This is a genomic window from Arthrobacter sp. NPDC080082, from assembly GCF_040686595.1.
In the GTDB taxonomy this organism is placed as follows: Bacteria; Actinomycetota; Actinomycetes; order Actinomycetales; family Micrococcaceae; genus Arthrobacter.
On sequence record NZ_JBFBKQ010000001.1, the window covers coordinates 563,234 to 618,638 of the forward strand.

The following is a 55,405-nucleotide window of genomic DNA, read 5'->3' on the forward strand; positions in this document are numbered from 1 at the left end:
GTCCAGGAGCAGTTCGGCGGCACCCGCTACCGGCTCAGCTACTCCGGCACCCTGCCCGCGTCGGCGCGCTACGACGTCGTCAGCGACGCCGGAGGGAACGCCGAACTCTCGCCGCGCGGCGGGACGGACGAGGCGGCCGTGCTGCGCGAACTCATCGACCATGGAGTGGCGGTCCGCTCCTTCACCAGCGCCCGGACGTCCCTGGATGAGGTCTTCATCAAGGTCTACGGCCAACAGCACGAACTAGCGGAGGCCCGGACCCGATGACCCACCACAGCACCCTCCCCGAGGCGCCCGCCAAGGCCGCCCCCGCCCCGGTCCCGCCGCGCCGGCCCTTCGCCCGGCACAACCTGCGCACCGTGATCGCGTTCGAGTTCACCCGGACGCTGAAGAAGCGCGGCTTCTGGATTGCCACCCTGGCCATCCCGGTGGTCATCGCCATCGTGTTCGCCCTGGTCTACCTGAGCAACACCTCCACCGAGGCCCGCTCCGACGCGCAGAAGACCGCGTCCTTCTCCTTCACCTACACCGATGACTCCCGGCTGGTCTCGGACACCATCGCCCGGGCCATCGGGGGCACGAAGGCGTCGGACGCGGAGACGGCCATCCGCGACGTGAAGCAGGGCCGCAGCGACGCCTACTTCGCGTTCCCCGCCGAACCGGCGACGCAGACGGTGAAAATCTACGGCGCGGACCGGGGCATCTTCGAGAACGGCAAGTACGACGCCGTCGCCAAGCAGCTGCTGACCGTCTCGGCGCAGGCCGCCGTCGGCTCCCCGCAGCTCACCGCGGCGGCCAGCGGCGACGTTAAAACCGAGGCGCAGACCTTCAAGGACGGCCGCCTGACCGGTGGCATCGGCTCCGCGATCCCGCCGCTGATGTTCCTGGTCATCTTCTACGTCTCGATCATCCTGCTCTCCAATCAGATGCTCAGCAGCACCCTGGAGGAGAAGGAAAACCGGGTCACAGAAATGATCCTGACCACCCTGAACCCCACCACCCTGATCATCGGCAAGGTGGCCGCGCTGTTCATGGTGGGCGCGGTGCAGATCCTGGTGCTGCTGACGCCGGTGGCCGTGGGCTTCCTGTTCTTCCGCGACAAGCTGGCGCTCCCGGCCCTGGACCTGTCCACCATCACCTTCGAACCCGGACCCATGGTGGTGGGGGCGCTCCTGCTGCTGGGCGGCTTCACCGTCTTCACCGGCGTGCTGGTGGCGATCGGCGCCGTCATGCCCACCACCAAGGACGCCGGCACCATCTTCGGGCCGCTGATGGCGCTGATCTTTGTGCCGTTCTACGCGATCAGCCTGATCATCTCCGACCCGCAGGCACCGATCGTGCAGGTCTTCACCTACTTCCCGATGTCCGCCCCGGTCACGGGCCTGCTGCGGAACGCATTCGGCACCCTCAGCCCGCTGGAGTCGGTGATCATCATCGTGGAACTCCTCGTGGTGGGCGTCCTTATCCTGCGGCTGGCCGCGCACCTGTTCCGGTACGGCTCCATCCAGTACTCCGGCAAACTCTCCATCGCGGGCACGTTCCGGCGCCGCGGTCAGGCCGCCGGAAAGTAGCCCTCCGGCCGCGGGCCCCGGGCCGCGGGCCCCGGACTGCGGGCCCCGGGCCGCGGGCCCCCGACCACCTGGCCCCGGTCCGGAGCGTAGGATCGGGAGGTGAAACGACACTCCTGTGATTCCTGCGGCTCGGCCGTGTACGTCGAGAACCAGGAGTGCCTGCACTGCGGCGCCCGGCTGGCCTACTTCCGGCCCCGCGGCGCCGTCGTCGCCGTCGACGCGGCGGGCGAATACCGGGACGACGCCGGCACCCACTGGTTCCCGTGCGCCCACGCCGGGCTGGCGGCCTGCACCTGGCTCGCCGCAGAGCGCGGCGGTGAGTGCTTCAGCTGCGGACTCACCCGCACCCGGCCCAACGACGACGACGCGAAGGGCCTCACGCAGTTCGTTAAGGCGGAGCGGTCCAAACGCCAGCTGGTGGCCGAACTCGACGCCCTGGGGCTGCCGATCGTGCCCCGGAGCGATGATCCCGACGGTGGCCTGGCCTTCGACCTGCTCTCCAGCGCCCACGAGCACGTGGTGACCGGCCACGCCGACGGCGTCATCACCATCAACCTGGCCGAAAGCGACGACGGCTACCGCGAACGGATGCGCAACGAACTCGACGAGCCGTACCGGACCCTGCTGGGCCACTTCAGGCACGAGGTGGGCCATTACTTCGAGACCGTGCTGGTCTTCGCCGACCGGGACACCACCGCGGCGGCCCGGCGGCTGTTCGGCGACGACACCGAGGACTACCAGGCCGCCATCGACCGGCACTACAGCGAGGGCGCACCAAAGGAGTGGAACGAACGGTTCATCTCCCGCTACGCCACCATGCACCCCTACGAGGATTTCGCCGAGACCTTCGCGCACTATCTGCACATCAGCGACACCCTGGACACCGCCCGCGAATACGGACTCATCCCCGCGGCCGACGGCAGGTCCTTCCGGGAAACGGTGGACATCGAGTGGTTGCCGCTCGCAATCGCCCTAAACCAAATCAACCGGAGCATGGGCGAGGAGGACCTGTACCCGTTTGTGCTGTCACCGACGGTGCTGGAGAAACTGGAGTTCATCGCCGGGGTGTGCTCCGCGGCGGCGTCCCGGTAAGGGCCTCCGGGCGCGTTCTTCCGGGTGGCGTCCGCGCTCTGGCCGCCGGGCGTTCCACGGGCTTAGAGTCGGATTATGCCCACCGCGCCGGCCCCGACGCAGCGGCGCCCGCGTGGCCGCCCCGCCGCCGTCGCTCTCGCCGCGGCCCTGGCCTGCGGGCTGAGCGGCTGCGAGTACCAGTACGACGATGGCAGCCGGACGACGGCGACCGGCCCCGTGACGCCCACCGGCGGCGCGATCAGCCGTGACCCGGCGTTGAACCGCCCGGTGATGGGGGCGGAGCTTGAGCAGTGGGCCCGGGAAATCCTGCCGGCCACCACCGCGCAGATCTTCCAGTCCCGGGCCGGGCTGCTCGACGCCGGGGCGGACCGCACCGAGGCCACCGAGCGGCTCCCGGCCGGAACCTACGCCCTGTCGCTGGCGTGCCGGAGCACCCGCCGGGTGGCCTTCACCATCAGCGACAAGGAGAGCGCGCTGGTGGACCTGAGCCTGCGCTGCGGCTCCTCCCGGGTCACCGTGGTGCAGCTGGCCGCTGACTCAGTCCTGACGGTCAAGGTCGAGGCGCTTGCCCCGGCCAATTTCGCCTACCGGGTGGGGCGGTTGTGACGCCTGCTTAGTGGTGCGGTCGCCGGCGTCGCGTCGGCGTCGGCGTCGCGTCGGCGTCGGCGTCGGCGTCGCGTCTTCGCGGGCCCGCGGTCAGGCGGGGCAGCCGTCCGGGCAGCGCAGGGTGGCCGGGTCCGAGGCGCAGTCCGCGCAGTACAGGGTCAGCGTGCGGCAGCTGGGGTTGGAGCAGTTTTCGAACTTGCTGGTGGGCGCCTCGCAACGGGCGCAGCGGCCGATGGTCTTCGCCTCGTCGCTGAATTCCAGGTGCATGCGCTTGTCGAAGACGTAGAGCGAGCCTTCCCAGAGGCCGCGGTCCTTGAAAGCCTCCCCGTAGCGGACGATCCCGCCGTCGAGTTGGTAGACCTCCTTGAAGCCGCGGTTGACCATCAGGCTGGAGAGCACCTCGCAGCGGATCCCGCCCGTGCAGTAGGTGACCACGGGCTTGTCCTTGAGCGCGTCGTACTTGCCGGAATCCAGTTCGCGGATGAAGTCGTGGGTGGTCGCGACGTCGGGGACCACCGCGTCCTTGAAACGGCCGATCTCCGCCTCGAAGCCGTTCCGGCCGTCGAAAAAGACCACGTTCTCGCCGGCCTGTCTCTTCGCCTCCACGAGGGTGTGCAGTTCCTCAGGGGCCAGGTGCGTGCCGCCGCCGACGACGCCGTCCTCGTTCACCGTGAGCTCCCCGGGCGCGCCGAAGGAGACGATCTCGTCCCGGACCTTGACGCTGAGCCGGGGGAAGTCCTCGGCGCCGCCGTCGGACCACTTCACGTCGATGCCGCGGAAGCCCGGATATTCGCGGGTGGCCTTGACGTACTGCTTGACCGCCCCGATCTCGCCGCCGACGGTGGCGTTGATGCCGTCCTTGGAGATCAGGATGCGGCCGGTGAGTCCGTGTTTTTCGCAGAGGGCGCGCTGCCAGAGGCGCACCGCTTCGGGGTCGAGCACCGGGGTGAAGCCGTAAAAGAGGACGATTTTGTTCAAAGCCACGCCTTTAAGCGTACTGGGCTTTGCAGTGCGGCCACCCTGCCGGGCGTGGTCCACGCACCTCGTGACAGTGGCCCGCGGCCCTCGTAGTGCGGGGCCGGGACCCTCATCACGGGGTCCTGTGATGAGGGCGGCAGGTGCGCCCGGCCAACGTGGGAGGGGGTCCGGGACCCACTCGATTAGCGAGCCCCATCCGCGTGGCAGGACGCCCGGGACCGGGGCGGCCGCGGCGCCGGACCGACACCCGGGTCACAATTGCGTAAGCAAGCACCCGCTCCCCGGCCGGACCCTGTTGCTGGCGGCGGGGCTGGAATACTCTCATCCCATGAGTCTGGACGCGATGGTTGAAGACACCACCCACCTCCTGGAGGTCTGGGTCGCCGGCTGGGCCGGATGCCGTAGCTACGAGACCGGACGGGAGGGCCGTTTTCCCTCGGTCCTCCGCGCGGACTCGACCGGGGACTGGGAGTTTTTCGCGCACGATCCCTCCGACAACGAGTTCTCCGCCCTGGCCGCCAGGACTGCCGAGGCGCCGGCCCGGATCCTCACCATCCTCACCAACGACGTGGACCGTTACGCCGGGCTGGCCGCCCGGCACGGGCTGAACGTCACCTCCCAGTCCCAAACCATGATGGTCGTGGACATGGAAACCCAGGACGCCGAGGACCCGTGGCTGCCCGACGACGACCTCCGCTGGGTTCCCTCGACGGAGGGCGGTGTCCACCACGCCGTCGTCTACGCCGGTGACCGGGTCGCGGCCAGCGGGCGCGTGTTCGTCGCCGACCACACCGCCGTCTTCGACAAGATCGTGACCGAACCCGGTTTTCAACGCCGCGGCCTGGGCAGCTTCGTGATGCGGGCCCTCGCCGCGCAGGCGTTTGAGCATGACGTCGAGGCCGGGCTGCTGTTGGCGTCCCTGGACGGCCAGCAGCTCTACTCGCATCTGGGGTGGACGACGGTCTGCCATGTCCTGATGCTCTCCTCGTCCAACGAAGGGGCCGACCTCTCGGTGGGGTGAGCCCCTTGTGAGCCCGGGACCCGATTTGAGCCCGGGTGAAACAATGTTGGAGTGAATCCGCACGAGTCCCTGATCCCGCTGCTGGGCCGCGGCGCGGACCCGGAACAGCTCCGGCACGTGCGGACCATCCCCGCCCGCGAGGCCGTCAACGAGCCGTGGCCGGCGTGGACGCACCCGGATCTGGTGGAGGCCTACGGCCGTCTCGGCATCCACGAGCCCTACCGGCACCAGGTGCGGGCCGCCGACCTCGCCCACGGGGGCCGGCACGTGGTGATCGCCACCGGCACCGCCTCCGGGAAGTCGCTGGCGTACCAGCTCCCCGCCCTCGACGCCGTGCACCGGTCCGAGCTGCGGGTGCGCGCGGACCCCGGAAAGATCCACGACGACGGCGCCGTCGCCCTCTACCTCTCCCCCACGAAGGCGCTCGCCGCGGACCAGCTGGCCGCCATCCGGTCGCTGGGGCTCTCCACCGTCCGGGCCGAGACCTATGACGGGGACACGGACCCGTCCTCCCGCCGCTGGATCCGGGACCACGCGAACGTGATCCTGGCCAACCCGGACATGCTGCACTTCGGTATCCTCCCCAACCACGCCTGGTGGGCGCGGTTCTTCCGCCGCCTCCGCTACGTGATCGTGGACGAGGCGCACAGCTACCGCGGGGTCTTCGGCTCCCACGTCGCCAACCTGATGCGCAGGCTCCGCCGGATCTGCGCCTACTACAACTCCGGAGCGGAGGCCGGGGCCGGCACGGGCCAGTCCTGGCCGGTCTTCATCGCCGCATCCGCCACCGCCTCGGACCCCGGGACCTCGTTCGGCCGGCTGATCGGTGCGCCGGTCGAAGCGGTCGCCGAGGACTGCTCGCCGCACGGGGCGACCACGGTGGCGTTCTGGGAACCGGCGCTGACGGAACAGCGCGGCGAGAACGGGGCCCCGGCACGGCGGACCGCCGTGGCTGAAACCTCCGACCTCCTGGCGAACCTGGTCTCCTCGCGGATCAGGACGATCGCGTTCATCAAGTCCCGGCGCGGTGCCGAAACTATCGCCTCCATCACGAGACGCCTTCTCGACGAGGTCGATCCCAGCCTTCCGCAGCGCGTGGCTGCCTACCGCTCCGGGTACCTTCCGGAGGAGCGGCGCGCCCTCGAGCAGTCGCTCAGGTCCGGCGAGCTGCTGGGCGTCTCGAGCACATCCGCCCTGGAGCTCGGCATCGACATCTCAGGCCTGGATGCCGTCCTGGTGGCGGGCTGGCCCGGGACCAGGGCGTCGCTGTTCCAGCAGATCGGCAGGGCGGGCCGCGCCGGCCAGGATGCCGTCGCCGCGTTCGTGGCCAGCGATGACCCGCTTGATACCTACCTGGTGAACCACCCGGAGGCGATCTTTGACGTCTCCGTTGAGGCCACCGTCTTCGACCCGTCGAACCCCTACGTCCTGGGCCCGCATTTGTGCGCCGCCGCCGCCGAGCTGCCGCTCGGACCGGCGGAGGTCCCGCTCTTCGGACCGACGGCGGAGGGGCTCCTGGACCGCTTGGTGGCACAGGGTTATCTCCGGAAACGTCCCGCCGGCTGGTTCTGGACCCACCCGCAGAGCGCAGCCGCCATGGTGAACCTGCGGGCCGACGGCGGCGGACCTGTGAGCATCGTTGATGCCGACACCGGCTCGCTCCTGGGCACCATGGATTCGCCGCAGACGCACTACCAGGCGCACACAGGGGCGGTGTACGTCCATCAAGGCGAGAGCTACGTCGTCGAGGACCTGAATGAGGCCGAGCACTGCGTGGTGGTGCGCCGGGCCAACCCCGACTACTACACGACGGCCCGGGACATAACCCAGATCGAGGTGCTGGAGACCCAGCGAACCACACGCTGGGGAGATGTCGAGGTGCATTTCGGCGATGTGAAGGTGACGACACAGGTGGTCTCCTTTCAACGGAAGGCCCTGATCTCGAATGAGGTGCTCGGCGAGGAACCGCTGGAACTCGGGGCCCGGGACCTGTTCACCAAGGCGGTCTGGTTTGTTATGGACAACCGCTCCCTGACCGGGGCCGGGCTCATCGAGCCGCAGTTCCCTGGGTCGCTGCATGCTGCGGAGCACGCGGCCATCGGGCTGCTGCCGCTGGTGGCTTCCAGCGACCGGTGGGATATCGGCGGGGTCTCCACTGCGATCCATGCCGACACCGGAGTGCCGACGATCTTCGTCTACGACGGCCACCCGGGCGGAGCCGGCTTCGCCGAACGCGGCTACGAGAAGGCCCGCGTCTGGCTCACCGCCACCAAGGATGCGATCGAGGCCTGCGAATGCGAGTCCGGATGCCCGTCCTGCGTTCAGTCGCCCAAGTGCGGCAACAAGAACAACCCGCTCGACAAGGACGGCGCCGTTCGCCTGCTCGGCATGCTGCTGGCGGACGCCACCGACCAGATGGCCCCCGATACCGGGGGCAGCACCCCTCCGGCGGATCTGGACGGAGCCCCGCAGGCACCGGCCGTTCAGTAGCAACCGACTGGTTCCAGGGCCGGGCGGCCCAGGCGCCGCTGGTGCTTCATGGGGTGCGTTCCCCGGCGGGAGGACCCGCGCGGGCCAGGCCGGTCGCGGTCCCGAACGGTGACCGGGTGAAGAGTTCGGTGCCGACCTGGACCGTGTCCCCGCCCTCGATGCTGCAGGAGCTGATCCGGGCGTCGTTCCGGGCGGCGACCTCCGCGGCGACGGCGCAGGGCTCCCCCGGCGCCAGTCCGCGGGCGGCATCGGCGGCCGCGAGGGCGGCGAGGTCCGCCGCGGCGGCGGCCCGCGAGGCGAGGACCCCCGCCTGGGCGACCAGCCCCACTGCAGCCCCTGCCACCAGCAGCACGAACACCAAAGCGAGGGCCAGCACGGTACCGGAGCCCCGCTCGGACCCCAGGATGTGCCTCTCCGTCACGGCCACCACCGGCCTGACACGGAGGACAGAGCGACCGTGCCCTTCGGAATCCCGGGCGCGCGCCTCCGTCACGATGCCCACCGGCCCATCACGGCGGACAGCACCGACGATGCCTTCGGAACCCCGGATGCGCATCCCCGACACGAAACCCACCGGCCACGCAGATCGGACAGGGCAGGCCTCGCCGCCGTGAGCGGCCAGGGAGCCGTGGGGCTGATCGCGGTGCCAGGCGGATGCCCGGCCGTCGGTGTCCATAGTGCCGCATCGTCGCCGGTCTCCTGGCGGGCCGAGGCTCGGGCCGTCAATGGCCACGGCGCTAGCCGGCCCGCGGCGCCCCGGACCGGTCCGGTCACCGTGACGCTGAGCCACCCGCCGTCGGAGGCCACCGCCGCGCTCGCCGAGTCTCCGGCCACCTGGCGGACCACGGCGGACACGGACGCCTGGTCCTCGCCGCGGGCCAACGCCCGGGCACCGGCCCTCGCGGCCTCCTCCAGCCTCAGTTGCGTCAGTCCCGCTGCGGCCCCGGTCAAAAGCAGCCCCAGCACCAGCAGCACTGCCGGCAACGCGACGGCGAATTCGGCCGTCACGGCGCCACGTTCGCCGGGAGCAGCGGCTGGACCATGACGTCCCGGCGGTGCAGGCACGCTCCGACCCGTCGGGGCCCGGCCGTCCGGCCAGAGGGTCATGGCAGGGCCAGCGCGGTCCGGATCACGTTGAGCAGGAATCCGCGCACCTCGTCGCTGCGCATGATCAGGACCAGAAGTCCGGCGAAGCCGACGGCGGCCAAGGTCGCGATCGCGTACTCCGCGGTCGCCATTCCTGCCTCGGAACCGCGCCAGATGCTTGTCCGCCTGCGGCGAGGCGAGACGCTCCGGACGGGAGTGGCCTGCCGTGCGCCGGGATAGATTTCCCGGACCTCGGCCGACGCTGAATCTGCGGAGGCGTCCTCCGGGGCTGCGGGGATCTGTGGATGGAAGCTCATGGATAGTCCTCTCGAGTTGTCCGGCGCATCGGCCGGCTGCTTCCAATCTCCCCGCCGCGGTGACCCCTCGACAGGCCGGCGTGCGGCCAAGTGGATAACTCAGGCTGTGGAGGAACTGTCGCCCGGTGCCTGCTTCAGGGACCCGAGGGAAGCATGCCCAGCAGTACCGGAACGATGCCCAGGCAGACGAAGGCCGGGAGGGAGCACAGACCCAGCGGCACCACCAACCGCACGCCGAGGGCGGCTGCGCGGCGCTCCGCGGCCCTGAACTGCTGCCGGCGCAGCCGGGCTGCCTGCGCGTACAGCATGGCCGACGACGGCGCCCCGGTGACTGCCGCGAAACGCAACGCCTCCCGCAGGGCCTCCAGCTCGGCCGGAAGCCCCGGCGCACCCCGCCAGGCCGTGTCCCAGTCGGCACCGAGGGCCAGAGCCGCAGCCACCGGCCGCAGATGGACGCGTAACTCGGGGTCGGCTCGGCCGGCCAGAAGCTCCAGGGACCGGCCGAGGCCGGCACCGGCGTCGAGCATGGCCCCGATCAACTCCATCATCATGGCGGGATCCCGCAGGCCCCCAGTCGGTTCCGGAGGCTTTCCGCCGGCCGGATCACGGCCGCACAGCGGATCTCCCACGGCTCCGTGCCGCGCCTGGGAAAGCCACCGCCGCGGCAGCATCGCCCGGTCCAGGAGCAGGACCGTGGCGGCCACGGCGAGCAACAGGGCTACGCCAAGGCTCCCGGCGGGCGCGGTCACCAGCGGTGCCCCTCGGCGGAGCGGACCAAGCGGCCCGACCAGATCCTTCCGGCCGCTGCGAGGCCGGCACCGGCCGCCAGGCAGAGCAGGCCGAGCGGAGTTCCGAGCAATATCCCTGCCGCGTCGACTCCGAGCAGCATGGCGAGTGCGAGGCCTGCAAAAGGCAGCCACGTCAGGATGGCAGCGGTTGCCTTGGGACCGGCCAGCGCGGTCCGCCGGGCGCCGGCAGCGTCGTCGCCGGCTTCGAGGTGTGCGGCGTAGCGGGTCAGGATGTCTGACAGTGGGCATCCGCTGGCTTCGGCAATGTCGAAGCAGGCGGCCAGTTCCAGCCAGACGCCCCGCTCCGCAGACTGTCCCGCCGGTTGCCGGTGGCCCGCCGCGGTTCCCTCCTCGCGGGCCAGCCGTCGGCGGATGGCCCCGCCAATGGGAGCCCCTTGTCCGGCCGCGGCCCGGGCTGCGGACAGAAGCTTCAGCGATCCGGCGCTCAGCGTGGGCATCCCCGGTCGGCCTCCGGTCAGCGGGCGCACCCGGCGGCCGGGTGCGGGGCCAGGATGAGGGGCCGTCGGAACGGGCGCGTGGTCTGCCCCCGAGCCGGCGTCGTCATACCGTGCCCCGTGCAGGAGCCAGAGCTCGTCCCAGACACGCCCGACGGACCGCCCACCCTTGAGCAGGGCGGATAGTTGCTGCACCAGGACGGTCATGGAGGCCTCCTCGGCACCGGCGTCCCGCCGCCGATGAAGGAGCCGAAGGGCGTTCCGGACCGGGCCACTATCCGTACCGGGCACAGTCGGTCGATGCCCCGGTCCCGGCGGCGCCGATGGATCGGCGAGCGCCACACGCATCCGCCGCCGGGACGGGCGGACGGAACCACTCAGGACCCCGACGGCTAGCGCCAAGGCCACACCCAGCAACACAGTCACGGCGTCGTTCCGGGCAGGAAGAACCCCGGCTCCTGGACCTCCGCACCCTCATCAGGAACTTCCAGCGGCAAGGGGCCGGTGACCGCCGTGACCGGCAGCCCGAGCCGGGCGGCCAACGCCGGCCAGGCCGGGCCGCCCCGCACGGCGCCGTCGGCCGATTCCAGGGCGGTGGCCACCACGAGTCCGGAACCGTCGTCCCGCATCAGCCCCACCGATGCCACCTGCCGTCCGTGACGGGTCCGTTCCAGGTGCACCACCGCATCGAGGGCACTGGCGGCCTGCAGTCGGACGGCGTCCGGGCCGAGTCCGGCGAGCGCCCCGAGCGCCGTGATCCTGGCCGGCACGGCAGCGGCGGTATTCGCGTGGATGGTGCCGCCGGCTCCCGTGTGGCCGGTGTTCATGGCGGTGAGCAACTCCCGGACCTCCGCCCCGCGGCACTCTCCGACGATGAGCCGGTCGGGCCTCATCCGCAACGCCTGCCGGACCAGTTCGCCCAGGTCCACGGCACCGCCGCCCTCAATGTTGGTATGCCGCGACTCCAGGCACACGACGTGCGGATGCACCGGGTTGAGTTCCGCGGCGTCCTCGATGAGCACCAGCCGCTCCCGGGGGCTGCAGAGCCCCAAGAGAGTGGCCAGCAGCGTCGTTTTCCCGGAGCCCGTGGCGCCGCTGATCAGGAAGCTAAGCCTCCGCTCCACGATCCGCTCCAGCACGGTCCGCAGCAGCGGCCCGAACATGCCGGCCCGCCCCAGTTCGTCGAGGGAGAAGACAGTCGCGCGGCGGATCCGCACACTGAGCAGCGTTCCGGCGGTGGAAATGGGCGGCAAAACCGCGTGCACCCGGAATCCACCCTCCAGCCGGACGTCGACGCACGGGGAACTGTCATCGAGCCGTCGCCCGCCGGCAGCCACCAGCCGCGCCGCCAGCGCACGGACCTGTGCCTCGCCAGTGAAGGTCACCGGTGCGCGTTCCAGGCCCCGGCCGCGGTCCAACCAGACGGAGGTCGGCCCGTTCACGAAGATGTCGGTCACCAGCGGGTCCCTCACCAGCGGTTGCAGCGGGCCGAGCCCGGTCAGCTCCGCGCTGATGGTTTCCACGGCGGCCAACGAGCCGGCGGTGCCCAGCAACCGTCCGCTCGCCTGAACGGCGGCCGCCACCCGGGAAGCGGTGACCGGTCCGGCGTCGGCCAGGACCGAGGTCCGGACGGCCTCGAGCAGCCCCGCATCGGGGCCGGGGCTGACCTCCCGCTGCCGCCGTTGTCCAAGGCTTGGCGCGTCCACCGGACCAGCCGCGGCGTGGGCGCTCACGGGACCGCCGCGCTCGCAGCATCCAGGGCCGCCGCGGCAAACCGCTGCACGCTGCGCCGGTTCCCGGTCTCCAACAGCCGGCCGAGCTCGGTGGCGGCGGCGATCCCGCGGATTTCGGGCAACACGCCCGCCACCGGCAGCCCGACGCATTCCGCCAGCAGCTGCTCGTCGACGGCGACGCCGGGACGGTTGCGGACCACCAGGGAGGTCTCCACCGGCGGCAGCTCGGGAACGAGCCGGGCCGCGGCCACGGCGGCGCGCAGCTGGGCCGGCAGAACGACGAGGAGCCTGTCGCACTCCCAACCAAACGCCCGCAGCGCCTCCCGTCCGCGGCCGGTATCCACCACCACGAGCTCATAGCCGCGCCGGGCCGCGTCCAGCACCACCGCCGCCGCGGCGGGACCGAGCGCCGGGCCCGGTTGCCGGTTCCCGGGCCACGACAGGAAGGAGAAACCCCCAATGACCGGCAGGGCGCTGTGCAGCGTGGCCGGGTCGATACTCCCGCTGGCATCCGTGAGGTCGGGCCAGCGGAGGCCGGGTTCCTCCTCGGCGGCCAGCGCCAGCTCCAGACCACCGCCCCAGGGGTCGCCGTCGACCAGCAGTACCCGGACGCCCTGGCGAGCGGCTTCCTGGGCCAGCCAGACCGCCGTCGTGGTCGCGCCAGCGCCTCCGCATCCGCCGACGATGCCGAGGACGTGACCGCCCGGCTCTTCGCTCCCGGAACGGCTGAGGTATTCGGCCAGCCACGGGCCGCCCTCGGGGAGCACCGCGACGCGTTCGGCTCCCACGGCGGCGGCCAGGCGCCAGAGCCCGTCACCGTCACCGCTCAATCCAACGACGACGGCGGGTGCGCGCCGCCGGTAGGGCAGCTCCGTGATGTCACCGCCCACCAATACGGCTCCGGCCACGGCCCAGTAGACCGCTGCCTCCTCGACGCCGGCGACGCAGGTCAGCTGCCGCCCGGTAACCGCCACGATGCGCTCGATCTCCAGGCGCAGCGGCTCGGACGCGGTCACCAGCAACGTTTCGGCGGCGCCGCCGACCTCTTGGGCGTCCGGCAGCCACCGGGGCTCCCCCGGACCCGCCCTCCGGCCGCCGGCGCCGGTGCCCTGCCACGGCGGGCCGGGAAGCGGCACCCCGGCCGTCGGCCGTTCCGGAGGGACACTCCTCAGCTCATGCCTGTTCATGGGTCCACCATCCCCACCAGCGCGACGGAAGGTGAGCCGCGGACGCTCTTATGTGGACAACCGGGTGCTATGTGGAGAACTGGCCACACCGCCGTGACCGGACGGGGCCCGACCACAGGGCAGAATTGATCCCATGCATGTGCTGCTCGCCGCCCACCCCGACGGCGCAGCCCTCCAACGCCTCACCCCGGACGGCGCCCCGGATCCCGCCGCGCCCGACATCCGCGTGGTGCCCGCCGCCGACCTGCCCGGCGTCGTCCGCACCCTGGAACGGCAGCGGCCCCGCTGGATCTGGCTCCGCACCCAAGACTGGTACCCGTCGCTGCTGGCCGCCGGCGTCGACGTCGAACGCTGCTACGACCTGACCCTGTGCGGGGCCATCCTCGCCCACGCCGAATTCACCGCCGGGACGCCCTATGCGCGCGCGGCCGAAAAACTTACCCAGGATGGGGACGAGCAGCAGCCGCCCCGGATGCTGCAACCTCCGCCCCCGCCGGCGGATCAGGGCGCCCTCTTCGATGATCTGCTGCCCGCCGCCTCGCCCCGGCATTCCCCCGAGCAGCTTCGAATCGAATACGCCGCCCAGCAGGAAGCCCTGGCCGGTGCCCCGGACCGCGGCGACCGGCAGAAACAGCGCCTGCAGCTCCTCCTCGCGGCCGAATCCGCCGCCGCGATGATCGCCGCGGAAATGCAGCACGCGGGGGTGCCCTGGCGCGAGGAATTGCACGAACAGATCCTCGCTGACTTCCTGGGGCCCCGTCCCGCCCCGGGACACCGGCCGGCCAAGCTCGAGGCCCTGACCGTCGAACTGCGCACCCTCCTGCAGTCGCCCGCCCTGAACCCGGACTCTCCGCAGGACCTCATGCGGGCCCTTCACCGCAACGGCATCGAGGTCAAGAGCACCCGGCAATGGGAATTGAAGGAGGCGAAGCACCCGGCGATCGGGCCCCTGCTGGAATACAAGAAGCTGGCCCGGCTGTACACGGCGAACGGCTGGGCCTGGCTGGACGCCTGGGTCTCCGGCAGCCGCTTCCGGCCCGAGTATGTCGTGGGCGGCGTCGTATCCGGGCGCTGGGCCTCGCGCGGCGGCGGAGCGCTGCAGATCCCGCGGCAGATCCGCGGCGCCGTCCACGCCGACCCCGGCCATAAACTGATCGTCGCGGACGCCTCCCAGCTGGAACCGCGAGTACTGGTGGCGCTCGCCCAGGACGCCCGGATGGCCGACGCCGCGCGGGACAAGGACCTCTACGCGGGCATCGCGGCGCAGGGGTTCGGCGGCGACCGGGCCAAGGCGAAAGTGGCCCTGCTGGGCGCGATCTACGGGGCCACCTCGGGCGAATCGGGACGGCTGATGCCGCAGCTGGCCAGGACCTACCCGCAGGCGGTGGGGTTCGTCGAACAGGCCGCCCGCGACGGCGAGGCGGGCCGGACCGTGACCACGCGCCTTGGCCGCAGCAGCCCGCCGCCGTCCGAGCGGTGGCTGCGCAGCCAGCGCTCCGCCTCCGCGGAGGAGCAGCGCCGCGCCGAGTCCCTGGCCCGTTCCCGCGGCCGGTTCACCCGCAACTTCGTCGTGCAAGGCTCGGCGGCGGACTGGGCGGCCTGCTGGCTGGCGGAACTACGACGGCGGCTGCGCACCCTGCGCGCCGTCGGCGGTCCCGTGGGGGAACTGGTTTTCTTCCTCCACGACGAGGTTATGGTGCACTGCCCGGACAACGCCGTCGAGGCCTGCACCCGTGCCATCGAGGAATCAGCTACCGCGGCCAAGGACCTGTTGTTCGGTCCGATCCCGGTCGAGTTCCCGGTGAGCGTCGCCGTCGTCGACTCCTACGACAACGCCAAGTAACGCCCGCACGCCAACGCCCCGCTCCCCCGGGACCCGCTGCGTAACGTACCCGGCGGTAGCGTTGCAGCGCCGGTCGGGGCCTTGTTACGTTCACAAAGTCCCCCGTCGACACCCGGCCCTCCGGCCGGGCGCGCGGAAGGGACCACTTGGTGATGCAGGCAGGAAACGAGGGGACAGCAACGTGGCTGGCACATTCGAAATCGCGGCGGCAGGAAACGAGTCGTACTACTTCACGCTGACTGCGCCGGACGGCACCGTCGTCGCCGTTTCGCCGCTGTACAACAGCCTGCGGGGAGCCGCCGCCGGGATCACCGCGGTGCGGGAAAATGCCGCCACCGGACTGGTGGTGGACAAGTCCGCGACGCCTGTTTAGGCGTCCACCCCGTGCAGGCGGGTCCGGTCCCACGGGACGGACCAGCCCAGCTGGTCGAAGAGCTGGTTCAGGATCATCCCGGTGAATCCCCAGACCACCACGCCATTGACGGCGAAGGCGGGGCTCTTGAACGTCTGCCCGGCGCGGGTGACGGTGGCCATGATCCGGTTGTCCGGATCCAGCAGGTCCCGCACCGGCACCCGGAACACCTGCGACGACTCGCCGTAGTCCACCACGCGCACCGGGGACGGCGAAGCCCACCAGCCCAGAACCGGCGTGACCAGGAAGTTCCCGCGCGGCAGGGCCAGCTCCGGCATGATGCCCAGGACCTCGACGCCGGCGGGATCCAGGCCGGTCTCCTCCTCGGCCTCCCGGAGCGCGGCCTCCGTCACCGTCTCGCCGGGGTCGATGCCGCCGCCCGGGAAGGCCACCTGGCCCGGGTGGTCATCCAGCGTCTGGGCGCGCTGCAGCAGCAGGACGTCCAGGTCGGCGGGGGCCAGCAGTTTGAGGGAGGCGGCCGGGACGTCGTCGAGGGACCCGAACAGCATCAAAACCGCGGCGCGCCGCACCCGCTCCCCCGCGGACACGGAGAGCTCGCGCCAGCGCGGGTCCGGCGGCGGCGCGGTTCCGGCCTCGACGGCGGCTACCAGGTCGATCAGGTCCTGCCGGGCCGTCATGGCGTCCTCCGCTGCGATTCCATCCGGATTTCCGCGGCCCGGTGGGTTTCGGCGAGCAGCTTCCCCAGCAGCTCCTCCTGACCAGGTGCCAGCTCATACTTGAGGAGTTTGCGGGCCTTCTCCGGATCCGTTTCGCCGGCGCCGTAGCTGGGGCACCAGTTGGCCACGGCGCAGGCACCGCATGCGGGTTTGCGGGAGTGGCAGACGCGCCGGCCGTGGAAGACGACGCGGTGCGAGAGCATGGTCCAGTCCCGGGGTTCGAACAGTTCGGCGACGTCGGATTCGACCTTGACGGGGTCGTCCGAGTCGGTCCACCCGAAGCGGCGGGCCAGGCGGCCGAAGTGCGTATCCACGGTGATTCCGGGGATTCCGAAGGCGTTTCCGAGGACCACGTTGGCGGTTTTCCGGCCGACGCCGGGAAGCGTCACCAGGTCCTCGAGCCGGCCGGGCACCTCGCCGTCGAACTCGTCGACGAGCCTGGTGCCCAGCGCCATCAGGCTCCGCGCCTTGGCCCGGAAGAATCCGGTGGGTTTGATGATCGCTTCCAGTTCGGCCGGTTCGGCCTCGGCCAGGCTGCGCGCGTCCGGGTAGCGGGCGAAGAGCAACGGCGTGATCTGGTTAACGGTCACGTCCGTGGTCTGGGCGGAGAGCACTGTCGCGACCACGAGTTCGAACGGGCTGCGGAAGTCCAGTTCGGCGTGGGCGTAGGGGTACTGCTCGGCCAGCGCGCGGTTGATGCGGCGGGCCCGGCGCTTGAGCGCCAGCATGCTCTCGCCGGAGGCACCCCGGGGCACACCGGCCGCCCCGGTGCCCGCCCCGGCCGCCGTCTGCTTCCCCGCCCTGCTGGCCACGGCGGGTCTAGCCGCGCTCGATGTTGCTGAGGTCCCGGAGCACTCCGACGCGTCCGTCCGTGTGCTGGACGAGGAATTCATGGCCGCGGTCTTCGAGCGCCAGAACCCAGCCGCCGGGCTCGACCACGAAGGACGGGGTCCCGGTGCGCTCATCGACGGCGGTGCGTGGCTGGGCGACGGCGAACCAGAAGGCCTCGTAGGCGGGCTGGGCGCTTCCCTGCTCCGGACGGCTGGCCGGGTCGACCGTGGCACCGATGGGTTCCTGCTGGCGGACCTGCGGCGTGAGGGCGGTCGGGGCGTCGTGACCGGCGGGCGGGACCGGCGCCGCGGCGGCCTGGGTCTGCTCGGAGGCGGGGGCCGCGTCGGCCGGCTTGCCGGCGGGGGCCGCGGATTCAGCGGCTGCGGATGCGCCGGACCCGGCCGGTGCCGACGTTGCCGCCGCGGTTGCGGTCGGGGCCGGGTGGGCGGCGGTGGCGGCATCTGCTGCGGGGGCTGCGGGGGTGTGCACGGCTTCCGGCTGGGCGGCGGCCGGCGCGACGACGCCGTGGGCCTGGGTGGCGGGCTCGGCGGCCGGGCGGGCGGCCTGGGCGGCGTCGCGGGCTTCGTAACCGCGCGGGGTGGATTCGGAGGCAGTGCTGGCAGCGGCGCCGCCGGAGGGGGTGATCCGCTTGGCCCAGCCGGCCAGGGCGGCGCTTGGCTTCGAGGCGGAGCCTTCGGTGGCCGGCTTGGCGGCCTTGGGGGCGCGGGGGCGGCGGAACGGGGCGGCCGCCTCGCGGGCCACAACGTGGGCGGGGGCCTCGGCGCGGTGCAGGAAGTCGCCGGCGAGCGCCGGGATCAGGCGGGCCAGGACCGTGGCGGTGAAGAGGCCGAGCGCGCCGATGAGGCCCAGCAGCATGCTGGGAACGAAGGCGCCGGCGGCCGCCAGGAAGAAAAACGCCACGCTGAAGCTCGCGACGACGGAGCCGAACTGGTCAACGGACAGGGATCCGATCCGGAGCCGGGTGCCCGGGCTGACCCGTCGGGCGACGAACAGGGCGGCGACGATCAGCGGCAGGAGGATCCCGAGGCCCAGGAAGAACAGGCTGCCCAGGTTCCAGAGGTTGTACCGGACCGCGAACATCGGGATCAGGGAAGCGACGAAGAGCACCAGGACGGACCCGAAGACGGTGAGGTCCCGGACGGTGAACGGGCCGGCAACAGCCTCGTTGTTCTTGATGTTCGGCTTGTCCACGGTGAAACGCGGCTGCTCCGCCTTGCCGTGGGACGGCGCCTGCACGGAGGACTGCTGCTCCGCCGGTCCGTCGGTGCGGTTGGGCGCGCGGAGCTGCCCGTTGCCTTGCTCGTTCATTCTGTTCTCCTTAGCGTGGCCGCACCCTGGACAGTGCGGCCTAACGGCAGGCAAAAAAGGGACCCTAAGCGGTCCCCTTTGCCCCCCATCGGATGTCACGACTTCATCTCAGCCTAACCAAGTGCCGGACCGATCACTAGCTGACCGGCCGTCACTCCAGCACCAGATTGCGAAGTCTTTCGCGGCGGCTCCCACGTCGCGGCCGCCCCCGGCGGAGCGCGGCACCGCGGCGCCGCTCGGCGCTAAATAAACACCGTTCGCGGCGGTCGATGTGACGGTGCACACGTTCTGTCAGACCCGGGCGCTAGGGTGTATTTCGGAACAGCACACGAGGCACGTCCGTGACCGGCCGGTGCCCGGAGCCGCGCAGGCGGGACCGGGAACGGTTGACGACGGCGTCCGCGCAGCACGGATCGATGAATGATGAGGTTCACCATGTCCCAGCAGACCCCCGGGTCCACCGTCCCCGCCCGGCAGGGCGACGCCTTCGAAAACCTGTCGCAGGAAAACCGGAAGTTCGCCCCCTCGGCGGAGTTCGCGGCCAATGCCGTGATCACCGAAGCCGAGTACGCGGAGGCCGACGCCGACCGGCCGGCGTTTTGGGCAAAGCAGGCCCGCAGCCTGCTGAGCTGGAGCAAGGACTTCACGCAGACGCTGGACTGGTCCGATCCGCCCTTCGCCAAGTGGTTCGTCGGCGGCGAAGTCAACGCCGCGTACAACGCCCTGGACCGGCACGTCGAGGCCGGCAACGGCGACCGGGTGGCGATCCACTTCGAGGGAGAGCCCGGCGACACCCGGACCTACACCTATGCCCAGCTCACCGAGGAAGTAAAGAAGGCAGCGAACGCCTTCGAGTCCCTGGGCATTGTCAAGGGCGACCGGGTCGCCGTCTACCTGCCGATGATCCCCGAGGCGGTCATCACGCTGCTGGCCTGCGCCCGGATCGGCGCCATCCACTCGGTTGTGTTCGGCGGTTTCTCGGCCGAGGCACTCCGCTCCCGCATCGACGACGCCGAGGCCAAACTCGTCGTCACCGCCGACGGCACCTACCGCCGCGGCAAGCCCAGCCCGCTCAAGGCCGCCGTCGACGAGGCCCTGGCCCACGAAGGTGACGGCACCGGCCACACGGTCCAGAACGTCGTCGTGGTCAAGCGCAACGGCCAGGACGTGGACTGGCACGAGGGCCGGGACCACTGGTGGTCGGACACCGTGGACGCCGCCTCCGCCGTGCACACCGCCGTCGGCCACGACTCAGAGCACCCGCTGTTCATCCTCTATACCTCCGGCACCACGGGGAAGCCCAAGGGCATCCTGCACACCACCGGCGGCTACCTCACGCAGGCGGCCTACACCCACCGCGCCGTGTTCGACCTGCACCCCGAGACGGACGTGTATTGGTGCACGGCCGACGTCGGCTGGATCACCGGCCACTCCTACGTCGCCTACGCGCCGCTGATCAACGGCGCCACCCAGGTGATGTACGAGGGCACGCCGGACTCCCCGCACCAGGGCCGCTGGTGGGAGATCGTGCAGAAGTACAAGGTCTCCATCCTTTACACCGCCCCGACGGCCATCCGGACCTTTATGAAGTGGGGCAAGGACATCCCCGGCAAGTACGACCTCTCCTCCATCCGGGTCCTCGGGTCCGTCGGCGAACCCATCAACCCCGAGGCGTGGATGTGGTACCGCGAGGTTATCGGCGCCAACGCCGGAGCCAACGGCGAGAAGAAGGAGAATCCCGCACCGATCGTGGACACCTGGTGGCAGACCGAGACCGGGGCGCAGATGATCGCCCCGCTGCCCGGGGTCACAGCCACCAAGCCCGGCTCCGCGCAGGTGCCGCTGCCCGGCATCGCCGTGGACGTGGTGGACGAGGCGGGCGAGTCCGTCCCCAATGGCGCCGGTGGCTACCTGGTGATCCGCGAGCCGTGGCCCTCCATGCTGCGGGGCATCTGGGGTGACCCGGAGCGGTTCAAGGAAACCTACTGGTCCCGGTTCGAGACGATGTACTTCGCCGGCGACGGCGCCAAGAAGGACGACGACGGCGACATCTGGCTGCTGGGCCGGGTCGACGACGTCATGAACATCTCCGGCCACCGGCTCTCGACCGCGGAGATCGAGTCGGCGCTGGTCTCCCACCCCGCGGTTGCCGAGGCCGCCGTCGTCGGCGCCGCTGACGAGACCACCGGCCAGGCCGTCGTGGCCTTCGTCATCCTGCGCGGCGACGCCGTGGATTCAGGCGACGCGATGGTGCAGGAACTCCGCAACCACGTGGGCAAGGAGATCGGCCCGATCGCCAAGCCCAAGACCATCCTGATCGTCCCGGAACTGCCGAAGACGCGGTCCGGCAAGATCATGCGGCGGCTACTCAAGGACGTGGCGGAGGGCCGCGAGGTGGGAGATGCCACCACCCTGGCGGACAACACCGTGATGGCGCAGATTGCGGCCTCGCTGAAGAAGTGACCGGCCGGCGGCCCGGAAAGGCACGTCCCGGGGCTGCTGCGGTGGTGGGCGGGAGACGGTGGAGCGTCTCCCGCCGCATCGCTGCGCCGGCCCCGGTGGTGTGGCGCCTGCTCACCGACATCAGGTTCTGGCCGCTTTGGGGACCTTCGATTACCGGGGCGGAGCTGGCAGGGCACCGGCCCGGCGGTGAGGAACACGTGCTCCGCGCCGGGAGCCGGGGAAGGGTCCGGACCGTGGCGGGCGTGAGCCTGACCTTCGCCGTCACTTCCTTCGAGGAGGGCTCCTTCCGGGACGGGTGCGATGAAAAAGGTAGCGCCTGGTCCTGGGCAGTGGCAGGCGTGGCCGCCACCGGACACCGCGTCGGCGCCGCCCCTGGCGGTTGTCTCGTCACCTTCTCCGTCCCCTGGTGGGCTCCGCCGTACCTGCTCGTCTGCGCCGTCGCCCTGCGCCGGATCGATCGGCTGGCGGCGCAGCAGGCCCGCGACGCGCTAGATTGTGAACCATGAGCGAAGCGATCTCCCCCGGGTCCGCCACCGACGGCTCCGGACGCGGCACCATCCTGGTCCTCAACGGGCCCAACCTGAACATGCTGGGGACCCGGGAACCGGAGAAGTACGGCACGGCGACGCTCGCCGACGTCGAACGGCTCGCCGTCGAGGCCGGCGCCGCCCATGGCCTGGCGGTGGAGTGTTTCCAGTCCAACCACGAGGGCGCGCTGGTGGACGCCATCCACGCCGCCCGCGGCAAGGCCATCGGCATCGTCCTGAACGCCGGTGCCTACACCCACACCTCGGTGGCCATCCGGGACGCGATCAGCGCGGTGCAGATCCCCACGGTGGAGGTCCACATCACGAATGTGCACGCCAGGGAATCGTTCCGGCACACGTCCTACCTCTCGGACATCAGCAAGGCGGTCATCGCGGGCGCGGGCGTCCTCGGTTACCGGTTCGCCGTGGACTACCTGGCGGCCTTGGACGCGGGCCGGGCCTGACATGACCCCGGCGGCAGGGACCGGCGCCACGGCCGACTGGTACCGGCACTTCGGCGCCGTCGATGCCCCGGGCAACTCCCCCTGCTACGCCGACTGGTCCCTGCAGATCGCCGAGGACGCCGCCCTGGTGGAACGCATCGACCGGTGGCCGCACGCCAAGCGCCAGCCCCTCCTGCTGCTGGCCGCGGCGCGCTACGCCGGGGCCGCGACCGGTCCGTACCCGCAGTTCCGGGCCTTCCTGGACGCGCACTGGGACGAGGTGTCCCGGACGGTCCTGGGGCGCTCCACCCAGACCAATGAGGCGGGCCGGTGCGCCGCGCTGTTGCCTTCCCTGGCCAGGATCGCCGCGGCCGAGGACCGGCCCCTCGCACTGCTGGAGGTCGGGGCCTCCGCCGGGCTGACCCTGTTTCCCGACCGGTACGGGTACGAATTCGTCGACGGCGGCGCCCTGAGACGGCTGGACCCGCCGGATGCGGCGCCGGGCAGCTACCCGGTGCTGCGCTGTGACACCAAGGGACCGGTCCCGTTGCCGCCCAAGGTGCCGGAGGTGGTGTGGCGGGCGGGGATCGACCTGAACCCGTTGGACGTCAACAATCCCGACGACGTCGCGTGGCTGGAGGCGCTGGTCTGGCCCGAACAGGACTTCCGCCGCGAGCGGCTGCGGCAGGCGATCGCCGTCGCCCGCGCCACGCCGCCGCGGCTCGTGGCCGGCGACCTGAACGAGCACCTGGTCAGCCTCGCGGCCGAGGCCCCGCCGGAGGCCGCACTGGTGGTCTTCCACAGCGCGGTAATGGCCTACCTGGACGCGGACGGGCGGGAACGCTTCCGGGACACCATCGCCCTGCTCGCCGCGGACCGGGGCTGCCACTGGATCTCGAACGAGGGCCACATGGTCATCATGCAGCCGGACGGGTCCAGTGTGGTGCCGGAGATGGACGAGGCAAGGCTCAGGGGACGCTTCCTCGTGATGGAGGACGGCGTGCCCGTGGCCGCGGCCGGGCCCCACGGCCAGAGCCTGGAATGGCTCGAGGGCGCGGGCTAAGGCCTACTTCTTGATGCACTGCCCGGGCGAGACCGGGTCACCCAGGCCGGAGGCCTTCGCCGCGACCGGTCCCAGGTCGTTCATGGTGATCGCGAACCCGAGGGAGTTCTCCGACGTCGACTTCGCGAAGACCACCCCGGCAACCTGGCCGTCCGTGGTCAACAGCGGGCCGCCGGAGTTGCCCGGCTGGACGTCGCCCGCCAGCCGGTAGACATCCTCCGGAGCGGCGTTGTTGCCATAGATGTCCGGCACCAACACGGTGGCGATGTCCCGGATGGCGGCCGGCTTGGACTGGAACGGGCCGCCATGCGGGTACCCCGCGAACGCGGCCGGGCTCCCGGCGGGCAGGTTGGAACTCAACTGAAGCGGCGCGGACCGCAGGCCGTCCACGGCCAGGACCGCGAGGTCGTGCTGGCTGTCGAAGTAGACCACCCGGCCGGGCAGCGCGCCGCCGCCGGGCACCTCGACGACGGGCTCGGGCACGCCGGCAACAACGTGCGCGTTGGTCACCACGCGCCCGGCGGAGACCACGAACCCGGTCCCGGTCTGGTTCTGCCCGCACTGGTAGGCGGTGCCGGCGATCTTCAGGACCGACGCCGAGGCGCGGTTGAGCGCGGGCGTGTCGGTGCTGGCGTCCGGAACGGGGACCGGCTGGCCGCCGATCCCCTCGAACAGGGTGGGGATGCCGTCGCCGATGACGGCGGAGCGCAGCTGCGCGAGGGAGGCCTTGACGGGTGTGGGGGTGACGCCGTCGATGAAGCCGATCACCTTGGAATCCGCCAGCTGCTGGGAGACCAACGGAACGCCGAGGGCACTGACGCTGAAGGCCAGCATGGACATCACGAGGGCGGAGACGGCGACGTTGACGCCGCCGCCGACCACCCGGTCCACGAACCGGAGCGGACTGGGTTTGACGACGCTGCGGATGCGCCGGCCGATCATGGTGCCGAGCCCGTGGCCCAGCATCATCAACGCCACCGTGGCGGCGATGATCGCGGTGAGCCGCCACCCGGGGTCGCCGACAAGGTCGCTGACGATGGGGACAGCGAAGAATGCGGCCACGGCACCGCCCGCGAAGCCGGCGATACCGCCGAGGGTCACCAGGAACCCGTTGCGCAGGCCGTAGATCAGGTAGGACAACAGCGTCAGGATCAACGCGAGGTCCAGGATGGTCAAGCCAAACAACGGGGCTCCTTAGGGGCTGGTAGGAGGCTCATTCTACCGGTGCACCCTGACAGTTTGCGGGGCACGGGCCGCCGCCTGAACGTCGCCGGAGCAGCTGCGGGGCGCCCGCCGGCCCCGGCGCCGCCGCGTCTTCTGGCGCGTCCCGGTGCCAAGTACGTCACAGAAGCCGCAAAATTCTGAAACAATGGCTGAAGCGCCCCAGCCGACACAGTTAGTCAGGAGTTTTCATGGATATCGAGGTATTGCGCCGCGCACCCCTTTTTGCCACGCTCGACGACGAGGCCTTCCGTCTGCTGACGGACGAGCTCACCGAGGTGGACCTTTCCCGCGGTGCCTCGGTCTTCCGGGAAGGCGACCAGGGCGACCAGCTCTACTTCATCGTCTCCGGCAAGGTGAAGCTCGGCCGCACCTCCCCCGACGGCCGCGAGTCGCTGCTGGCGATCCTCGGACCGGGCGAGCTGTTCGGTGAGATGGCCCTCTTCGACCCGAGCCCCCGCACCGCCACCGCGACGGCCGTGTCCGAGACCCGCCTCGCGGGCCTGAAGAACGAGAGCCTGAACGCCCTGCTCCGCAGCCGCCCCGAGGTATCCGCCCAGCTGCTGCAGGCATTGGCCCGCCGCCTGCGCCGCACCAACGACTCCCTCTCGGACCTGGTCTTCTCCGACGTTCCGGGCCGCGTGGCGAAGGCCCTGCTGGACCTCGCAGACCGCTTCGGCCGTCCGGCGACCGACGGCGTGCTGGTCGCCCACGAACTGACCCAGGAAGAGCTCGCGCAGCTGGTCGGCGCCTCCCGCGAGACGGTCAACAAGGCCCTGGCGGAGTTCGTCCAGCGCGGCTGGCTGCGCCTCGAGGCCCGAGCCGTCGTCATCCTGGACATGCAGCGCCTCCGCCAGCGCTCCCGCTAAACGCACCCCAGCAGCAAACACCAAAGGGCCGGCTCCGATTTCCTCGGAGCCGGCCCTTTGGCGTAGTTGACGGGCGGGGCTAGCGTTCGCGCTGGGGCTCGTTGGCGACGGTTTTGGCGGCCTCGACTTCGAGCATGAGCAAGCCGTCCTCCTCCACCAGCGTCGGCTGGTAGACGTGGGCGCTGCGCTTGTAGCTGAGGTAGGCGATGCAGCCGTTGGCGCTGGCCATCTTCTCGAGCATGATCTCCGAGCCGGGAACCAGGAGCTGGCCGAGGCGGAGACCCACGGTGTTCGGCTGGCCCACCTCGTCACCCAACGCGGTGGTGTCCCGCTCGGCAATGACCTTGCGGACGCAGACCCAGCGCGCCCACACACCCTTGCTGGCCAGCATGGACGGCTGCTGATTCATCGGCACGGTGGCGGCGAAGTAGCGGGTATTGAAGCGCCGGTGCGAGAAGTCGGGGCTGAGCCAGTTGACCAGCGGCTTGAGCAGGTCCGTGCGGACGGAGAGGCCGCGCTTGGCCAGCACGTCGGTGAAGGATTTCTCCTGCTCCGCGACGGCTTCCCGGGCCCGCATCCACTCCGGGGAGGTGTTGTTCTCCACCGTGGAGGACAGGTCCGGTCCGGCGAGGAGGATGCCCGTTTCTTCGAACAGCTCGCGGATTGCGCCGATCACGTGCCGGCGGGCGAGGCCGACGTCGGCCGTTCCCATCCGTTCCGCCCAGTAGGCGGGCGGCGGCCCGAGCCAGCCGACGGCGTCGTCGTCGGAGGACTCCAGCGAGCCGCCCGGGAAAGCGAGCACGCCCAGCGGCGAGGTGCCCGGCCGGTAGCCGAGCCAGGTCTCCAGCCCCGTAGGCGAATCCCGGAGCAGCACCACGGAGGAGGCGAAACGCGGGGCGCGCGGGGTGCGCTCCCCGTGTTCCAGCCAGCTGCGGGCCGCTCCCTCGAGGTCCGGGGGAAGATCAAACAAACGTCGTGCGAGGTGAGGCAAGGAAAGCGACCGGCCTTAGGCAAATTCTGCGATCAGTTCGACTTCCACCGGGGAATCGAGCGGCAGGACGGAGACACCGACGGCGGAGCGGGCGTGCTGGCCGGCGTCGCCGAGAACCTTGCCCAGCAGCTCGGAGGCGCCGTTGATGACGCCGGGCTGGCCGGTGAAGGACGGGTCGGAGGAGACGAAGCCGACCACCTTGACGATCCGGGTGATCCGGTCCAGGTCGCCGATGACGCTCTTGACCGCGGCGAGGGCGTTCACGGCGCAGATCGCGGCGTAGCGCTGGGCGTCTTCCGGGGAGACGGTGGCCTCGTCGGAGGCACCCTCGGCGCCGGAGGAGACCTTGCCGGTCTCTTCCAGGCGTCCGCCGACAAACGGCAGCTGGCCGGAGGTGTAGACGTGGTTGCCGGAGACGACGGCGGGCACGTAGGCGGCCACGGGTGCGGCCACCTCGGGGAGCGTCAGGCCGAGTTCGGCGAGGCGCTGTTCGACGGCGGACGTGGCGCCCGCGGAGGCTGCCGGCGTCGTGGCTTCGGACGTGCTCATGGTTACTGCTTCTCCCGCTTCAGGTAGGCCACCAGGCCGTTGCCGTCGGGGCCCGGAACTACCTGCACCAGCTCCCAGCCGTCGTCACCCCACTGATCAAGAATCTGCTTGGTGGCGTGAATAATGAGCGGAATCGTGGCGTACTCCCATTTGGTCATGAAGGAAAGCCTAGTGCTTGCCGCTAAAGTGGAAAACATGGCGACTGGTAAGAACCCTGTATTCGACACTGCCACCACCCTCGGAAAGCTCATCCTTTTCCTTGGCGTGAGTGTTGTCTGTGGCGTGCTCGTTGCGGGGCTGCTTGTTCCCGCCGCGGCGCTCTCGGGCAACACGGCCAGCGGGTCGATCAAATTCTTTGAGGCCCTCCCGGCGGAACTCCAGGTGGACCCGCCGAGCCAGGCCACCACCATCCTCGCCGCCGACGGCAGCGTGATCGCCAGCGTCTACTCGGAGAACCGCACGCGCGTCTCCCTGGACCAGATGTCTCCGTACATCAAGGACGCCGTGGTCTCGATCGAGGACAGCCGCTTCTACGAGCACGGCGGCGTGGACACCACCGGTATCCTCCGCGCGCTCGTGGCGACCGCCCGCGGCAACAAGCAGGGCGCCTCCACCATCACGCAGCAGTACGTGAACAACGTCATCAACTCCTCTCTGGAGATGGAGGGCAAGAGCGACCAGGTGCTCCTCAACGGCGTCAACAAGAGCATCGGCGACAAGCTCCGCGAGATGAAGCTCTCGATCGCCCTGGAGAAGAAGTTCTCCAAGGAGCAGATCCTCGAGGGCTACCTCAACATCGTCTTCTTCAACCGCGACGCCTACGGCATCGAGGCGGCCTCGAAGTTCTTCTTCAGCACCTCCGCCAAGGACCTGACGCTGCCGCAGGCCGCGCTGCTGGCCGGCCTGGTCAACAGCCCGTCCTTCTACGACCCGATCACCCACCCGGACAACGCCAAGGTCCGCCGCGACCTGGTCCTCAAGGCCATGCTCACCCAGGGAAAGATCAAGCAGGCCGACTACGACGCCGCCGTCGCCACCCCGGTGGAAACCAAGGTGACCCAGCCCAAGCAGGGCTGCGGCAACGCCACCATGGCCCCGTACTTCTGCGACTACGTCATGCACCTGCTGCAGAACAACCCCGCCTACGGCGCGGACGCCGATGCCCGGGAGCGGAAGATTTTCCGCGGCGGCCTGACCATCAAGACCACCTTGGACCCCAAGGCCCAAGCCGTGGCCCAGGAGCAGGTCAACGCCACCGCCGGGGCTAACCCGGACAAGTGGGGAGCCTCGCTGGTGTCCGTCCAGCCCGGCACCGGCAAGATCATCGACATGGCCCAGAACACTTCCTTCCTGGCCGGCGACGGCAAGTTCGATACCCAGCTGAACTTCAACGTCGACGCCTATGACAGCAAGGGCCAGGACCTCAACGGCGTGGGCGGCATGCAGCCCGGCTCGACCATGAAGCCGTTCACGTTTGCGGAGTGGCTGAACGAGGGCAAGTCGATGAACACCATCGTCGACGGCTCCGTCCGGAAATATCCGATCAACTTCAAGTGGAGGAATTCCTGCGGCGTGACCACCGGCGCCTACAACACGGCGGAGTCGGCACTGGGTGCGGCGGACGACCTGCAGAATGCCGAGGACGGCTACTACAAGCCCATGACGGTCCTGCAGGGCCTGTATAACTCCATCAACACGGTGACCTTCGCTTCCGCAGCCCAGTTGGACTTCTGCGGTATCCAGAAGATGGTGGATTCCGTGGGGCTGCACTCGGGACTCCCCGCCAAGGACAAAGACCAAAAGATCATCCTTGATGCCAACGGCAACATCGCGGACCCGAACCCCAAGATCAACATGTTCACGACGGGGAACCTGCTGGGCTCCACCCAGACGTCGCCGCTGGCCATGGCCAGCGCCTTCGCGACCTTCGCCAACGACGGCAAGTACTGCGAGCCGATCGCCATCACCTCGGTGACCGACGCCAACGGAGCGCAGTTGCCAGCCCAGAACACCAACTGCCGGGACGCGGTCAAGCCCGAAGTTGCCCGCGGCGTGAACTACGCGCTGCAGGAGGTCTTGAACCGCGGTTCCGGCTCACTGATCCGGCCGCGGATCTCCACCCGGACCGATTTCCCGATCGGCGCGAAGACGGGTACCTCGAACAACAACGGTTCCACCTGGGTGGTGGGCCACACCACCGGCCTGGCCACCGCCTCCTGGTTCGGTGACGCGCTGGGCGCCCAGGGCCGAGCCGGCCAGAACCTCACGATCAACGGCCAGTTCTACAAGGGCATCGACGGCTACATGCTCGCCGGGCCGCAGTTCTCGAACTTTATGTCCGCCGTTGCCCCGGGCTACGGAACGAATCCGTTCCCGGAGCCGCCGTCCAACCTGCTCAACGGCTACACGCCCAGCCCGGTGCCCAACACCCGGCAGAACACCCAGGCGACGCCGGCACCGAATAACCCGGCACCGAGCAGCCCGGCTGCACCGGCTCCCGCGCCGAGCAGCCCGGCACCGGCCCCGACCAAGCCCGGCAACGGTAACGGCTAACACATGGCCGACATGAGCACGCTGGCGAGCCGCGTCCGAAGCATCGGGCGCGGCCTTGCCGTCACCACCGCCGTCGGAGCCGCGGCGGGTGCCGCCGCCACGGGTTACGGCCTGTGGGAGAAGAACCAGTTCGTCCTGCGCGAGGAGTCGCTGGCGATCCTGCCCCCGGGCTACGGCCCGCTGCGCGTGCTGCACCTCAGCGACATCCACTTCATTCCCGGGCAGCGTAAGAAGGCCGACTGGCTGGCCTCCCTGGCGGAGCTGGAGCCGGACCTGGTGGTCAACACCGGCGACAATGTCAGCCACGTCAAGGCCATCGGCCCGGTCCTCGACGCCCTCCGGCCGTTGCTTCGGTTCCCGGGCGTCTTCGTGCCGGGATCCAATGACTACTACGCGCCCCGGTTCAAGAACCCCGCGTCGTACTTCACCGGCCCCTCCTCCACCCCCAAGACCCCCGTGGCCCTCGACTGGCCCCGGCTGCGCACCGGATTCGGCATGTCCGGCTGGGTGGACCTGACCAACCGCTGCCAGTCCCTGGTGGTGGACGGCCTCCGGCTGGACTTCTCCGGCGTGGACGACCCGCACCTGCGCCTGGAAAAGTACGCCGGCTGGCCCCGCGGCACCCGCGGCCAGGACACCAAACCGCACCTGCGGATCGCCGTCGCCCATGCCCCCTACCAGCGCGTCCTGGACCACTTCACCGACGACGCGGCAGACCTGATCCTCGCCGGGCACACCCACGGCGGCCAGATCTGCCTCCCCGGCTACGGCGCGCTCGTAGCCAACTGCGACCTGCCCACCTGGCGGGCCAAGGGCCTGCACGACTGGGAAAGCAACGGGCGGACGACGCCGGTCAACGTCTCCGGCGGCATCGGCACCTCACGCTTCGCCCCGGTCCGCATCGCCTGCAAGCCCGAGGCCGTGCTGCTGACCCTCACCGCGAAGGCTTAGACGCACCGGCCCGCAGCGGTCCGGTCATTACGGAACATAATTTCTGCGCCAGATTCGCGGGGGCCGCAGAATGCTGTGAACGTGGTCACGCCATGGCCTAGGGTAGTTGCTACCGGAAACTACATTCAGTTGCGTAAACCCTTTCGCAGTTGCAGTTAAGAAGCAGGCATGGCTACACAGACCCCGTTCTTCACTTCCATCAACCGCCTCTATCCCCACGTCCGGCCGATCCTGCCGCGCCTGATCATGGGCCTGCTCAGTGCCCTGATGGCCAGCGTCGTCGCCCTCGCTATCCCCCAGGTCCTGCGGGTCCTGATCAACGATTCGCTCAAGCCCGGCGGCAGCGGCCAGGCTGTCTGGATCTCCGCCGGGATCGTCCTGCTGCTCGGCATCGCCGAGGCCGGGTTGGTGGCCTTGCGCCGGCAATTCGTGATCAACCCCGCCACCACGGTGGAAACCCGGATGCGGGTCTCCCTCTACGACCACCTGCAGGACCTCGCCGTGGCGTTCCACGACCGGTGGGGGTCAGGGCAGCTCCTGTCCCGGGCCATGACGGACCTGAACTTCCTCCGCCGCTGGATGGCCTTCGGCGCGATCATGCTGGTGGTCACCACGCTGACCGTGCTGATCGGCGTCGTGGTCATGTTCGCCATGAGCTGGCAGCTGGCCCTGATCTTCCTCGCCGCGGCCGTTCCGATCATGATCTACGGCTTCCGGTTCCGGACCCGGTACTCCAAGGTGGCCCGCCGCAGCCAGGACCAGGCCGGTGACCTGGCCACCACCGTGGAGGAATCGGTCCACGGCATCCGCGTGCTCAAGGCGTTCGGGCGCAGCCGCGAGGCCCTGGAGAACTTCAACGAACAAGCCGAGGAACTGCGCCAGACCGAGATCGATAAGGCCAAGCACCTGGCCACCTTCAGCCTCGTGGTCACACTGCTGCCCGAACTCGCGCTCGGCGCCGGCCTGGTCGTCGGCGTCCTGCTCGCCGCCGACGGCCAGCTCAGCATCGGCGCCCTGGTGGCCTTCTTCGCCACCGCCGCCGTCATCGCCGCCCCCGTGGAGGTCTGCGGCATGCTCCTGGCCATGGCGCTGACAGCCAAGACCGCCATCGACCGGCACTTCGAGGTGATGGACGCGGTGAACACCATCACCAGCCCGGAGCAGCCCCGCAGCCCGGTCGACCTGAAGGGGGCGCTGTCCTTCCGGCACGCCACCTTCGCCTTCGACGACGCCCCGGACAAGCCCATCCTCAAGGACATCACCCTGGACATCAGGCCCGGCGAGACCATGGCACTGGTGGGCATCACCGGCAGCGGCAAGAGCGCCCTGCTGCAACTGGTCCCCCGCCTTTTCGACGTGACCGCCGGTTCGGTGGAGATCGACGGCGTCGACGTGCGCGAGTTCGACGTCGCCGGGCTGCGCAGCGCCGTGGCGGTCGCCTTCGAGGACACCACCCTGTTCTCCAACTCGGTCCGGGACAACGTCCTGCTCGGCGTCGCGGACACCGTCCCCCCGGAGCGCCGGGAGGAGATCCTGGCCGAGGCCCTGGACACCGCCCAGGCCCACTTCGCCTACTCGCTGCCCGAGGGACTCGACACCCTGATCGGCGAGGAGGGCCTCAGCCTCTCCGGCGGCCAGCGCCAGCGCATCGCCCTGGCCCGCGCCGTCGCCGCCGACCCCACCGTGCTGGTCCTCGACGACCCGCTCTCGGCTCTGGACGTCAATACCGAGGAACTGGTGGAAACCCGGCTGCGCGAGGTCCTCGCGGACACCACCACCCTGGTGGTGGCACACCGGCCCTCCACCGTGGCCCTCGCGGACCGGGTGGCCCTGCTGCAGGACGGCCGGATCACCGCGGTGGGCACCCACACCGAACTGCTGGCGAAGAACAGCCACTACCGCTACGTCATCGCCAGCCTGGACCCGGAACCGCGGGACCTGGACTCCGAGCTTTCCGCCCTCGAGGCCGAGGAGGTTTCGCCATGAGCACCGCCACCTTCGGCACCGCGAACGAGGACAACGCCCACCTCTCCAAGACCGAGAGCCGCGCCGTGCGGCGCCGCTCCCTGGCCCTGCTGGGCTCCCTGATCCGGCCCGTCCGGCTGCGCTTCTGGCTCACTATCGCCGCCGTCGTCCTGTCCCAGGCCGCCCGTGTGGCAGGCCCCGCCCTGATCGCCTTCGGCATCGACCGGGCGCTCCCCGCGCTGCAATCCGGGGACAGCTTCCCGCTGGTCTTCGCCGGCGCGGCCTACCTGGCGGCGGCGATCGCGACGGCATGGCTGACCGCCCTCTACGTGACGTCCACCGCCCGGCTGAGCCAGTCAATGCTGCTGGACTTGCGGGTCCGGGTCTTCCGGCAGACGCAGCGGCTGAGCCTGGAGTTCCACGAGAAGTACACCTCGGGCCGGATCATCGCCCGGCAGACCTCCGATTTGGAAGCGCTGCGCGAACTCCTGGACTCCGGGGTCTCGTCGCTCGCGTCGGGGCTGCTGTTCATGATCTTCACGGCCATCACCATCTTCGCCCTGGACTGGCGCAGCGGCCTGCTGGTCCTGGCCGCCGGCGTCCCGATGTACTTCCTGTCCCGCTGGTACCAGAAGCATTCGCAGATCGCATTCCGGGAGTCCCGGGTGGTCTCGGCCCGGCTGATCGTGCACTTCGTGGAGACCATGACCGGCATCCGTGCCGTGAAGGCCTTCCGCAAGGAACGGCAGAACGCCGAACGCTACGCCGAGCTGTCCGAGGAATACCGGCTGGTCACGGTCCGTTCGATCAACCTCAACGGCGTCTTCCAGCCCGGCCTGGTGCTGATCGGCAACATCTGCGTGGCCGTCGTCCTGCTGGTGGGCGGCTTCCGGGTGCTCGACGGCGGCCTGGCCGTCGGCGTGCTGCTGGCCCTGATCCTCTCCACCAAGCGCTTCTTCCAGCCGGTGGACCAGATGGCGATGTTCTACAACTCGTTCCAGAGCGCCCAGGCGGCCCTCGAGAAGGTCTCCGGCCTGCTCGAGGAGGTGCCCACCGTCCGCCCGCCGGAACACCCGGTGGCCCTCCCCCGCGCCACCGGCCGGATCGACTTCAACCAGGTGGAATTCCGCTACGGTGACGGCCCGGTCATCATCCCCACCCTGGACCTGCACATCCCGGCCGGCCAGACGGTCGCCCTGGTGGGCCAGACCGGCGCGGGTAAGTCCACGCTGGCCAAGCTGATCGCCCGGTTCTACGACGTCTCGGCCGGGTCGTTGACGCTCGACGGCGTCGACCTGCGGCAACTCGCGACGGCGGACCTGCGCCGCAACGTCGTCATGGTCACCCAGGAGGCCTTCCTGTTCAGCGGCACCGTGGCGGACAACATCGCCCTGGGCCGGCCGGATGCGAGCCGCGAGGAGATCGAGGCGGCAGCCAAGGCCGTCGGGGCGCACGGGTTCATCACCGAGCTTCCGGACGGGTACGACACCGATGTGAACAAGCGCGGCGGACGCGTCTCGGCCGGCCAGCGCCAGCTGATCAGCTTCGCCCGCGCGTTCCTGGCCCGGCCCGCGGTGCTGATCCTGGACGAGGCCACCTCCTCCCTGGACATCCCGTCCGAGCGCATGGTCCAGGCCGGGCTCGCCAGCCTGCTCCGCGGCACCGGCGGGGCGGACAGTGGCCCCGCCGCCGGCTCTTCAGACGGCCCCGCAAACGCCGACGCCGGCAGCCGCACCGCGCTGATCATCGCGCACCGCCTCTCCACCGTGGAGACCGCGGACCGGGTGCTGGTGGTCCACGACGGCAAGGTGGTGGAGGACGGGTCGCCCGCGGAACTGATTGGTGGCGGCGGCCGTTTCGCCACCCTGCACGGGGCCTGGAAGGACTCGCTGGTCTAAGCCGGAGCCGCCGGTGCCCGCCCGGATGGGTAACACCGCCGCGGGAGGACGTTTCGGCGGTCCCGATTTCGCATCCGGGGCCGGTATCGGATACTCTTGTGAAGTTGCTTTTGCAGCAACGGATCGGGATGTGGCGCAGCTTGGTAGCGCGCGTCGTTCGGGACGACGAGGTCGCAGGTTCAAATCCTGTCATCCCGACCAGTCAAAAGAGGGCCTTCCAGCTGGAAGGCCCTCTTTTTTGTGTCCGCTCACCGGGTGTGAACCTTGGCGGCGGCCGGCCCAAAACGACGCCGGACACGTCACGGCCCCGGCATCCTGGGATGCCGGGGCCGTGGAGTCTGCCGGTCGGTAATGAGATCGAGTCAGGGATTACATCGGGTCGGGCCAGTTGCCGACATTGGTGGAGTAGGTCATCGGGTCCGGCCAGTTGCCCACCGCGGAGGCCACGCGCATCGGGTCGGGCCAGTTGCCGACGGCGGTAACCTGCGTGGAATCGGAGCTGGAGCCGGCGGCGATGATGCCGGGAGCCGCTGCGGAGAAGGCCAAGGCCCCTGCGAGTGCCAGGCCTGCTGCAATCTTCTTCACCATGGTGATCCTCAAATCTTGAGTCGGAGTCGTTACCAAGTCTGTAGTTCCCTTGTTGACATACATTGTAAAATTTCTTCCACAGAGGCTGTCAAGCATTTAGTACATCGATTGTCCGGAATGAGGTGGGATCCGTGGGGAACGGATTTGGCGAAAAACTCCGCGCGGAGCGGTTGGACCGCGGGCTCACACAGGCGGAACTGGGCAAGGATTTGTACTCGCCCAGCTACATCTCCCTGCTCGAAACCGGGCGCCGCGAACCCACCGCCGACGTCATCGAGGAACTGGCCCGACGCCTGGACCTGGCCCCGAAGGCCCTCGAGGCCTGGAGCCAGCCGGTCTCCATCAGCGACGCCGAGTATGTGCTGGCCGGCCTCTACGCCCGCCAGGCCTGGGATCTCCGGGACTACCCGCTGGCCGCGCAGCACGCCGCGACCGCCGCGCAGATCGCCCTGGATTCCAAGAACACCAGCGCCTGGTGGAACATGACCTACATGCAGGCCGAGTGCCTGATCAAGCAGGGCCTCTGGGCCGAGTGCCGGGCCATGGTCCAGCGCCTCCTGGACCACCCGCTGGCCGCCGAATCGGCGGGCCTGGGGGTCCGGGCCCGGCAGATGCTCGCCGCCGCCGCACAGGGCCAGGGCCAGCTGAAGGACGCCGTCGACTACGCCCAGGAGGCTGTCCGGCTCTGCGCACAGCTGCCGAAAGGCTCCACCATGATCATCGGTGCCCTGCGCGCCCTGATCGGCGCCTTGGCCGAGAGCGGCCGCCTGGACGAGGCCTGGAAGTACTGCCAGGAGATGAACGCGGAGATGGAAGGCCAATCGCTGCCGCAACTGGCCGGCGAGGTGGCCTGGGTGGTGGGCAACGTCGCCTTCATGCGCCATGACTACGCGGAGGGCATCAAGTACCACGAGGAGGCCGGCAAGCTCCTCTCCCCCGCCTACGACATCGACCTCTGGGCCCGGTTCAACAAGGCCTCCGCCGCGGTGCGGCTCTCCTCCGGGATCGTCGAGCCGGAAACCCTGTCCGCGATCGAGCGGGCGGAGCTGGCCCTCTCGATCGTCGGCGGCACGGACACGGACCGGCTGGAGGTCGCCTTCATCCGCGCCCGGTGGCTCTACCTCACCGGGGACATCATAGGCGCGGTGCAGAAACTGCGCGAGATCCACGCGGAACGCTCTCTCTTGGCACGGCACACGGCCGGCGAGGTGTCGCTGCTGCTGGGCAAGGCACTCAAGGCCGCCGGCGAGGCGGAGGAGGCGCTGGTCTACCTGGACGAGGCGCAGAAGGACTTCAGCGCCGCCGGGGCCTCGGACCGCGTCCAGCAGGCGCTGGACGCGGTCCTGGAGATCAAGCTGGCCCAGCGCCGCGCCGAGGCGGCGTCCGCAGGCAGCCAGCAGCCGACCCCCAGCTGAGAGGGGCCATTAGCCAGCGGCCGGAGGCGCCTCAGGCGAAGCTGCGGCCGGTCAGAAGCTCGTAGGCCTCCACGTAGCGGCTCCGGGTGCGGGCGACGACGTCGTCCGGCAGCGCGGGCGGCGGCGTGTCGGAGGACTTATCCCAGCCCGACGAGGCGGAGGTCAGCCAGTCTCGGACGTACTGCTTGTCGTAGGAGGGCTGCGCCTTGCCCGGCTCGTAGGTGGCGGCGTCCCAGAACCGTGACGAATCGGGCGTCAGCACCTCGTCGCCGAGGGTGATCACGCCGGTGGCGGCATCCACTCCGAACTCCACCTTGGTGTCCGCGAGGATGATCCCGCGTCCCCGGGCGATGTCCTCGGCCTTGGTGTAGATCTCCAGGGTCAGGTCCCGCAGCCGCGCGGCGGTATCGGCCCCGACGAGGTCCACGACGGCGTCGTACGTGATGTTCTCGTCGTGCTCGCCCACCTCGGCCTTCGCGGAGGGGGTGAAGATGGCATGCTCCAGCCGGGAGCCGTCGACCAGCCCGGGCGGCAGCGGGATGCTGCAGACCGTGCGGGACTGCTGGTATTCGGCAAGGCCGGAGCCGGTGAGGTAGCCGCGGGCGATGCATTCGACCGGGAACATGTCCAGCTTCTTGCAGATCATGGCCCGGCCCTCCACCTCTGCCGGGACGCCGTCGGCGGCCGTGGCGGCAAGGACGTGGTGTTCGACGCCGAGCTGTTCGAACCACCACAGGCTCAGCTGGGTCAGGATGCGGCCCTTGTCCGGGATCTCGCTGGCCAGCACGTGGTCATAGGCGCTGATCCGGTCGCTGGCCACCACCAGGACGCAGTCCTGGCCTACACGCTCCGTGATGGCGGGGTCCGCCGGCGCGTAGAGGTCGCGGACCTTGCCCGAGTAGATGTGCTTCCAGCCCGGCAGCTCGGGGGCCTGGGTCTGAAGGCCGCCGGCGAGGGGTTCGTGTGCGTTCATGGTCAGGACTTCGCTTTCGTCGCGGCGGCGGAGCCGGCCACGGTGATCGCACCGCGGGCGGCCTTGGCACCGATGTCGCTGCGGTACTGGGATCCCTCCAACTGGATCAGCTCGACGCCGTCGTACGCCCGTTCCCGGGCCTCGACCAGATCCGTTCCAAGCGCGACGACGGCGAGGACACGGCCGCCGGCCGAGACCACCTTGCCGTCGTCGTCCAGCCGGGTGCCGGCGTGGATGACGTGGACGCCCTCCAGGGCCTCGGCCTTCTTGAGCCCGCGGATCCGGTCACCGGTGCGCGGGGTGCCGGGGTAGTTTTCGGCGGCGACGACGACGGCCACCGCGGTGTCCCTGGACCAGCGCAGCGGCTGGGCCTCGGCGAGTTCGCCCTTCGCGGCCGCCATCAACAGACCACCCAAGGGGGTCTTGAGCCGGGCCAGGACCGCCTGCGTCTCCGGGTCCCCGAAGCGGACGTTGAACTCGATCACCCGGGTGCCGCGCGAGGTCAGCGCCAGGCCGATGAAGAGCACTCCGACGAACGGGGTGCCGCGGTGGGCCATCTGGCTGACGGTGGGCTGCGCCACCCGTTCCAGGACCTCGTCCACGAGGCCTTCCGGCGCCCATTCGAGCGGGGTGTACGCGCCCATGCCGCCCGTGTTGGGGCCCTCGTCGTTGTCGAAAATGCGCTTGAAGTCCTGGGCCGGAGAGAGCGCCACCGTGGTACTGCCATCGCAGAGGACGAAGAGCGAGACCTCGGGGCCGTCGAGGAACTCCTCGATGACCACGGAACCGCCGGCGTCGAAGCAGCTCTGCGCGTGGGCCAGCGCCTCGTCCCGGTCGTTGGTGACCACGACGCCCTTGCCCGCGGCGAGCCCGTCGTCCTTGACGACGTATGGGGCGCCGAAGGTGTCCAGGGCGTCGGCGGCTTCCTCGGCGTTGGAGGCCACGCGGGCCATGGCCGTCGGCACGCCGGCCTCAGCCATGATGTCCTTGGCGAAGGCCTTGGAGGCCTCGAGCTGGGCGGCGGCCTTGCTGGGCCCGAAGACCGGGATCCCGGCTTCACGGACGGCGTCCGACACGCCCGCGGCGAGCGGCGCCTCGGGGCCGACGACCACCAGGTCCACGGCCAGCCGGGTCGCCAAGGCGGCGACGGCGTCGGGATCGTTGGCGTCGATGGCGTAAGTGGGGACCAGTGTGCTGATGCCGGCGTTCCCCGGGGCCGCGTGGACCTCGGAGACATTCGGATCGGCGAGCAGGGAACGGACAATGGCGTGTTCGCGGCCGCCGGGGCCGATGACGAGTACCTTCACAGTTCCCTAGGGTACTTTGTGCACCCGGCAGGCTCCTAAGCTGTGTCGGGCCGGCAATCCCCCGGGCCGGCGGCTCCGAATAAGGGATATGACATCGTCCAGCAGCACCCAGCCCGGCACCACCGCGCGGCCGCGGAAGCGTTTCCTGCCCTCGGGGCCCACGGTCATGGCCGCCCTGGCCGGGGTGGTGTCCGCCGGCGTCGTCCTGGCCGTCGCGGAACTCGTAGGGGCCTTCTTCACGGCCCGCGCCACCCCGCTGATCGCCCTCGGCTCGACCTTCATCGACTTCACCCCGCCGTGGATGAAGGACTTTGCGATCGCCACGTTCGGCACCAATGACAAGGCAGCCCTCTTCGCCGGGATGGGCCTGACCATCTTCCTCCTCGCCTGCGTCCTCGGCATCGTCGCCTACCGGCGCTGGTCGCTCGGCGTCGCCGGCGTGCTGCTGATGGGCGCGGTGATCGTCGCCAGCGTAGTGACGCGCGCCAGCGTCAAACCACTGGATGCGATCCCCTCGCTGATCGGCACCGCAGCGGGCCTGGTGGCGCTGCGGTTCCTGATCGGCAAAGTCTGGCGGATGCGGTCCTGGCCCGACGCCGAGGTCGGGCGCAGCGCCAAGGAACCGGACCGTCCGGCCACCAGCCGGCGCGCCTTCTTCGCCGCAACCGGCATCACCGCCGTCGGGGCCGCCGTGGCCGCCACCGGTGGCCGGCTGCTCAGCGCCGCCCGCAGCAACGTGGCCAAGGCCCGCGAGAGCCTGACCCTGCCCACCCCGGTCAAGGCCGCCGCGCCGGTGCCTGCCGGGGTGCAGTCCAAGGTACCCGGCGTCACGCCGTGGCTGACCCCGAACAAGGACTTCTACCGGATCGACACCGCCCTCAGCGTGCCCGAGGTCAACGCCCAGGACTGGGAACTGCGGGTCCACGGCATGGTGGAGCAGGAGGTCCGGCTCAGCTTTCAGGATCTCCTGGACGCGAAGCTGATCGAATCCCACGTCTCCCTGACCTGCGTGTCCAACCCGGTGGGCGGCAACCTGGCCGGCAACGCCAAGTGGCTGGGCATGCCCATCCGGGACGTCCTCGCGATGGCCCGGCCCAAGTACGGCGCCGACATGGTGCTCTCCACCTCCGTGGACGGTTTCAGCGCCTCCACCCCGATCGAGGTGTTGCGGGATGACCGCGACGCGATGCTGGCCATCGGCATGAACGGCGAGGCGCTGCCGCTGGAACACGGCTACCCGGTGCGGATGGTGGTCCCGGGCCTGTACGGCTTCGTCTCCGCCACCAAGTGGGTGGTTGACCTGGAGGTGACCCGGTTCGCGGACGCCAAGGCCTACTGGACCCAGCGCGGCTGGTCCGAGCGCGGACCGATCAAGACCATGGCCCGGGTGGAGGTGCCCAAGTCCTTCGCCAAGGTCCCCGCCGGCAAGGTAGCGGTGGGCGGCACCGCCTGGGCGCAGACCCGCGGCATCACCAAGGTGGAGATCCAGATCGACAACGGACCCTGGACCCCGGTGGAACTGTCCACCGAGGCGTCCCTGGTGACCTGGCGGCAGTGGTCCTATGAGTGGGACGCCACCCCCGGACCGCACTACCTCAAGGTCCGCGCCACCGACGGAACCGGCGAGGTGCAGACGGACAAGCGGGCCGATCCGGTCCCCGACGGCGCCTCCGGCTGGCAGTCCGTCATGGTCACCGTGGAGTAACCGGGCGACGGCGGCCCGGGCACCTAGACTGGCAGCATGCCTTTGAACCCGCATGCCACCTTCTCCGTCGATTCCGCCGTCGAACTGGCGGTGGTGGAGCGCAGCGGCTTCATCGAATCACGGCACATCGGGTCCGCCGTCGTGCTCTCCGCCGACGGACAGGTGGTCACCGAACTGGGCGACATCGCCGCCCCGGTGTTCGCCCGCTCAACCCTGAAACCGCTGCAGGCGCTCGCCGCGATGCAGGCCGGCGTCCCCCTCCGCGGAGCCCAGGTAGCGATCGCCTGCGGCAGCCACGTCGGGTCCCTCGACCACATGGACGTGGTGGAGAGCATGCTCAAGGCCGCTGGCGTGACCGAGGACCAGCTGCAGTGCCCCGCCGACTGGCCGGCCGACGAGACCGCCCGGACCTGGCTGGTGCAGACCGAGCGCGGCAAGTCCCGGCTGGCCTTCAACTGCTCCGGCAAGCATGCCGCGTTTCTCTGGGCCTGCACGGAGAACGGCTGGGACACGCACAGCTACCTCGAGCCGAACCACCCGCTGCAGCAGCGGGTCCGCTCCGTGATTGAGGAATACTGCGGGGAACGGATCGCCCACCTGGGCATCGACGGCTGCGGCGCCCCCGTGGCCGCCGTCTCACTCACCGGCTTGGCCCGCGCCTACTCGCAGCTGGCCAAGGCCCCCGGTGACCACCACTCCAACGCCCGGGCCGCGACCATCGCCACCTCCATGCTGGACTACCCCTGGGCCGTCCAGGGCCGCGGCGAGGCCAACACCATCGTGATGAACGACCTCGGCATCATGGCCAAGATCGGCGCCGAAGGCGTCCTGGCCATGGCCACCCCGCAGGGCGTCGCCGTGGCCATCAAGGTCCTCGACGGAAATATCCGGGCTACCACCCTGGTGGGGCTGACCCTGCTGGCCGCCGCCGGTGCCGTGGACATTCCGGAGGTCTCCAGCGTGCTCGAAAAAGTCATCGACCCGGTGCTGGGAGGTGGCCGGCCGGTGGGCAAGATCCGCCTCGGCCACGCCGTCTCGGCGCTGCTGGATTAGGGCCATGGCAGTGGCACGGCGCCGGATCCCGGTGGACGAAGGACGCGCGGCCCTGGCGGCCTGGCGTGCAGCCACGGACGGGGCGGTACCCCGCGCCACCCTGGCCACCGCCGTCCGCTACACCCTGGAGGAAGTCACGGCCCGGGCGCCCGGGAACTCCGTGGAGGTCCGGGTGCCCCCGTTCGGCGTCACCCAGTGCGTGGAGGGCCCGCGGCACACCCGCGGAACTCCCCCGAACGTCATCGAGTGCGACGCCGCCACCTGGCTCGCCATGGTCACCGGCTCCCTGGCCTGGGCGGACGCGGTCGACGCCGGCAAGGTGGCCGCCTCGGGCCTCCGGGCGGACCTGTCCCGGCTGCTTCCGCTCTAGTCCCGCCCGGGCGAGCGGACGGGCTATGGCGGCGGTGCCGCTGGGCCGGTGCGGGGAACCTCAGCCGCGGCCGATGAAGGGCATGCCGGCGGCGGTGATCACAACCGAGCCCACGCTGGCGGCGGCCGGCATCCCGGCCATCATCAGCACCGCCCTGGCCGCATCCTCCACCGGGAAGGTCGGTTCCACCTTCCGGCTGCCGTCCGCCTGAAGGGCCCCGTCGCCCACGCCGATCGTGTCCATCAGCCCGGTGGCGGCGTTACCGATGTCGATCTGGCCGCAGGTGATGCCGAAGCCGCGGCCGTCAAGCTCGATGCTCTTGGTCAGCCCGGTGATGGCGTGCTTCGTCACGGTGTAGGCCACGGACCGGGGCCGGGGCGAGTGCGCGGAGATGGAGCCGTTGTTGATGATCCGGCCGCCCTGCGGCGTCTGCTCCTTCATCGCCCGGACTGCGGCACCGGCACAGAGCAGGGACCCGGTGATATTCACCGCCGCCGTCGCCTCCCAGTCCTCGGGGCTAAGCTCGTCCACGCCCGCCGACGGCCCGAAGGTGCCGGCGTTGTTGAACAGCACGTCCACCCGGCCCCAGCGCTCCAGCGTCGCCGCGAAGAGGCGTTCGACGTCGTCGGGCCGGCTGATGTCGCACGGTACGGGGAGCGCCAGGGCGTGCCCGGCACCGGTCTCCAGCAGCTTCTCTTCCCGCCTGCCGGCCAGGACCACGCGGTAGCCCTCGGCCAGCATGAGCCGGGCCACCGCCCGTCCGATGCCGGATCCCGCTCCAGTGACGACAGCGACCGGGCCGGCGTGGTGGTGTGTCATGGGCTCTCCTGGGGCGTGGCGGCGGGTGCGGTTCAGCCCAGCCTATGCCGGGCGGGGCCGGTCGCTGAAGACGTACAGTGAAGCGTGGCATCCACCGCGGGAGACGTCGTACTGGCCTACCTGGCCCGGCAGGTGGCCGAGGTGCGCCGCCTGGCGCCCGGCGCCGCGGCAGGCCGGGCCGAGGACATCCACCAAATGCGGGTCGCAGTCCGGCGGCTCCGCTCGGTCCTGGGGTCCTGCCGGCCCCTGTTCGACGGCGGCGCGGTAGACCCGCTGCGCGACGGGCTGCGCTGGCTCTCAAGGGTGCTGGGCGCCGCCCGGGACCCCGGCGTGGTGCGGGACCGGCTCCTGGAAGCGGCGGCCCGGGAGCCGGAGGCCCTGCGCTGGGCAGTCGACCCCGCGGCGGCCCTGATTGGCACGCGACTGGACGCGGACACCGCGGCCGGGCTCGCCGCGGCCGCGGACGCCCTCACGGGTACCCGCTATGAGCGGTTGCTGGTGGCCATCGATACCTTCCTCGCCGTCCCGCCGCTGGCCCCTGCCGCCGCTGCCCCGGCGCGCCGGGTGCACCGCGCCGTGCGCCGGGACTCAACGCGGCTGGTCCGGACCGCCGCAGCCCTGGCTGAAGCCAATGGGGGCGCGGAGCACGACGTCGCGTTGCACACGGTGCGGAAGGCCGCCAAGCGGCTGCGGTACTCATCCGAGCTGGTACACGAGGCCGTGCCGGACGGCCCGGCCAGGCGGCTGAAGCACGCACGCCGGACGGCCAAGGGCGCACGGACAATACAGCAGGTTCTGGGCCTGCACCAGGACAGCGTCATGGTGCAGGCGGTTCTCGTGGAGTTGGCCCGGGAATCAGACCCGGGTGCCGGCGCCGGGTCCGCCGTCGGCTTCGGCCTCGGCCGGCTGCACGCCGCGGAGGACGTACGTGCAGCGGCGGCCGAGAAGAAGTTCCACAAGTCCTGGCGGAGGCTGCGGCGCAAGCTGTAAACCCGTCGGCTGCCTAGGGCTTCAGGACCACCTTGATGCAGCCGTCCTGCTTCTTCTGGAACATCTCGTACATGGCCGGGGCCTCGCTCAGGCTGGCCTCGTGGGTGACAAGGTCCATGACGCCCAGCGGGTCGGCGTCGTCCTCCACCAGCGGCAGCAGGTCCTCGGTCCACCGGCGGACGTTGCACTGGCCCATCCGCAGCTGGATCTGCTTGTCGAACATGGACATCAGCGGCATCGGCGAGGCCTCGCCGCCGTAGACGCCGCTCAGGGAGACGGTGCCGCCGCGGCGGACCGCGTCGAGGGCGGTATGCAGGGCCGAGAGCCGGTCCACCCCGGCGCTCTCGAACGTCTTCTGCGCCAGCTTGTCCGGGAGCAGCCCGGCCGCGTGCTGCATGAAGGAGGCCACCGGCGAATCGTGCGCCTCCATGCCGACGGCGTCCACCACGGAGTCGGCGCCGCGGCCCTGGGTCATGGAGCGCAACTCTTCGGCCACGTCCTTGGAGAAGTCGAGGGTTTCCACGCCGTGCCGCTCGGCCATGGCACGCCGCTCGGCCACCGGATCCACGGCGATGACCCGCAGCCCCAGGTGCCGGCCGATCCGCGAGGCGAATTGCCCCACGGGTCCCAGCCCCATCACGGCCAGGGTTCCGCCCTTGGGCACATCGGCGTACTTCACGCCCTGCCACGCGGTGGGCAGGATGTCCGAGAGGAAGAGGTAGCGCTGGTCCGGCAGTTCCGAGCCCACCTTGATCGGACCGTAGTCTGCGTGCGGGACCCGCAGGTATTCGGCCTGGCCGCCGGGCACCGAGCCGTACAGCTCGGAGAAGCCGAACAGCGACGCGCCGGAGCCCTTCTCCTTGACCTGGGTGGTCTCGCACTGGGACTGCAGCCCCATGTTGCACATAAAGCAATTGCCGCAGGAGATGTTGAAGGGAATGACCACGCGGTCGCCAATCGCCAGGTTGGTGACGGCGCTGCCTACCTCGACGACGACGCCCATCGGCTCATGGCCGATCACGTCACCCTTGTGCATGTAAGGGCCGAGGACCTCGTATAGGTGCAGATCGGAGCCGCAGATGGCGGTCGAGGTGATTTTCACAATTGCGTCCGTCGGTTCCTGAATGACCGGATCCGGGACCTCTTCCACGCTCACGGATCGTTTGCCCTGCCATGTGAGTGCCTGCATGCGCATTCCTCTCTCTCGGGTCGAATCTTTCGGTGAAAACTATGGGCGGGACCGGCGCGGGGCACGGTTCACTCCACCGGCGGCCAGCGCCGGGTGCCAGTGCGTCAGCGGCTCCGCGCGGCGAGCTTCCCGATGGCGCTGCCGGCGAGGTTGGCGAGCAGGGCGCGCGGGTTTTCGTAGACCTCGGCCGCGCCGGCGTCGCGCAATTCGGCCTCGCTGGTGCCACCGCAGGTCACGGCGACCGTGGGAATGCCGAGTTTGGCGGCGGCCTTGATGTCCCAGACCGAATCGCCGACATAGACCGCGTCGGCCGCGGCAACGCCCACGGCCTCCAGCGCGGCGACCAGGATGTCCGGCTGCGGTTTGCTCTCCTCCGCGTCGGCCGAGCTGGTGGCCGCGTGCAGGTAGGCGTCGGCGTCGATCGCTGCGCGCAGCATCTCCAGGTCCCGCCCGTGGGCGGAGGAGGCGAGGGCGACGGCGAGGCCGACGTCGTGGCACTGGACCAGGAGTTCGCGGGCGCCGTCGGTGCGGCGAAGTGCGGGCCAGTAGGTGGCGAAGACGGCGGCCTGCGAGGCGGCGAGGGCGTCGTCGCCGTCCCGGTCGCGGTCCGGCAGCAGGTGGTCCAGCAGTTTGTCCCCGCCCATGCCGACCGAGCGGTGAATGCTCGCCATCGGCACGTCGAGGCCGGCCTGGCGGAAGGACTGCCACCACGCCAGGGTGTGAAGGTAGGAGGAGTCGACCAGCGTGCCGTCGACGTCGAAGAGGACGGCCGCGCGCGGGTGGTCAGTGATGGGCACGGGTTCGCTTCGTCGCAGCCAGCGTGCCGCCGGTGAGGGAGGATCCACGCCCCGCACCCGCCGTCCGCCGCTTGGCCATCGATGCCATGATCGCGGACTGCCCGTCGCCGCTGCGGTCCCGGACCAGTCCGGTCCCCGCGATCTCGCGGGCCTGGGCGATCCCGGCCACCGCCGCCCGCTTGGTCGGGAAGGTCACGGAGACCGCCATCAGGTCCCCTGCGGCGTCAATCATCCGGATCCGGTACCCGCCGTCGGGTGCGTCTACGAGCTCAAAGTATCCTGCCATCGCCAACTCCTTCAGTGCTGTTCCCCTCGTGGGGGACGTTAGTAAGTATACTTATCTAAGCTCTGGAGGAAAGTCCCCGGCGTTCTGCGGGGGCGGTTGCCGGCGCCGCGCTTAACGCGGCCGGAGCGGTGAGCCGCCGTGGTCCGCTTTCTCCGGCTCCAGCTGCAACGCGGTGCGGACTAGGGCGAAATGGCTGAAGGCCTGCGGGGTATTGCCCAGCTGCCGGGCCTCCTCGACGCCCCATTCTTCGCTGAGCAGGCCGACGTCGTTGCGCAGCGCCAGGAGCCGCTTGAACAGCTCCTCGCCCTCGCGGCGCCGGCCGGCACCGAGCAGGGCCTCCACCAGCCAGAACGAGCAGGCCAGGAAGACGCCTTCTCCGCCGGCGACGCCGTCGTCGCTCTGCTCCACCCGGTAGCGCAGCACGAAACCGTCGTGCGTCAGTTCCCGCTGGATCGCCTCAATGGTGCCGATCACCCGCGGATCGTCCGGCGGCAGGAAGCCCACCCGCGGGATGAGCAGCAGGCTGGCGTCCAGTTCCTGCCGGCCATAGGACTGGACGAAGGTGTTGCGTTCGGCATCGAACCCGTTGGCCATGACGTCCGCGTGGATCCGGTCCCGGAGGTCCTCCCAGCGGTCGGCGGGGCCGGGCAGGTGGAAGTCGCGCACGCCCTTGACCATCCGGTCCGCCGCCACCCAGGCCATCACTTTAGAGTGGGTGAAGTGCCGGCGAGGTCCGCGCATCTCCCAGAGCCCGTTGTCCGGCTGGTCCCAGGCCGTCTCGAGGTGCTCCATCAGGGCCACTTGGACATCCCAGGACTCGTCGGGATGCTGCAGCAGGGCCGAGCGGGTCAGCGCCAGCCCGTCCAGCACCTCGCCCCAGACGTCCAGCTGCAGCTGCCCGGCGGCGGCGTTGCCGACCCGGACCGGCGTCGATTTCTCGTAACCGGCCAGCCAGTCGAGGGTCAGTTCCGGCAGCCGGCGTTCGCCGTGCAGGCCGTACATGATCTGCAGGTCCGCCGGGTCTCCGGCGACGGCCCGCAGCAGCCAGTCCCGCCACGCGCCGGCCTCCTCGGAGTACCCGGACGCCAGCAGCGCCTGCAGCGTGAGGGTCGCGTCCCGCAGCCAGCAGTACCGGTAGTCCCAGTTGCGTTCGCCGCCGAGTTCCTCCGGCAGGGACGTGGTCACGGCGGCAACGATCCCGCCGGTCGGGGCGAAAGTGAGGGCCTTGAGCGTGATCAGCGAGCGCAGCACGGGCTCCCGGTACGGGCCGGTGATCCGGCACCGGTCCGCCCACTGCAGCCAGAAGGATTCGGTGGCCTCCAGCACCGCCTCCGGGTCCACCTTCCGCGGCCGGCCCAGGTGGCTCGGGGACCAGGTGAGGACGAACGGAATCCGCTGGCCGGCCTTGACGGTGAAATCGGAGACGGTCTGCAGGTGCTCGCCGCGCAGCGGGGCGTCGGTGACGAGGTAGGCGGCGTCGGGCCCGGCGATCGCGTGGATGCCGTGCTCGTCGTGGCGGACCCACGGGATGATGTTGCCGTAGTCGAAGCGGAGCGCCAGCTGGCCGCGCATCCGGACACTGCCGCGGATGCCCACCACGATCCGGACGATGTCCGCGGCGCCGTCGCGCGGGGACATGAAGTCGATGACCTTGGCCTTGCCCTCCGGGGTTTCCCACTCGGTCTCGAGGATGAGGGTGTTCTTGCGGTACTTGCGGCGGGTGCATTCGCCGCCGCCGGCCGGGGCGAGCAGCCAGCGGCCGGCCTCCGGGGTGTCCAGCAGGGCGCTGAAGCAGGCCGGCGAGTCGAACTGCGGCAGGCAGAGCCAGTCGATCGAACCCTCGGTGCTGATCAGGGCGGCGGTGTGCAAGTCGCCGACCATTGCATAATCCTCGATGCGTGCCATGGCTCTTAGCGTGCCATACGGGCCTGGGCTAGGATCCCTCCCATGCCGGAGGATCAGCCAGGGCAGGCGCGGCCGCCGCGCGGGACGGCCCACATCGGGACCAGCGGCTGGAGCTACGACCACTGGGCGGGCGTGTTCTACCCGCCCGGGCTGCCCGCGGCCAAGCGGCTGGCCTACTACGCCGCCCGGCTCGACACGGTTGAGCTGAACGCGAGCTTCTACCACTGGCCGCGGGAGAGCTCGTTCGCCGGCTGGCGGGAGCGGCTCCCGGAAGGGTTCGTCCTGTCCGTCAAGGCACCGCGGGGCCTGACCCACGGCAGGAAACTCTACGGGCCGGAGGCGTGGACGGAGCGGATCGTCCGCGGATGGCACGAGCTGGGCGAGCGGCGGGGTGTGCTGCTGGTCCAGTTGCCCCCGGACCTGGAACGCGACGACGCGCGGCTGGAGTACTTCCTCGCGGCGCTGCCCGGGTGGATCCGGGTGAGCGTCGAGTTCAGGCACCCCAGCTGGGACCATCCGGAGGTGTACGCCCTGCTGGAGCGCCATGCCGCGGCGTACTGCGTGATGAGCGGCGCCGGCCTGCCCTGCATCCTGCGCGCCACCGCGCCGTTCGTCTACGTCCGGCTGCACGGCCCGGACCGGGACCGGCTGTACGCCGGCTCCTACCCGGACGACGACCTCCGCTGGTGGGCGGCGCGGATTGGCGAATGGCTGGACGCCGGGCGGGACGTCTACGCCTACTTCAATAACGACTGCGGCGGGCACGCGGTGCGCAACGCCCTGACGTTGCGGGATCTGCTGGGGCCGCCCTGACGCTGTGGGAGAGTGGTGTCATGGAAATGGCGCCCCAACAACCCGCCCCCAGGTCCGCCCCGTCAGCAAGCCAGGCGCTGCGGCTCGCGCACCTGGTCTCGGATTCGGTAAACCACCTGCGCCTGAAAGCTGCGCGCCGCTGGAAGTTCTCGCCGCAGACGATCGCCTACCAGGGGTACGGCTCCACCGAATGGGTCCGGGTCCTGGCCCGCGTCCTGCTGACCAGCAAACCGGCGCCCGGCAGCCGGGCCGAGCAGGTGGCACTCAACGGGAACCAAAACATCCGCGGCTGGCGCGCGTTCACCTCGGTGCCGATCCAGTTCGTCGAGGTGGAGATCGAGATCGGCGGCGTCACGACGACGGTCCACGCCGACCGCGGCGGGATCGTGGACACCGTGATCCCCGTGCGGCTCGAACCGGGCTGGCACACCGCCACGATCCACGCCGAGGGCACCGAGCCCGCCGAGGCCCGGATTTATGTCATTTCCCCGGACACCACGCTGGGCATCGTCTCCGACATCGACGACACGATCATGGTCACCGCCCTCCCCCGCCCGTTCCTGGCGCTGTGGAACACCTTCGTTTTGAACGAACGCGCCCGGATGGCCACCCCGGGCATGGCCGTGCTGATGGACCGGCTGATGGTGGAGTACCCGGAGGCGCCGGTGATCTACCTGTCCACCGGGCCGTGGAACGCGGCGCCCACCCTGGCCCGGTTCATGACCCGCAATCTCTACCCGCAGGGGACGCTGCTGCTCACCGACTGGGGCCTGACCCACGACCGCTGGTTCCGCAGCGGCCAGGACCACAAGCGCCGGAACCTCGAACTGCTGGCCACCGAGTTCCCGAACATGCGCTGGCTGCTTTTCGGCGACAACGGCCAGCACGACGAGGAGATCTACTCGGACTTCGTGCGGGAGCACGCCAGCCAGGTCGCGGCGATCGGGATCCGGCAGCTCTCCGCCGGTGAGGCGGTGCTGGCCGGCGGCCACTCGGGCAGCGGCGATCACAGCGCGTCCGGGGTGCCGTGGATCTACTCTCCCGACGGCGCCGGAATGGTCAAGCGCCTGCAGGAACTCAACCTGCTTTAGCCGGCCGCCGGCGCTGTTTCCGCCGGGCCGGCCTCGGCCGGTGCGGATTCCTTCGGGCTGGTTTCGGCCGGCGTGCTTGCCGACGCCAGCCGGGCCGCCATGACCTCGCGGAGCCAGTGGAACGAGGCCTTGGGCGTGCGCTCCATCGTGTCCCGGTTCACGTGCAGCAGGCCGAACTGCTGGTGGTAGCCCGCGGACCATTCGAAGTTGTCCAGCAGGGACCACACGTAGTAGCCGCGCAGGTCGATCGATTCCGCCGAACCGCCCGGGGAGGTCGCCTCGATGGCCGCCTCGATGTGCTCGGCGAGGTAGCGCACGCGGCGCTCGTCCGGGACGATCAGCCGGCCTTCGGCGTCGTGGATTTCCAGGTCCTGGAAGCTGGCGCCGCCCTCCGTGATGTAGACCGGCGGCAGGTTGGGGTAGCGCTCGGCCATCTCGGCCAGCGCCACGGCCATGTAGTCGGGCTTGATCGGCCAGCCGTAGGCGGTGAGCTCCGTGTCCGGGAAGCTCTCGACGTGGAACGGCGTCGCTCCCCCGCCGCCGTTCAGGTCGTTGCCCATAGCCTCAGCCATGCCCTCCGGCACGGTGCCCTCGCCGGGGCCGGCCGCGACCCGGGTGGGCATGTAGTAGTTCAGCCCATAGAAGTCCAGGGGCTGCGAGATGAGCTCCATGTCCTCCTTGGAGGGGCTGAAGGAGGAGAAGAAGGTGGCGGCACGGATGGCGTCCGGGTACTTGCCCAGCAGGACGGGATCGGCGTAGAGCCGGTTCTGCCCCATGTCCATGATGCCTGCGCTGACCTTGTCCAGGGGGTTGACGGACGCCGGGACCATCGGCGAATAGACGTTTGTCATGCCGATCCCGCCCGGGACCTTGGCGGCCCGGAGGGCCTGCAGCGCCAGGCCGTGGCCGAGGAGCTGGTGGTGGACGCTGGGCAGCGCCTTGAGCATGTGCGATTCGCCGGGGGCGTGGACGCCCAGCATGTACCCGTTGGCGCTGACGGTGGCGGGTTCGTTGATGGTGACCCACCGGGCCACCCGGTCACCGTAGGCCGCGGCCGCGATCTCGGCGAACTCGCCCAGGCGGTACGCGGTGTCCCGGTTCATCCAGCCGCCGGCCTCATCCAGCTCCAGCGGGGTGTCCCAGTGGTAGAGGGTGGCCATCGGGGCGATTCCGTTGGCCAGCAGCAGGTCGATCAGCCGGTCATAGAAGTCCAGGCCCTTGGGGTTGACCGGGCCGCTGCCGCCGGGCTGGATGCGCGGCCAGGAGAGCGAGAACCGGTAGGAGTCGATGCCCAGGTCCTTCATCAGCGCGACGTCTTCGGGCATCCGGTGGTAGTGGTCGCAGGCCATGACCGGGCTGTGGTCGTCCACGATCGCGCCCGGCACCGCGGCGAAGACATCCCAGCCGGATTTGCCCCGGCCGTCCTCGTCCAGCGCGCCTTCGATCTGGAACGCGGCCGTGGCCACGCCCATGGTGAACCCTGCGGGCAGGATGGCGGCCAGATCGCGGGCGGAAGCTTTCATCGGTGGTTCCCCTATGCAGTTGCGCTGGTGATTGATTGATCTTAGGCCCGGACCGGGGCGCTTCCTAAACCCCAGGCCCGAGCCGCCGCACCGCGCCCGGCCGCCCGCGGGAGGACCGGGTCAGTAGTTCACGCCGTCGGGACCGAACAGGAACTCCTTCGCGTGCGCCACGGCCTTCTTGAACGCGTCATTGCGCAGGGTGAGCAACTGCTCGGCGTCGTCCGCCGCCGGCTCCAGGTAGGCGGTGAAGCCGGGGCGCAGGACCCAGATGTCGCCCGCCGGGGGCAGGTAGAAGACCCCGAACGAGCGGTGCTGGCTGTCCTCGGCGGCCCAGATCGGCACCACGGCCAGCGCCGCGCCGGTGTCGACGTTGATCCACTGGGCGCGCGGCAGGGGAAGTTCGTGCGCCTCCGGGTCAAGGAACGGTGCCGTGCCCTCGCCCCAGCGTTCCTCGAAGCGTTCGTGGAAGGCGGGGATCAGGTGTGAATCGTATTGCCGCCATGCGCTCATGGCTGCCCTCCTCTCATCCAGCTGTGGTGGGGGTGCGGGGCCCCGGCGGCCGCGGGTCACCCCGGTCCGCGTTCCCAGCGCACCGGGGTGACCCGGACCAGCGGCTGCGTCGCATGCCGCCGCACCGGGATATCCCGGCCGGCGCGCTCGAAGCCATCGGTCCGCCCATAGGCCGGGTCGTAGTTGGCCCGGGATTTCGGGTGGCGGAGCACGGCGAAGGCCTCAAGGACCCGGCGCACGTCCTCCCCTCCCGGCGCCCCGACGTCGGGGTGCAGGTGGCGCAACAGCGCCCGGTACCGGCGCCGGATGTCAGCGCCGGTGGCATCCGGCCCGACGCCGAGGGCGGCATACAGGCCCCGCGGGTCACGGTTCACGGCCCCGCCCCTCCTTTCGGACGGCTCCTTTCGACTGCTACTTGGGAACGGCGGGGACCCGGCGCCCGAGGGCACCGGATCCTAAGCCAAACCGGCAGCAATGCCGCCGGTGCTACTTGGCGATCTCGTGCATGCTGTCCTGGCTGTGCGTGATCTCAATCTTGCGCGCCTTGGCCTTCTCCAGGACCGGGATGCGCAGGGTCAGCACGCCGTCGGTGTAGCTGGCCTTGATGTTTTCCGTGTCCAGCGAATCGCCCAGGATCAGTTGCCGGCTGAAAACGCCGCGCGGCCGCTCCGAGGCGATCATCTCGACGTTCGGCTGGGTCGGGTCACGGCGTTCGGCCCGGACGGTCAGGACGTTCCGTTCGATGTCGAGGTCCACCGAGTCGACATTGACGCCGGGGAGATCGAAGGCGGCGACGAATTCGCCGTCCTCCTGCCAGGCGTCCATCGGCATCGCGGCAGGCCGCGCCGTGGTTCCGAAGACCTGCTGGGTCAGCCGGTCCAGTTCACGGAACGGGTCCGTACGCATCAACATCATTTCCCACTCCTTCATCCGAGAGTCCTTCAGGTTTTCGGGCTATCCGCCGCCCCTCCCATCTATGGATTATCTATGGTGGCGGATATAGTTTTTTTATAGCACCGGCGTGAGAGTGGTGCAAGAGGATTTTCCGGCGCCGCGGCGGCGTCGACCCGAAGGAGGGCAGCATGGCGCAACGGGGGGACGACGTGGGGGTCTACGCGATTTCGGTGGTGGCCGACCTCGTGGGCACGGGGCAGCAGAACATCCGGCTGTACGAGCGCAAGGGCCTGTTGACGCCCGACCGCACGGCGGGCGGCACCCGGCAATACAGCGAGACGGATCTTGCCGTGCTGCGGCGGATTGGCGAGCTGCTGGCGGAGGGCCTGAACCTGGCCGGCGTCGCCAAGGTGCTGGAGCTGGAGGCCGCCAACGCCGGGCTTCGCCGGGAGCTTGAGCGGCGCAAGGAGGCGCAGCGGCGCGCGGCCCGCTAGAGGAGCGGCGCGCCGTCGGGGGCCTACTCCGCGGCGGCTTCCTTCTTGGAGAGCTCGCCGGTGACCGGCTCGCCCGGGATGCGGACGGTCCGCCACGTATCGAGCAGTATGACCGCGCCCAGGATCACGAAGGAGATGGACAGCGAGGCCAGTGCGTCGGTGGTCCAGTGATACCCCAGGTACAGCCGGCTGAGCGCGGCGAAGACAATGCCGATCCCGGCGACGGTGAAACCGACGACGGCGGCCCGCGGGTTCCGGCGCCGCGAGAAGACCAGGAAGCTGGTGATCAGCAGGAAGTCGCAGGCGCCCAGGACGTGGCCGGAGGGGAAGGAGAAGGTGGCGTCGGCGCCGAAGAGCATCAGGTCCACCGGGGGGCGGTGGCGTTCGACGGCGTGGCCGATCAGCTGGGCCAGGATGACGCCTGTCAGCATGGCGCCGGCCAGCACCATGGGGCGCCAGGCGTGCTTTGCCAGCAGGCCCCAGGCGACGGTCACCACCAGGATGATGATGGGCAGGCCGATCGGGCCGAAAACGATCGCAAGGATGATCATGATGGTGGTGGCGGGCTCGCCGCGCAGGGCCACCAGGCCGGAGCGGATCGGCTCGTCCACCACGCTGATGCCGGTGTGGGTCAAGACGCTGATCAGGATGAAGGTGAACAGCGCGGCGCCGACGACCATGAGGATGGCGCCGGTGCGGTAGAGCCTGCGGCGGTCCCCGGGCTCCATGTACCGCTCTTCGACGACGAACTTGTCGTGGAAGACCCGCCACCAGCCCGGGCGTTCTCCTGATTGGTCTTGCGCCATTGCCCGCGTCCGCCTTTTCACTCCGTGGCCATTAATGTTCAGGGAAGATTATCCCGGTTTGCTGGGAGCCGGGCTCTTGACGGCGCCGGACCCCGGGAAAATGCTCCGGCGCGCCGCCCGCGTGGTGATTTGACTCACATTTAACCCAGAGGCTAATCTCACTTCAGCCGTGGTCCGCACGGTGACACAGCGGGGTGAAATGGTGCGCAGGGGACGCTCCGGGAGAGGCAGTTCCGATGACCACAGCCAACGAGTGCATTGAGATCCAGGTGGACAGCCGGCGGCTGCTGGACGAGCGGCTCAACGACGCGGTCCAGGGCCTGCAGCGGGTGGCCATGCTCACCGGCACCCACGGCATCCTGTTGACCCGCCACAAGCCCGGCCACTACACCGCGGCGCTCTCGGACCAGGTCCCCTTCGGCATGACCCGGGAACTGATCCACTAGGCCCGCCCGACGGCGCAGACCGGAATACCGGCGCGCCGCACCATCCACAGACCAGGCCCCGGCCGGCTGAGCCTCGACTCGCCGCCCGGGGCCTTCTGTGCGGTGCCTGCTCCTTCGTGCCCGCCCCTGTGTGCCCCAGGGATGCCAGGCACCACCTGGTGCCCGGCACTGCCGGTCACCAGTCGTGGACGGTCCCGTCGACCAGGCGGTTGTAGGGCAGGTAGGCCTGCTGGTAGGGGTACGCGGCGGCGGCTTCCTCGTTGAACTCCACTCCCAGTCCGGGCTCCTCCCCCGGGTGCAGGTAGCCGTCGGTGAAGGTCATCGACTGTTCGAAGACCTCGTTGGTGGCCGCCGAGTGCTGCATGTACTCCTGGATGCCGTAATTGTGGATGGCCAGGCCCACGTGCAGCTGTGCGGCGAAGCCCACCGGGGAGATGTCCGTGGGGCCGTGGAAGCCGGACTTGACCTGGTACTGGGCGGCGAAGTCCATCACCTTCTTCAGCGGGCTGATGCCGCCGAAGTGGGTGGAGGCGGCCCGCACGTAGTCGATTAGCTGTTCCTTGATCAGGGCCTGGAAGTCGTAAACGGTGTTGAAGACCTCGCCGATCGCCAGCGGGGTGGTGGTGTGCTGCCGCACCAGCCGCAGCGCCTCCTGGTTCTCCGCCGGGGTGCAGTCCTCCAGCCAGAAGAGGTCGTAGGGTTCCAGGGCCTTGCCCAGCTTGGCGGCCTGGATGGGCGTCATGCGGTGGTGGCCGTCGTGCAGCAGCGGCAGTTCCGGGCCAAACTCGTTCCGGACCGCTTCGAAGACGGTCGGGAGGTGCCGCAGGTAGGCGCGGGTGTCCCAGTCCTCCTCCTGCGGGAACGCGCCGCGCCCGGCCGGTTCGTAGTCGTACCGCTCACCGGAGGCCTGGGCCTGCGCGGCCACCCCATAGACGGCCTTGATCCCGGGGACCGCGGTCTGGATCCGGATGGACTTGTAGCCCAGCTCCAGGTGTTCGCGGACCGAGTCGAACAGGGAGGGCAGGTCCGAGCCCGAGGCGTGGCCGTAGGCGCGGAGCCCGTTGCGGGAGGCGCCACCGAGCAGCTGGTAGACGGGCATCCCGGCGAGCTTGCCCTTGATGTCCCAGAGCGCCATGTCGACGGCGGCGATCGCGGCCATGGTGACCGGGCCGCGGCGCCAGTAGGAGCTGCGGTAGAGGAACTGCCAGGTGTCCTCGATCCGGTGCGGGTCCTTGCCGATCAGGAGCTGGGCGACGTGTTCCTTCAAGTACGCGGCGACGGCCAGTTCGCGGCCGTTGAGGGTGGCGTCCCCGATGCCGGTCACCCCGTCCTCCGTGGTGATCCGGAGGGTCACGAAGTTCCGGGACGGGCTGGTGACGAAGACGTCGGCGGCAATGATTTTCATGGGTGGAGCGGTCCTTTCGCGGCGGACAGTGACGGCGGACAGTGACGGCGGACGGTGACAAAGGATGAGGGCGCCTCAGCGCTGCGTGCCGCCGTCCGGGACGGCGCCCAGCAGGGC

The 55,405-nt window shown here is 70.1% G+C and carries 56 protein-coding genes and 1 tRNA gene (2 of these 57 cut by a window edge); 27 read left to right on the forward strand and 30 right to left on the reverse strand.

Annotated elements, in window-relative coordinates; all coding sequences use genetic code 11:
- From AB0O44_RS02605 to AB0O44_RS02620, 4 genes are all read left to right on the forward strand, one after another.
- On the forward strand, positions 1-267 hold the 3' end of the coding sequence (locus AB0O44_RS02605) for an ATP-binding cassette domain-containing protein (protein ID WP_364133818.1). 675 nt of this gene lie to the left of the window's left edge; 267 of the gene's 942 nt are visible here — the last part of the coding sequence; its start codon lies beyond the left edge, outside the window; the stop codon is at positions 265-267.
- Complete coding sequence (locus tag AB0O44_RS02610; protein ID WP_364133820.1) at positions 264-1,571, forward strand: ABC transporter permease; 1,308 nt, start codon at positions 264-266, stop codon at positions 1,569-1,571. Before AB0O44_RS02605 ends, AB0O44_RS02610 begins: the two co-directional genes overlap by 4 nt.
- Before the next feature lie 99 nt (positions 1,572-1,670).
- Complete coding sequence (locus tag AB0O44_RS02615) at positions 1,671-2,663, forward strand: putative zinc-binding metallopeptidase (RefSeq protein WP_364133823.1); 993 nt, start codon at positions 1,671-1,673, stop codon at positions 2,661-2,663.
- 75 nt (positions 2,664-2,738) lie between these two features.
- Entirely contained in the window at positions 2,739-3,269 is a 531-nt protein-coding gene (locus AB0O44_RS02620; protein WP_290256145.1) for a hypothetical protein, read from the forward strand.
- A 90-nt stretch (positions 3,270-3,359) separates the two neighbouring features.
- Here AB0O44_RS02620 and AB0O44_RS02625 read toward each other — a convergent pair whose 3' ends face one another.
- Positions 3,360-4,253, reverse strand: coding sequence for a rhodanese-related sulfurtransferase (locus AB0O44_RS02625; RefSeq protein ID WP_364133826.1), 894 nt, complete (start codon positions 4,251-4,253; stop codon positions 3,360-3,362).
- Between the two features lie 322 nt (positions 4,254-4,575).
- Between AB0O44_RS02625 and AB0O44_RS02630 the strand changes: the two genes are divergently transcribed.
- Together AB0O44_RS02630 and AB0O44_RS02635 are read left to right on the forward strand one after the other, a co-directional pair.
- Entirely contained in the window at positions 4,576-5,268 is a 693-nt protein-coding gene (locus AB0O44_RS02630) for a GNAT family N-acetyltransferase (RefSeq protein WP_364133829.1), read from the forward strand.
- A 51-nt stretch (positions 5,269-5,319) separates the two neighbouring features.
- Positions 5,320-7,758 carry a DEAD/DEAH box helicase gene (locus tag AB0O44_RS02635; protein WP_364133831.1) on the forward strand — a complete coding sequence of 813 codons (2,439 nt, stop codon included), beginning with the start codon at positions 5,320-5,322 and terminating at the stop codon, positions 7,756-7,758.
- A gap of 46 nt (positions 7,759-7,804) precedes the next feature.
- On the opposite strand, the gene AB0O44_RS02640 is transcribed toward AB0O44_RS02635, so the two are convergent.
- From AB0O44_RS02640 to ssd, 7 genes are all read right to left on the reverse strand, one after another.
- A complete protein-coding gene (locus AB0O44_RS02640) occupies positions 7,805-8,179 on the reverse strand; it encodes an Rv3654c family TadE-like protein (protein WP_364133834.1) in 375 nt (124 codons plus the stop codon).
- A 68-nt stretch (positions 8,180-8,247) separates the two neighbouring features.
- A complete protein-coding gene (locus tag AB0O44_RS02645; RefSeq protein WP_364133837.1) occupies positions 8,248-8,865 on the reverse strand; it encodes a TadE family type IV pilus minor pilin in 618 nt (205 codons plus the stop codon).
- Positions 8,862-9,161, reverse strand: coding sequence for a DUF4244 domain-containing protein (locus tag AB0O44_RS02650; RefSeq protein WP_364133839.1), 300 nt, complete (start codon positions 9,159-9,161; stop codon positions 8,862-8,864). The genes AB0O44_RS02645 and AB0O44_RS02650 overlap by 4 nt, the downstream gene beginning before the upstream one ends.
- A gap of 134 nt (positions 9,162-9,295) precedes the next feature.
- Positions 9,296-9,910, reverse strand: a complete 615-nt coding sequence (locus AB0O44_RS02655; protein ID WP_364133842.1) for a type II secretion system F family protein — start codon at positions 9,908-9,910, stop codon at positions 9,296-9,298.
- Positions 9,907-10,611 (reverse strand): hypothetical protein, encoded by a 705-nt coding sequence (locus tag AB0O44_RS02660; protein WP_364133845.1) that lies wholly within the window; start codon positions 10,609-10,611, stop codon positions 9,907-9,909. Before AB0O44_RS02660 ends, AB0O44_RS02655 begins: the two co-directional genes overlap by 4 nt.
- 215 nt (positions 10,612-10,826) lie before the next feature.
- Complete coding sequence (locus AB0O44_RS02665) at positions 10,827-12,110, reverse strand: TadA family conjugal transfer-associated ATPase (RefSeq protein ID WP_364134670.1); 1,284 nt, start codon at positions 12,108-12,110, stop codon at positions 10,827-10,829.
- A 23-nt stretch (positions 12,111-12,133) separates the two neighbouring features.
- Positions 12,134-13,324, reverse strand: a complete 1,191-nt coding sequence (ssd, locus tag AB0O44_RS02670; protein ID WP_364133848.1) for a septum site-determining protein Ssd — start codon at positions 13,322-13,324, stop codon at positions 12,134-12,136.
- A gap of 133 nt (positions 13,325-13,457) precedes the next feature.
- Here ssd and AB0O44_RS02675 point away from each other — a divergent pair, with 133 nt between their 5' ends.
- Together AB0O44_RS02675 and AB0O44_RS02680 are read left to right on the forward strand one after the other, a co-directional pair.
- On the forward strand, positions 13,458-15,167 hold the full coding sequence (locus tag AB0O44_RS02675; protein WP_364133850.1) for a bifunctional 3'-5' exonuclease/DNA polymerase: 1,710 nt from the start codon (positions 13,458-13,460) through the stop codon (positions 15,165-15,167).
- Positions 15,168-15,348: 181 nt separating this feature from the next.
- Entirely contained in the window at positions 15,349-15,540 is a 192-nt protein-coding gene (locus AB0O44_RS02680; RefSeq protein ID WP_364133852.1) for a YegP family protein, read from the forward strand.
- Here AB0O44_RS02680 and AB0O44_RS02685 read toward each other — a convergent pair.
- From AB0O44_RS02685 to AB0O44_RS02695, 3 genes are all read right to left on the reverse strand, one after another.
- Positions 15,537-16,217 (reverse strand): CoA pyrophosphatase, encoded by a 681-nt coding sequence (locus AB0O44_RS02685; protein WP_364133855.1) that lies wholly within the window; start codon positions 16,215-16,217, stop codon positions 15,537-15,539. The genes AB0O44_RS02680 and AB0O44_RS02685 overlap by 4 nt on opposite strands.
- A complete protein-coding gene (gene nth, locus AB0O44_RS02690) occupies positions 16,214-16,984 on the reverse strand; it encodes an endonuclease III (RefSeq protein WP_364134673.1) in 771 nt (256 codons plus the stop codon). The genes AB0O44_RS02685 and nth overlap by 4 nt, the downstream gene beginning before the upstream one ends.
- Before the next feature lie 91 nt (positions 16,985-17,075).
- Positions 17,076-18,416 (reverse strand): hypothetical protein, encoded by a 1,341-nt coding sequence (locus tag AB0O44_RS02695; protein ID WP_364133858.1) that lies wholly within the window; start codon positions 18,414-18,416, stop codon positions 17,076-17,078.
- Positions 18,417-18,851: 435 nt separating this feature from the next.
- On the opposite strand from AB0O44_RS02695, the gene acs reads away from it, so the two are divergent.
- From acs to AB0O44_RS02715, 4 genes are read left to right on the forward strand one after another with little or no spacing between them, the layout of a single operon-like run.
- Positions 18,852-20,879, forward strand: a complete 2,028-nt coding sequence (gene acs, locus AB0O44_RS02700; RefSeq protein ID WP_364134676.1) for an acetate--CoA ligase — start codon at positions 18,852-18,854, stop codon at positions 20,877-20,879.
- Positions 20,880-20,923: 44 nt separating this feature from the next.
- Positions 20,924-21,385 carry an SRPBCC family protein gene (locus AB0O44_RS02705; RefSeq protein WP_364134679.1) on the forward strand — a complete coding sequence of 154 codons (462 nt, stop codon included), beginning with the start codon at positions 20,924-20,926 and terminating at the stop codon, positions 21,383-21,385.
- On the forward strand, positions 21,382-21,870 hold the full coding sequence (aroQ, locus tag AB0O44_RS02710; protein WP_364133861.1) for a type II 3-dehydroquinate dehydratase: 489 nt from the start codon (positions 21,382-21,384) through the stop codon (positions 21,868-21,870). Before AB0O44_RS02705 ends, aroQ begins: the two co-directional genes overlap by 4 nt.
- A 1-nt stretch (position 21,871) precedes the next feature.
- Positions 21,872-22,912 (forward strand): DUF2332 domain-containing protein, encoded by a 1,041-nt coding sequence (locus tag AB0O44_RS02715; protein WP_364133864.1) that lies wholly within the window; start codon positions 21,872-21,874, stop codon positions 22,910-22,912.
- 3 nt (positions 22,913-22,915) lie between these two features.
- On the opposite strand, the gene AB0O44_RS02720 is transcribed toward AB0O44_RS02715, so the two are convergent.
- The gene (locus AB0O44_RS02720) at positions 22,916-24,097 is read right to left on the reverse strand and encodes a MarP family serine protease (protein ID WP_364133866.1); all 1,182 of its coding nucleotides are present in this window, start codon (positions 24,095-24,097) and stop codon (positions 22,916-22,918) included.
- 227 nt (positions 24,098-24,324) lie between these two features.
- On the opposite strand from AB0O44_RS02720, the gene AB0O44_RS02725 reads away from it, so the two are divergent.
- Positions 24,325-25,002 (forward strand): Crp/Fnr family transcriptional regulator, encoded by a 678-nt coding sequence (locus AB0O44_RS02725; protein ID WP_290256164.1) that lies wholly within the window; start codon positions 24,325-24,327, stop codon positions 25,000-25,002.
- 79 nt (positions 25,003-25,081) lie between these two features.
- Here the strand turns inward: AB0O44_RS02725 and AB0O44_RS02730 are convergent, their stop codons facing one another.
- Genes AB0O44_RS02730 through AB0O44_RS02740 form a run of 3 tightly spaced genes read right to left on the reverse strand, consistent with a single transcriptional unit; the run spans position 25,082 to position 26,700 of the window.
- Complete coding sequence (locus AB0O44_RS02730) at positions 25,082-25,993, reverse strand: NUDIX hydrolase (RefSeq protein WP_364133868.1); 912 nt, start codon at positions 25,991-25,993, stop codon at positions 25,082-25,084.
- Between the two features lie 15 nt (positions 25,994-26,008).
- Positions 26,009-26,542, reverse strand: coding sequence for a RidA family protein (locus AB0O44_RS02735; protein ID WP_364133871.1), 534 nt, complete (start codon positions 26,540-26,542; stop codon positions 26,009-26,011).
- A 2-nt stretch (positions 26,543-26,544) separates the two neighbouring features.
- On the reverse strand, positions 26,545-26,700 hold the full coding sequence (locus AB0O44_RS02740; RefSeq protein WP_003797879.1) for a DUF4177 domain-containing protein: 156 nt from the start codon (positions 26,698-26,700) through the stop codon (positions 26,545-26,547).
- Positions 26,701-26,737: 37 nt separating this feature from the next.
- Here AB0O44_RS02740 and AB0O44_RS02745 point away from each other — a divergent pair, with 37 nt between their 5' ends.
- From AB0O44_RS02745 to AB0O44_RS02765, 5 genes are all read left to right on the forward strand, one after another.
- Positions 26,738-29,095: a transglycosylase domain-containing protein gene (locus AB0O44_RS02745; RefSeq protein WP_364133874.1), complete on the forward strand. Its 2,358-nt coding sequence runs from the start codon at positions 26,738-26,740 to the stop codon at positions 29,093-29,095.
- Between the two features lie 3 nt (positions 29,096-29,098).
- Positions 29,099-30,046: a metallophosphoesterase gene (locus tag AB0O44_RS02750; protein WP_364133877.1), complete on the forward strand. Its 948-nt coding sequence runs from the start codon at positions 29,099-29,101 to the stop codon at positions 30,044-30,046.
- 168 nt (positions 30,047-30,214) lie between these two features.
- Positions 30,215-32,032: an ABC transporter ATP-binding protein gene (locus tag AB0O44_RS02755; protein WP_364133879.1), complete on the forward strand. Its 1,818-nt coding sequence runs from the start codon at positions 30,215-30,217 to the stop codon at positions 32,030-32,032.
- Positions 32,029-33,909, forward strand: a complete 1,881-nt coding sequence (locus tag AB0O44_RS02760; protein ID WP_364133881.1) for an ABC transporter ATP-binding protein — start codon at positions 32,029-32,031, stop codon at positions 33,907-33,909. Before AB0O44_RS02755 ends, AB0O44_RS02760 begins: the two co-directional genes overlap by 4 nt.
- A 124-nt stretch (positions 33,910-34,033) precedes the next feature.
- Positions 34,034-34,110, forward strand: a tRNA-Pro gene (locus AB0O44_RS02765).
- A gap of 168 nt (positions 34,111-34,278) precedes the next feature.
- Here AB0O44_RS02765 and AB0O44_RS02770 read toward each other — a convergent pair.
- A complete protein-coding gene (locus AB0O44_RS02770) occupies positions 34,279-34,497 on the reverse strand; it encodes a hypothetical protein (protein ID WP_290256171.1) in 219 nt (72 codons plus the stop codon).
- Between the two features lie 131 nt (positions 34,498-34,628).
- Here AB0O44_RS02770 and AB0O44_RS02775 point away from each other — a divergent pair, with 131 nt between their 5' ends.
- Positions 34,629-35,912 (forward strand): helix-turn-helix transcriptional regulator, encoded by a 1,284-nt coding sequence (locus AB0O44_RS02775; RefSeq protein ID WP_364133885.1) that lies wholly within the window; start codon positions 34,629-34,631, stop codon positions 35,910-35,912.
- Positions 35,913-35,943: 31 nt separating this feature from the next.
- Here AB0O44_RS02775 and AB0O44_RS02780 read toward each other — a convergent pair whose 3' ends face one another.
- Both AB0O44_RS02780 and purD read right to left on the reverse strand, forming a co-directional pair.
- Entirely contained in the window at positions 35,944-36,885 is a 942-nt protein-coding gene (locus tag AB0O44_RS02780) for a phosphoribosylaminoimidazolesuccinocarboxamide synthase (RefSeq protein WP_290256173.1), read from the reverse strand.
- 2 nt (positions 36,886-36,887) lie between these two features.
- Positions 36,888-38,192: a phosphoribosylamine--glycine ligase gene (gene purD / locus AB0O44_RS02785; RefSeq protein WP_364133889.1), complete on the reverse strand. Its 1,305-nt coding sequence runs from the start codon at positions 38,190-38,192 to the stop codon at positions 36,888-36,890.
- 166 nt (positions 38,193-38,358) lie between these two features.
- Between purD and AB0O44_RS02790 the strand changes: the two genes are divergently transcribed.
- The 3 genes from AB0O44_RS02790 to AB0O44_RS02800 are packed head-to-tail and all read left to right on the forward strand — an operon-like array spanning position 38,359 to position 41,320.
- Positions 38,359-39,897, forward strand: coding sequence for a molybdopterin-dependent oxidoreductase (locus AB0O44_RS02790; RefSeq protein WP_364134682.1), 1,539 nt, complete (start codon positions 38,359-38,361; stop codon positions 39,895-39,897).
- A gap of 36 nt (positions 39,898-39,933) precedes the next feature.
- Complete coding sequence (locus tag AB0O44_RS02795) at positions 39,934-40,950, forward strand: asparaginase (RefSeq protein WP_364133891.1); 1,017 nt, start codon at positions 39,934-39,936, stop codon at positions 40,948-40,950.
- Positions 40,951-40,954: 4 nt separating this feature from the next.
- Complete coding sequence (locus AB0O44_RS02800) at positions 40,955-41,320, forward strand: sterol carrier family protein (protein ID WP_364133894.1); 366 nt, start codon at positions 40,955-40,957, stop codon at positions 41,318-41,320.
- Between the two features lie 60 nt (positions 41,321-41,380).
- On the opposite strand, the gene AB0O44_RS02805 is transcribed toward AB0O44_RS02800, so the two are convergent.
- Complete coding sequence (locus tag AB0O44_RS02805; protein WP_364133897.1) at positions 41,381-42,139, reverse strand: SDR family oxidoreductase; 759 nt, start codon at positions 42,137-42,139, stop codon at positions 41,381-41,383.
- A gap of 84 nt (positions 42,140-42,223) precedes the next feature.
- Here AB0O44_RS02805 and AB0O44_RS02810 point away from each other — a divergent pair, with 84 nt between their 5' ends.
- The gene (locus tag AB0O44_RS02810) at positions 42,224-43,129 is read left to right on the forward strand and encodes a CHAD domain-containing protein (RefSeq protein WP_364133900.1); all 906 of its coding nucleotides are present in this window, start codon (positions 42,224-42,226) and stop codon (positions 43,127-43,129) included.
- A 13-nt stretch (positions 43,130-43,142) separates the two neighbouring features.
- Here AB0O44_RS02810 and AB0O44_RS02815 read toward each other — a convergent pair whose 3' ends face one another.
- The 4 genes from AB0O44_RS02815 to AB0O44_RS02830 form a co-directional block, all read right to left on the reverse strand.
- The gene (locus AB0O44_RS02815; protein ID WP_364133903.1) at positions 43,143-44,318 is read right to left on the reverse strand and encodes a zinc-dependent alcohol dehydrogenase; all 1,176 of its coding nucleotides are present in this window, start codon (positions 44,316-44,318) and stop codon (positions 43,143-43,145) included.
- Between the two features lie 104 nt (positions 44,319-44,422).
- Positions 44,423-45,115 (reverse strand): HAD family hydrolase, encoded by a 693-nt coding sequence (locus tag AB0O44_RS02820; RefSeq protein WP_364133906.1) that lies wholly within the window; start codon positions 45,113-45,115, stop codon positions 44,423-44,425.
- The gene (locus tag AB0O44_RS02825; protein WP_364133909.1) at positions 45,102-45,401 is read right to left on the reverse strand and encodes a hypothetical protein; all 300 of its coding nucleotides are present in this window, start codon (positions 45,399-45,401) and stop codon (positions 45,102-45,104) included. Before AB0O44_RS02825 ends, AB0O44_RS02820 begins: the two co-directional genes overlap by 14 nt.
- Positions 45,402-45,512: 111 nt before the next feature.
- Complete coding sequence (locus AB0O44_RS02830; RefSeq protein ID WP_364133912.1) at positions 45,513-47,306, reverse strand: glycoside hydrolase family 15 protein; 1,794 nt, start codon at positions 47,304-47,306, stop codon at positions 45,513-45,515.
- Between the two features lie 42 nt (positions 47,307-47,348).
- Between AB0O44_RS02830 and AB0O44_RS02835 the strand changes: the two genes are divergently transcribed.
- Positions 47,349-48,119, forward strand: a complete 771-nt coding sequence (locus tag AB0O44_RS02835) for a DUF72 domain-containing protein (RefSeq protein WP_364133915.1) — start codon at positions 47,349-47,351, stop codon at positions 48,117-48,119.
- A gap of 20 nt (positions 48,120-48,139) precedes the next feature.
- Positions 48,140-49,210 (forward strand): phosphatase domain-containing protein, encoded by a 1,071-nt coding sequence (locus AB0O44_RS02840; RefSeq protein ID WP_364133918.1) that lies wholly within the window; start codon positions 48,140-48,142, stop codon positions 49,208-49,210.
- On the opposite strand, the gene AB0O44_RS02845 is transcribed toward AB0O44_RS02840, so the two are convergent.
- The 4 genes from AB0O44_RS02845 to AB0O44_RS02860 form a co-directional block, all read right to left on the reverse strand.
- On the reverse strand, positions 49,207-50,733 hold the full coding sequence (locus tag AB0O44_RS02845) for a GH1 family beta-glucosidase (RefSeq protein WP_364133921.1): 1,527 nt from the start codon (positions 50,731-50,733) through the stop codon (positions 49,207-49,209). The two genes, AB0O44_RS02840 and AB0O44_RS02845, sit on opposite strands and share 4 nt — an antisense overlap.
- 120 nt (positions 50,734-50,853) lie before the next feature.
- Complete coding sequence (locus AB0O44_RS02850; RefSeq protein ID WP_364133924.1) at positions 50,854-51,243, reverse strand: hypothetical protein; 390 nt, start codon at positions 51,241-51,243, stop codon at positions 50,854-50,856.
- A gap of 56 nt (positions 51,244-51,299) precedes the next feature.
- Complete coding sequence (locus tag AB0O44_RS02855) at positions 51,300-51,617, reverse strand: J domain-containing protein (RefSeq protein WP_364133927.1); 318 nt, start codon at positions 51,615-51,617, stop codon at positions 51,300-51,302.
- 112 nt (positions 51,618-51,729) lie between these two features.
- The gene (locus tag AB0O44_RS02860; RefSeq protein ID WP_290256484.1) at positions 51,730-52,155 is read right to left on the reverse strand and encodes an Hsp20 family protein; all 426 of its coding nucleotides are present in this window, start codon (positions 52,153-52,155) and stop codon (positions 51,730-51,732) included.
- A gap of 170 nt (positions 52,156-52,325) precedes the next feature.
- Between AB0O44_RS02860 and AB0O44_RS02865 the strand changes: the two genes are divergently transcribed.
- Positions 52,326-52,631 (forward strand): MerR family transcriptional regulator, encoded by a 306-nt coding sequence (locus AB0O44_RS02865; protein WP_290256188.1) that lies wholly within the window; start codon positions 52,326-52,328, stop codon positions 52,629-52,631.
- A gap of 23 nt (positions 52,632-52,654) precedes the next feature.
- On the opposite strand, the gene AB0O44_RS02870 is transcribed toward AB0O44_RS02865, so the two are convergent.
- Positions 52,655-53,437 (reverse strand): phosphatase PAP2 family protein, encoded by a 783-nt coding sequence (locus AB0O44_RS02870; RefSeq protein ID WP_290256189.1) that lies wholly within the window; start codon positions 53,435-53,437, stop codon positions 52,655-52,657.
- A 236-nt stretch (positions 53,438-53,673) separates the two neighbouring features.
- On the opposite strand from AB0O44_RS02870, the gene AB0O44_RS02875 reads away from it, so the two are divergent.
- On the forward strand, positions 53,674-53,883 hold the full coding sequence (locus tag AB0O44_RS02875) for a hypothetical protein (RefSeq protein ID WP_290256190.1): 210 nt from the start codon (positions 53,674-53,676) through the stop codon (positions 53,881-53,883).
- A gap of 175 nt (positions 53,884-54,058) precedes the next feature.
- Here AB0O44_RS02875 and manD read toward each other — a convergent pair whose 3' ends face one another.
- Together manD and AB0O44_RS02885 are read right to left on the reverse strand one after the other, a co-directional pair.
- Complete coding sequence (gene manD, locus AB0O44_RS02880) at positions 54,059-55,288, reverse strand: D-mannonate dehydratase ManD (protein ID WP_290256191.1); 1,230 nt, start codon at positions 55,286-55,288, stop codon at positions 54,059-54,061.
- A gap of 75 nt (positions 55,289-55,363) precedes the next feature.
- Positions 55,364-55,405, reverse strand: the 3' end of a protein-coding gene (locus AB0O44_RS02885; RefSeq protein WP_364133932.1) for a sugar kinase. The gene runs 981 nt beyond the window's last position; the window shows 42 of its 1,023 coding nt (coding positions 982-1,023); its start codon lies beyond the right edge, outside the window — the gene reads right to left on this strand; the stop codon is at positions 55,364-55,366.

Bases quoted from the DNA above. Each gene is read 5' to 3' on its own strand.
- AB0O44_RS02610 (WP_364133820.1), top strand. From the start codon at position 264: ATGACCCACCACAGCACCCTCCCCGAGGCGCCCGCCAAGGCCGCCCCC.
- AB0O44_RS02620 (WP_290256145.1), top strand. From the start codon at position 2,739: ATGCCCACCGCGCCGGCCCCGACGCAGCGGCGCCCGCGTGGCCGCCCC.
- AB0O44_RS02630 (WP_364133829.1), top strand. From the start codon at position 4,576: ATGAGTCTGGACGCGATGGTTGAAGACACCACCCACCTCCTGGAGGTC.
- AB0O44_RS02645 (WP_364133837.1), bottom strand. From the start codon at position 8,865: ATGACCCTCTGGCCGGACGGCCGGGCCCCGACGGGTCGGAGCGTGCCT.
- AB0O44_RS02650 (WP_364133839.1), bottom strand. From the start codon at position 9,161: ATGAGCTTCCATCCACAGATCCCCGCAGCCCCGGAGGACGCCTCCGCA.
- AB0O44_RS02660 (WP_364133845.1), bottom strand. From the start codon at position 10,611: ATGACCGTCCTGGTGCAGCAACTATCCGCCCTGCTCAAGGGTGGGCGG.
- ssd (WP_364133848.1), bottom strand. From the start codon at position 13,324: ATGAACAGGCATGAGCTGAGGAGTGTCCCTCCGGAACGGCCGACGGCC.
- AB0O44_RS02675 (WP_364133850.1), top strand. From the start codon at position 13,458: ATGCATGTGCTGCTCGCCGCCCACCCCGACGGCGCAGCCCTCCAACGC.
- AB0O44_RS02685 (WP_364133855.1), bottom strand. From the start codon at position 16,217: ATGACGGCCCGGCAGGACCTGATCGACCTGGTAGCCGCCGTCGAGGCC.
- nth (WP_364134673.1), bottom strand. From the start codon at position 16,984: ATGCTGGCGCTCAAGCGCCGGGCCCGCCGCATCAACCGCGCGCTGGCC.
- AB0O44_RS02695 (WP_364133858.1), bottom strand. From the start codon at position 18,416: ATGAACGAGCAAGGCAACGGGCAGCTCCGCGCGCCCAACCGCACCGAC.
- acs (WP_364134676.1), top strand. From the start codon at position 18,852: ATGTCCCAGCAGACCCCCGGGTCCACCGTCCCCGCCCGGCAGGGCGAC.
- aroQ (WP_364133861.1), top strand. From the start codon at position 21,382: ATGAGCGAAGCGATCTCCCCCGGGTCCGCCACCGACGGCTCCGGACGC.
- AB0O44_RS02715 (WP_364133864.1), top strand. From the start codon at position 21,872: ATGACCCCGGCGGCAGGGACCGGCGCCACGGCCGACTGGTACCGGCAC.
- AB0O44_RS02725 (WP_290256164.1), top strand. From the start codon at position 24,325: ATGGATATCGAGGTATTGCGCCGCGCACCCCTTTTTGCCACGCTCGAC.
- AB0O44_RS02735 (WP_364133871.1), bottom strand. From the start codon at position 26,542: ATGAGCACGTCCGAAGCCACGACGCCGGCAGCCTCCGCGGGCGCCACG.
- AB0O44_RS02740 (WP_003797879.1), bottom strand. From the start codon at position 26,700: ATGACCAAATGGGAGTACGCCACGATTCCGCTCATTATTCACGCCACC.
- AB0O44_RS02745 (WP_364133874.1), top strand. From the start codon at position 26,738: ATGGCGACTGGTAAGAACCCTGTATTCGACACTGCCACCACCCTCGGA.
- AB0O44_RS02750 (WP_364133877.1), top strand. From the start codon at position 29,099: ATGGCCGACATGAGCACGCTGGCGAGCCGCGTCCGAAGCATCGGGCGC.
- AB0O44_RS02755 (WP_364133879.1), top strand. From the start codon at position 30,215: ATGGCTACACAGACCCCGTTCTTCACTTCCATCAACCGCCTCTATCCC.
- AB0O44_RS02760 (WP_364133881.1), top strand. From the start codon at position 32,029: ATGAGCACCGCCACCTTCGGCACCGCGAACGAGGACAACGCCCACCTC.
- AB0O44_RS02770 (WP_290256171.1), bottom strand. From the start codon at position 34,497: ATGGTGAAGAAGATTGCAGCAGGCCTGGCACTCGCAGGGGCCTTGGCC.
- AB0O44_RS02780 (WP_290256173.1), bottom strand. From the start codon at position 36,885: ATGAACGCACACGAACCCCTCGCCGGCGGCCTTCAGACCCAGGCCCCC.
- AB0O44_RS02790 (WP_364134682.1), top strand. From the start codon at position 38,359: ATGGCCGCCCTGGCCGGGGTGGTGTCCGCCGGCGTCGTCCTGGCCGTC.
- AB0O44_RS02795 (WP_364133891.1), top strand. From the start codon at position 39,934: ATGCCTTTGAACCCGCATGCCACCTTCTCCGTCGATTCCGCCGTCGAA.
- AB0O44_RS02800 (WP_364133894.1), top strand. From the start codon at position 40,955: ATGGCAGTGGCACGGCGCCGGATCCCGGTGGACGAAGGACGCGCGGCC.
- AB0O44_RS02805 (WP_364133897.1), bottom strand. From the start codon at position 42,139: ATGACACACCACCACGCCGGCCCGGTCGCTGTCGTCACTGGAGCGGGA.
- AB0O44_RS02815 (WP_364133903.1), bottom strand. From the start codon at position 44,318: ATGCAGGCACTCACATGGCAGGGCAAACGATCCGTGAGCGTGGAAGAG.
- AB0O44_RS02825 (WP_364133909.1), bottom strand. From the start codon at position 45,401: ATGGCAGGATACTTTGAGCTCGTAGACGCACCCGACGGCGGGTACCGG.
- AB0O44_RS02830 (WP_364133912.1), bottom strand. From the start codon at position 47,306: ATGGCACGCATCGAGGATTATGCAATGGTCGGCGACTTGCACACCGCC.
- AB0O44_RS02835 (WP_364133915.1), top strand. From the start codon at position 47,349: ATGCCGGAGGATCAGCCAGGGCAGGCGCGGCCGCCGCGCGGGACGGCC.
- AB0O44_RS02840 (WP_364133918.1), top strand. From the start codon at position 48,140: ATGGAAATGGCGCCCCAACAACCCGCCCCCAGGTCCGCCCCGTCAGCA.
- AB0O44_RS02845 (WP_364133921.1), bottom strand. From the start codon at position 50,733: ATGAAAGCTTCCGCCCGCGATCTGGCCGCCATCCTGCCCGCAGGGTTC.
- AB0O44_RS02850 (WP_364133924.1), bottom strand. From the start codon at position 51,243: ATGAGCGCATGGCGGCAATACGATTCACACCTGATCCCCGCCTTCCAC.
- AB0O44_RS02860 (WP_290256484.1), bottom strand. From the start codon at position 52,155: ATGTTGATGCGTACGGACCCGTTCCGTGAACTGGACCGGCTGACCCAG.
- AB0O44_RS02865 (WP_290256188.1), top strand. From the start codon at position 52,326: ATGGCGCAACGGGGGGACGACGTGGGGGTCTACGCGATTTCGGTGGTG.
- AB0O44_RS02870 (WP_290256189.1), bottom strand. From the start codon at position 53,437: ATGGCGCAAGACCAATCAGGAGAACGCCCGGGCTGGTGGCGGGTCTTC.
- AB0O44_RS02875 (WP_290256190.1), top strand. From the start codon at position 53,674: ATGACCACAGCCAACGAGTGCATTGAGATCCAGGTGGACAGCCGGCGG.
- manD (WP_290256191.1), bottom strand. From the start codon at position 55,288: ATGAAAATCATTGCCGCCGACGTCTTCGTCACCAGCCCGTCCCGGAAC.